Source organism: Clostridium sp. CTA-6 (genome assembly GCF_054768115.1).
On the sequence record NZ_BAAAAU010000011.1, the window covers coordinates 115,343 to 165,195 of the forward strand.

Genomic DNA, 49,853 nt, shown 5'->3' on the forward strand with positions numbered 1-49,853 from the left:
AAATGTTTGAGATTTGTATAAAACCTTCTTTTCTAGCTACACTAGCATAATAAGTATATCTTCCTCTAGCCTGGGATTCCCCTGCAAAAGATTTTAATAAGTTTTCTGCTGTCTTTGTACCTCTTAATGATTTCATAAAAAACCCTCCTATATATTTATATATTTATATATTATGTTATATTATCAACAGTTCATATAATTTAATAAACAATTTAATAGCTTAAAATTAATTTTTAATTACAATTATATTCTAACTTATAAAGAAAATTTTGTCAATATTTATTATTAAATAATAATTATTATTCGTTATTTTTAGTACATATTTTATTTAAGATCATATATATCCATATAAATTTGTTATATGTTTATATTTAACAAAGTATTATAATGATTACTTTCTATATTTATATCTAATTCCCTCTAATAATTTAAAAATTATGAAAATTATTATTGAAATAAATACTATGTTTAATTTATTTTTGTATTTATTAGTATATTCTCCTATTCTTTAATTTCTTAGTTATTCTTTCCTTTTGATCTGAGTTTATGTAACATTTTAAATCTATAATATTATTTCTAGGTTTTATGTTTAAATTTAAAACGTTATCTTCCCATTTATAATTATTTATATGTGTTTTAAACAATTAATTTTTTCCATATAAATTATAAATATTTTTATTAAAGCTTTAAATTTTAACATTAATATGATTTTATGGCTAAATCTTAAAAAATATGTGGTTTATAATTGTATATAACCCCATATATTCCTCCTATTCCACATTTTTGGCATAGACAAGCTTTTAAAAATTTTGTTAAAATGTCACTAAATATTAATAAACAAATCATGCCGAATCTTCTTTATGAAGTACCGGGGATATCTTTGGGGTGAATCTCTTAGGAATAGGGTACCTCTAACCCGAACCCGTCAACTAACCTGGGAGGCAATATGGAGGGATTTAACTAATGACAAAACACAAATCATTAAAAACACTTTTAGCTACACTAACTTTTTGTGTAGGTTTATCTAGTCCAGTCTTTGCTGCAGATTACAAGGTAAGTTCTGGTGATTCTCTTTACAAGATAGGTCAATTATTCAATGTATCTTCAGACTCTATTATAAAGAATAATAATCTTAAGGGAAACACAATTCATTCTGGACAAGTTCTAAACATTCCTTGCAATACTTATACTGTAAAAAGTAGAGATAGTCTATTTTTAATTTCTAAAGCGCGGGGCATAAGTTTATACAATTTAAGAAAAGCAAATAATAAATGGGACGACACAATTTATCCTGGACAAGTTTTGAATTTACCTGGAAAAACTTCTAGTAATACTAGTCCAGCACCAGCTCCAACTACACCAAAGCCTATAGCGAATTATACAGAATCAGATTTAGACCTTTTAGCTAGACTTATAACAGCTGAAGCTCAAAGTGAACCCTATAGTGCTCAAGTAGCTGTGGCATCTGTAGTTATAAACAGAATAAAAAGTTCTCAATTTCCAGACAGTATTTCATCTGTAATTTATCAGAAAAGTGATGGATACTATCAATTTACACCTGTATTAAATGGTTGGATAAATAAACCTGCTACAGAAACATCAAAAAAAGCTGCTAAAGAAGCTTTATATGGATCTGACCCAAGCAAAGGTGCACTATATTATTTTGATGATACTGCCACTAATAAATGGTTATGGTCCAAGCCTATAACAGCTAGAATTGGCAACATGGTTTATGTTAAATAATACCATTAAAAAGCCACTATCAAGATTTAAAATATTGTTATAAATAATACCCCCATAAAGCCAATAATAAATAATTAAAAATTTTAATAAACAACATACTTAAAATTATATCAAATGAATAAACACAAAAAAGTTTCTCTTATAAATGTACATTGTTTCCTATTTAAAGTTCACATTATGTACTATTTATATAAGAGAAACTTTTTTTTATTCACATTATATTATTGTAAACTTTTAAAAATATAATTAATAATATTGTATTCTATATACATAATTGAGTTAAAAAAGTATATGTTTAGAAATATAAATATGGATAAAGATAAAAATATTTATATTTATTAGTATACCTAATCTGTATTAAAGAAATATTGAAATTTAGTATTTTTTAACCTATTATTCGTATTTTTAATATTTTACTTTTAGAATGCATGTAATATAATATATATAACAGATATAACTTATATAATAGGTGGTGATTATTATTGATTTTACAAATAGATTTTGAATCTCAAATACCTATCTATGAGCAACTTAAAAGACAAATAATAGAAGGTATAGCTAAAGGTTATTTAAACCCCGGTTCTCCACTACCTTCAGTTCGCCAACTAGCTGAAGATATAGGTATAAATCTTCATACTGTAAACAAAGCTTATAATATCTTAAAATCAGAAGGTTATGTAACCATAGACAGACGAGTTGGAGCAGTTATAAGTAGTAACTTACCAACAAAAACTGCTGAATATAAAAATAGTCTTAAAGAGGAGCTTAAATATATAACTGCAGATGCTCATTGTAGAGGTTTTTCTAAAGAAGAATTTGTGAAATTTTGCGAAGACATATTAAAAGAGTATGAGTAAGGATGTGAATATCTATGAGTGAAAATTTATTTTTATCTATATTATTAGGTTCTTGTAATTTATTATTACTAATTATTCAAATTGTAACCCCTAAAACTACAAGAAAAGATATTTTTTTAGGAGTTAGAATTCCTGAAGAGGAATCAGAAAAAATTGAAATTAAAAATATTTATAAAAGCTTTGTTCTATGGAATATAATAATAAGTTTACCTGTAATTTTTCTTTTATCCTTTACAGTATATAAATTTAACAATATAGGTTTATTTGTGTTATTTACATTTATATATATATTTATTAGCTTTTTGATATATCTTAAATTCAATAAGGATGTAAAACAATTAAAATCTAATAAGCATTGGTTCAAAAATAAAAAACAAGTAATTGCTGTAGATACTGAATTTTCTTCTGAAAATCCTAATAAAAGTTTAATTAGCCCCTGGTGGTTTTTAATTCCTATTGTAATAATTTTAATTACTATATTTATAAATATAAAGATATACCCAAGTTTACCTAATAAAGTAGCTACTCATTGGGACTTTAAAGGTAATATAAATGGATATCAAAATAAGTCTACTTTTTTAATATATCAAATGCCATTAATGGAGATCCTTATGACTAGTATATTCTTTTTATGTTATAAAATTATAGGATGGTCTAAAAAACAAATAAGTGCTGTTAATCCTAAGGAATCAAAAATAAGAAATAAATTATTCAGACGTATTCTATCTATTTATATAACTTTTAGTACTATAGCAATGATTACATTCTTATCTATAATAAATTTTCAAATTATGAAAGTTATAGACATAAGCAATAAATCTATGACTTATTTCAGTTTAATATTTACTTTATCTATGATAATAGTACCTATAATATTAGGAGTAAAAATAGGTCAAGGTGGAAGCAAATTAAAATTAAAATATAAGGATGATAATATAAATAATTTTATAAATAAAGATGATGATAATCATTGGATATTTGGTAATACAATCTACTATAACAAAGAAGATCCTTCCTTATTTATAGAAAAAAGATTTGGCATAGGTTGGACTATAAATGCAGGTAGACCTTTAGGATTAATTATATATATATCTTTAATATTAATAATAATTGTATCCATAATATCATCTTTTCTCGCTAAATAAGGAAATTGTACCGTAAAGGAAGTTATACCACAGCCTATTAAAAAGGGATATGTGTCTAGAAAGACAACTCAATTCTCTAAGAGATTCTAATTTATTTTTTCTTAAAATATATTGAAAAAAATGAAACTCGCTGACCGTTCAAACAATCATTTTTTTCTTAATATATTTTCAAAAAACAAATAAGAATCTCTAAGCTTTTTCGAATGTCTTTTACACCACATATCTCTCTTTTTAATAGGCTAAAGTTAGCATAACTCTTTAAAGATATTTGTATCATTATAAGAATATAAATAAATTTAAGATATTTATATTGTTTTCAATAAGGGCTTCAAAAAAATTTCGTTAAAAAATTGATGAGAAACATGTCAAAAGACTATATTTCCCATGGATTTTATAGAAATTTAAATTATATTTAAATCATTTGCGGTAGCAAACAAATTTAATAAAATAAAAATAATGACTTCAGCAAGTTTTATTTTGTATAAACTTACTGAAGTCATTACTATTCCTACTTAGTTTGCAACTTCTATTTATAACAACTTATTTCTAGTTTAATATTTCTAATAAAAAATACTTTTATAGCTATCTATTGACTAAAAGTATTTCTTGTTTTAATTTTCAACCTTTAAAGGCTATTAAGTCGCAATTTCCTTAAATTATTTATTTTCTTTACCATTTTAAATAACAACATTTTATAAATAAGTATTGTTATTCATAAAATGTTGTGTTATAATAAATTATTGCATGATTTCACATGTGATACCCTTTCACCAAAAGTACAATATATTTTATAGATTATATATTTATGCGCTTTTGTATTTATATATAATTTTTTTTATTGTAAAAATTTATTCGATTGCTACCATTGCTAATACTCCCATCTTCTATCAAAGTGAGAGATAAGCACTGCTACGCACCTGGATAAGTTCTTCTAAGGTTCAAATGGAGAAAAAGTAATTCTTTTAAGCAAACTCCACTTGAATCCAATAATCACTTAATAAGGAGGTGAATTTAATGCTTAAAGAAACTTTAATAATTTTAACACAAGATATTATAGAAGAATGCTTAAGTGAATGTTTATCTGAATAGTTTTAAGCAACTATTATATATTCTTTTAGAAAGGTAATTTTATAAACTATTATGCAAAAATCTAGTTAGTTTTTATGAAAAATAAAAATTATGGAGGTCTTTCATGAATAAAAATAACCCCATAGAGGAATATAATGTCTATAGGCATTATTCTATAAAAAAGCCACATTAAGTAGAAATATTTTGATTATATTTTTCTTAATGTGGCTTTAAACTATAAATTATTCTCAATATTATCTTTAATTTTTATACTTTCTATGAAATTCTTATCATAAATATCTCAGTAATATTTATTAAATATACTTCAAATAATCTTTAGGTATATAATCTATAAGCATACTTTTAGCTTTTCTTCTATTATGTTCGTATTCTGAGAAGCTTAGGTATAAAGATTTCTTTGCCCTAGTCATAGCTACATAAAATAGTCTTTTCTCTTCTATTTCATTTCCTTCTTTTACCGCCATATAATTTGGAAATATATTATTTTGAAGTCCAGCCAAAAATACATAATCAAATTCTGACCCTTTTGCTTGGTGTACTGTTATTATTGGTACCCTTGGATACTTTATAAGCATTCTATCTAATTCGCTATTGGACAAAGAAGTTATTTTTAAAAACTCTATTAAATTATCTCTTGGGCATGTTTCTTTATTTTCTATTTCTTTAGCTATAACAAAAAATTCCCTCAAATTGTTTATCTTAGTATATTGGTCTTTGTATATTTCTTTTATCTTTGTTTTATTAACTATTTCTCCTATTATATCCTTTGGATTTTTTATATAACTTAATTCTTTTAAATTAGTTATCTCTTCATATATAGGTTGAAATTTTTTAATATATTTTCCGTACACTGCCATCCTATTTATTATGGTAGGTTCAACTTTTTCCTTTAACATAACCATAAGAACATCCTTTGTAGCTAATATATCATCCATGGCATCATGACTAGATTTTGTTTCTGTATTAAATAACTTACTTAGAGTTTCTAATTTATGATTAGTTAGGCTTGGATAAAACCGTCTTGCTATATCTAAAGTATCATAATAGGTTTTAAAATTTGCTTTTTCCAAACCTAATCTTTGAAGTTCACTATTTAATATAGTTATATCAAAGGTTATATTATGCCCAATTACCACTGTGTCTTTTACGAATTCTAAAAAATCCTTTAAAACTCTCTCTTTATCCTCTCCCTTTTCTTTTAAAAATTGATCACTAAAACCATGTACTAAATAAGAATCTCCTACATATTTCTTAGGCGTCAAAAACCTTTCAAATTTTTCTATAACTTCCCCTTTATTGTTTATTTTTATACCTGCAATTTGCACTATTTCATCCTCTGTAGTGTTAATTCCTGTGCTTTCCACATCAAAAACTGCTACATTTTCATTATCTAATTCTCTAGTTAAAAGCTCATAATAATCTCCATATTCTTGAGTATTTTTATGAATTAAATCTGTAAGTCTTACACCTATTTTTATATTTTCTTCTTTTTCTATCTCTTCTATAGTCTTTTCTCCTATACCTTTTCCAAATTTTTTTAATATTCTTTTCAAACTATTATTGTCAAAATCATTTACTATAAGTTTTAAATAAGCTAATACATCCTTTATTTCCCCTCTTCTAAAAAACTTAAATTCATCCACCAAAAGAAATCCTATTCTCTCTTCTTTTGGAAGCTTTGAATTTAATATTTTAAATTTTTCACTTAAAGCTATATTTATTCTATTATTCCTAGTTAATATAGCAACTCTTGAAAGATTCTCTAGGTTTAAAGATTTTATTCTATTAAATATGAAAGCTGCCTCTTCCATAAAATCATAAGCTTTCTTAAATTCTATTAAATCCCCTTTTATGTTAGCTTTAGGTTCTATACCTTCTTTATATATTTCATTTACACCTTGTCCAAAAGCATTTATTAAAAATTCATAAGATGCTTTTAATAATATTTCTGAAGATCTATAGTTCTTATCAAAAACTATAAATTCTGGATTATATTCTTTTCTATACTTATCAAATATTATTGATGGATTAGATCCTCTCCATTCATATATAGTCTGATAATAATCACCACTAATCATTATATTATTGTTTTTAAATAGTTTTGAAACTATATTATATTCTACTTCACTAGTATCCTGTACTTCATCTATATGAATAAATTTATATTTTTGTTTCCAATATGTAGCTATTCTATCATTTTGAAATAAATCATAAACCTTTATTATTAAATCATTAAAATCCAATCCATGCCTTTCATATAGCTTTTTATCATAACTTGTTACCATTAAGTATCCATATATTTTTAAATAATCTACCAAGGTTTTATCTATCATATATTTTTCATTTTTACATATATCATTAAATATATTTGTATTATATTTTATCATAGTGTCTATAACATCTTTATAATCTCTCTCTTTATAATTTATACTTTTTTCTTTTACCATATTTATAAATCTTTGGAGACAAAAAACATTAAATTTATATGGATTTAATTCACTTATTATTTCCTTTGTATCTTCTTCATCATATATAGTAAAATCAAAGGAAATATCCGTATTCTTTTTTGCTTCCTTTTTTATTACATCAAAACAAAAACTATGAAAAGTCTTTACAGTAACTTTTAATCCTTCTTTTCCTACTGTTTCTATTATTTTTTCTTTCATTTCCTTGCATGCTCTGTTAGTAAAAGTTAAACAAAGTATTTCATCCCCTGAAGCTAAACTTTTATCTATTATATTTCCTATTCTACTACTTAATGTTTTTGTTTTTCCTGTACCTGCTGAAGACAAAAGAAGTATATTTTTATCTAATGTATCTATTACCTTTTGCTGTTTATCATTAAAATATATATCTAACATAAGTTTCACCTCCAATTATACCTTGCTTTCTATTATTAAATATATTTATGTTATTTTTTATAAAATTATAGAATTCATACTATATAGCCTATTAGTAGTACTCCTTATATAAGCCTTCATTAATACGAGCATAAATAAATTCTTATACGCTTCATATAATAACATATATTATTTTTAATAAAACTCCACCTATAATTAAGACACATTATATACATCTTCTTATATTCTATCATAGGTAATCTATTATTATAAAAACACTATATAAATATATATTTAATTTATTTTCAAGTGATCCTTTGCTTTTTTGTAAAGTTAACTTAAAAAAATTAGGTCCCATATTTATAATACTGTAAAAATACGTATTTATCATTAAACATTAGCTGTCATTATACTAGATACTAGGATTATTTTATAGTGGAATAGGCTAAAAATATTTCAGAATTATAAATATGAATTAAGTTGCCATATTAGTAAAATAAATTAATAGTTATCTATTAAATATTACAACTGAATTATAAAAAGAGGATATCTCAAAATAAAAAATATTTAATTTTAATATAAAAAACACTTTGTAACTATATAAATAAAATTTACAAAGTGTTTTTTATAATTGCTCTTTTAAAATTAAATGTGTCTTAATATCCCATCTGTTATTTTTATATTACTATGGATTAAACTGTATTATATTTTTCTCATTCTTGAAGGTCTTAGCATTACTAGCATTGGATATATTTCTAATCTTCCTGCCAACATACAAAATGAAAATACTATTTTACTAAAAGGTGAATAGCTGCTAAAATTGCCTATAGGTCCTACCACCTTGAAGCCAGGCCCTATATTACCTATAGTTGCAAGAACTGAAGAAAGTGTAGTCTCTATATCCATACCATCTACTGATACTAAAAGCACTGCTATTACAATTATACTAACATAAGCAAATACAAATAATCCTACCTGTGATATAGTTTCATCCTCTACAACCTTACCATCTAATTTTACTGAATTAACCATTCTTGGATGAATAATTTTATTTATTTCTCTTTTCATAGCTTTAAACAAAAGTACTATACGAACAGTTTTAATTCCCCCACCGGTAGAACCTGCACAACATCCTGTAAGCATTAATAGAGCTAATATTGACTTACTAAGGGTTGGCCACAAATCAAAATTAGTAGTAGCATAACCTGTAGTTGTTACAATAGAGGCTACCTGGAAAGATGATTGCCTAAAACCTTCCTTTAAAGATCCTCCATACATTCCTTTAATATTAAAGGCTATTACTATCATAGCAAGCAATACCATACCTATGTAATATTTTACTTCTTCATTTTTAAAAGCTTGTTTGATATTTCCTGCTATTAGTTGAAAATATACATTAAAATTAACACCGAACAATATCATAAATACTGTTATTATAACTTCTATATACACATTATTATATGCTCCTACACTACTATTCATACTAGAAAATCCACCAGTGCCAGCTGTACCAAAGGCATGTATCAATGTATCATAGAATGGCATACCTGCAATTAAAAGTAAACTTATTTGTATTATAGTCATAGCAAAATATATTAAATACATTATTTTGGCTGTTTCTTTTATCCTTGGAACAATTTTTCCTGGAGTAGGCCCTGGGCTTTCTGCCTTTAAAAGATGTATTGTAGTACCACCTATAGAAGGCATTAATGCTAATGTAAATATTAATATTCCCATACCACCTATCCAATGTGTAAAACTTCTCCAAAACAATATTCCTCTAGGTAAAGATTCTACTTCTGTTAAAATAGTAGCTCCTGTAGTTGTAAATCCTGACACTGTTTCAAATATACAATCTACAAAAGAAGGTATCGCTCCACTTATATAAAATGGTAAAGCTCCAAATAAAGATATAACTATCCAACAAATGGAAACAGATAAAAAACCTTCTTTAGCATAAAAAGTTCTATTTTTAGACTTAATATTTGACATTATAACTGCAGTACACAGCATTATGCCAATAGTTATTATAAAACTATTGGCATCTTTGCCACCATAATAGAAGGATACTATAAGGGGAAACATCATAACTAAAGCTTCATATTTTATTACATTTCCTAATACTTTAAATACTATTGGGTAGTTCATATCAAGTTTCCTCCCTCTAGTATATTATTAATATCCATTATATTATTTTCTTCTGTTACTATAATAACATTATCTCCATCTCTTATAGAGTCCTCCCCATTAGGAATTATTATATGTTTATTTCTAACTATAGCAGCAATCAATACTCCTTTTTTTATCTTTATATCTTTTAAAGCTATATTTAGACATTTAGTAGTACCATTAGCTGCAAATTCCACTGCCTCAGCTTGCTCTCCTACTATTTTATATAAATTTTCAATAAAACTTCCTTTTTTATTCTTCAATCCTCTTACATATGTAATTATTTTATTAGCCGTTAAAGTTTTAGGACTTATAACACTTTCAACTCCAATATTTTTAACTATATGATTATAATTTACCTTTGTTATCTTCGTTATAACATTATGTATATTAGCATTTAATGCAAATAAAGATGCTATAATATTTTCTTCATCTCTATCTGTTAGAGCTATAAAAGCATCTACATCTTTTAAACTTTCTGATTCTAAAAGTTCTTGTTCTGTACCATCTCCATTTATAATAATGGCTTCTGGTAATGTTTCATTCAAATCTTTACATTTAGAATAATTTTTCTCAACTATTTTTATATTAGCACCAACTTTGTTAATTAATTTAGTAAGATAATAAGTTATCCTTCCTCCTCCTATTACCATTACACTTTTAATTTTATTCTGGTGTTTACCTAAATATTTGAAAAACAATATTATATTCTCGTGATCTCCTATAACATATACCTTGTCATTACTTTTAAGTATAAAATCACCTGTAGGCATAAATACTCTGCCATCCCTTTCAACAGCACAAAATAACACAGAGCATTTTTTTAAATCAATATCAGAAATAGATTTTCCTGCTATAAAGTCTTCTTTTCCTAATCTAAAACTAACTAAATCTACTTTGCCCTGAGCAAAATTTTCTACACTAGATACCGTTGGAAATTTTATAAGTTGTGCAATTTCAAGGGCTGCTTCTTTTTCTGGATTAATAATCATATCAATTTCTAGCTCTCTTTTTAGCATTGTAAGCTCCTCTGCATATTCTGGGTCTCTAATTCTTGCTATGGTATGTTTTGCTCCAAATCTCTTAGCTGCTAAACAACAAAGCATATTTCTCTCATCACTATTAGTAACTGCAATTACTACATCTGCTCTACTAACTTCAGCCTCCTTAAGCACATTTACTCTTGTACCATTGCCTTTAATACACATTACATCAAGATTATCCATAGCCTTTTGAAGTGCTTCAACATTTTTATCAATAACAATTACATCATTATTTTCTTGAGATAAGTGCTTTGCTAAAGTGTAACCTACCTTTCCATTTCCTACAATTATAATATGCATTTTTCTTTTACCTGTCCTTTCACTAACTAGATATATATTACATATAAAAATATATAAAAAAATAAAAAATAAGGTTATAAAAATACGCTAATTCATAGACCTAATTTTTTTATTTTAATACTATATTTATTGCTCTAATAAATAATTAAAATAACACTATATTATATAAGTCGTCATGTCCCCAATAATTATAATACAAATTTTTCTAAAATGTATTTTTCTAAAGCCCATAAGCTTCAAATATTTTTATTTATTTTAATTTTTCTCTTGTTATCTTCTATTTTAAACATAAAACTACTTTATCTAATGTATTTCTACTATAACCTTTACTTTTCCTCAAAACTCTAATATTATGGCAGTTCTTCTAAATTTCTTTATTTATGTCTCAGTTCCAATTTTTTATTAATTTCTATAGTTTTTCTCTTCCAGTAAGCTTTGAAAACAAACCATGCTATTATATATATCATTACATATAAAACAATATACTTTATTCTTGCTATATTTCCCTTTGGTATCTATCTTCCACAAATAGCTATAGAAAAATATATAAAACTAAAAATTATAAAATGAGCTATTGTTTGCTTTAATAAACTCCAAGGTTCCATATCAAATACAATAGATGAAGCCGCAAGTTTAAAACCTAGTATAGCTGATATTATAAATTGATTAAACATCATACTAACACATATCCTTGTACCCCTTCCTTTAATGCTATAATTGCAAAAATAACTTGATTTATAAATACACCTACAGCTATACCGTATAATCCTTTTTTATATTATAACTGTTTTCTATCTCCTATAAAATAGCAATAAGCGGTCTTATGTTTTATATAAGCGGTAATAATTTAGGGATAGTTCTTTAATATAAAAAAACTATCCCCTTAAAATTAATTTTGATATGCTATTTTAAATAAATTTAATTAAATATCACTATTAATTATTTTAAATTATAACTAAATTTCATGAACCATCCCTTTTAAATACTTTAATTTATAACTAAAATTTATGAACTATACCCTTAATTATTTGCATGATAATTAAAATTCATGAATCCTCAATCCTCCTAAATTATTCTTTATCTATACCTATTAAACTTACAGCTAATGTAGTTATAGGTATTGTAAATATTAATCCTATACTACCACATAGAGCTTGTATTATTTCTGCTGCCATTACATCTTGATTTAGCATTCTTTCAAATGGTAATTTATAGGAAGATATAAGTAACAAAGTATACATAGCTCCTCCTGCATAGGCTAAAATAAGAGTATTAGCCATAGTTCCCATTATATCTCTCCCTACATTAAATCCTGCTTTTACAAGTTGTTTTTTACTTATTTCTGGATTATTTATTTTTACTTCTTTCATAGATGATGCTATAGACATACTTATATCCATTACTGCACCTAATGCTCCCATAAGTATTCCTGAAAACAATAATCCTCTAAAATTAAATTTTGGATTTCCAGTTATATATATAAGCATTTGGGCTTCTTCATCTGTAAGGCCTATTACTTGAAGTATATTGCTGCTTATAAGAGCTATAATTCCTGCCACCATGACTCCGCCTAAGGTTCCTATAATAGCTGCTAAACTTTTTTTATTTTTGCCGCTTATTATGAGTAAATTTAAGATACTAACTCCTATACATATAATTATAGAAACTAATATTGGATTAAATCCTGACATTATTAATGGTATAAGTATTTTAAGAACTGAATATGTAGTTATAAGTAACGCTAAAACTGAACGTATCCCCTGCATTCCTCCTAAAAGACTTAGTAAAACTAAAAATAATATAATTATTCCTTTCAAATATTTGTACCTTACAACTTCATATATATATGCTTTTTTTATGTTATCTTTATTATCCTCTTCTATATTTATTAGTACCTCATTTCCCTTTTTTGCATAGGTTTCATGATAAGTCTTATCACTAACTAAATTGTCCATATCTATTACTTTATCTTTATATTTGCCATTTAAAATTTTCACCTTTACTTTACTTCTCGAAAGTTGCCTTTTTTCTCCTTCATTATTTTCTACTTCTATAATCTTTCCATGTATAGCTTCTTTTCTTATATAGGAACTAGGCATTAACATACCAACTATAACTATGATAGTTAAGACTATTACTTTAATATCAGACTTGGTTAATTTTTTTATGTTCCTTTTTAACATGTCTGTAAAATTCATTTCCTCATCTCCTACAATGGTCCTTTAATAAAATAATTTCCTTAATTCTACTTATATATTTAGTATTAAAATATATCATTTATTCTTAACATATAGATTTAATTATAACATAGCTTAACTTTTCTTTTATTTAAAATACTATGAATTAAATAAATTTAATATAAATTATATGAAATTTATTTAATTACTAATAGGGTATTAATATTTATTATTTAAAACAAAAATACCTCATAGAGCAGACTTTTTATTGGCTACTCTATAAGGCATTCTCTAAATTTAATATCAATTTTTTACTAAAATAAATTATTCAGCTTCTACTGTTTCGCAGCATCCTTCACTAGAACAAGTTGTTATTTCTTTTTCAGCTATTAAATCTTCTAATAATTCCTTGGTCTCCATTAGTTCTTCTAAAGACATTTGTGAGTAATCTTTATTGCTTTTAGAAGCTACATTTATTCCTTGTTTTTTTAAGAAATCATCTATTTGAGTTTGTCTTTTTTTATAAACATAATATCCTGCAGCACAAACTCCTACTCCTACTAAAGCTCCCTTAATATGATCATTATTAATGTTTGAAAACATATGAATCCTCTCCTTTGTTGTTTAATTTTATATATTATTTTAATAGCTAGCTTAATAAAAATCTGTTTATAGCTTGTCCTCTGTTACAGCTTATATCCTTACTAAAATTTTTCATAATAGTTTTATTTACCATCACATTATTTTTGCAAAGATTATTGTTTTCACATTGTATGCATTCAGATGCAAATTCTTTTACTAAATCTATTTTATTTTCTATGTTCCTATATTCTTCAAACTCTACATTATAATATTTTTCTTTAGTTCTAGATTCTTCAAATTCTTTTATATTTAAAACTATTCCTCCATAGGATCTATTTACTAGATGCCTACCAAATGTAGTTATCCAAGTTATAAAAGCAGCTCCTAAATAATTTCCTTTTCTTACAGAATCAAATAAATACATTACAGATACTACTTCTGGATCAAAACTTCCTTTATTTTTTATTTCCATTAAAGCATGCTCTACTATTGCACTAGCTGTGCTTCCTACAGATAACCAATTTAAAATTGTATGCACGCCTTTTCTAGGAGATACACTTTTCAATATATAGGATGCTAAAATTACCCCTACTGAATAATAAGCTCCTTTAGGCATACTATTGCAATTATTTTTATTTAAAACTTTTATAGGGGATAAATTATATTCTTTTGAGTATTCTATAGATACTCTTACTATAACTTCTACCATATCAATCTTTAAGGACTCAAAATGTATAAGTATAGAACGAGTAATCTCTGAATATTCGAAGGATACTATCCCCTGCTTATTTTCTATATCTTTTTTTACTCTATCTACATTTCTTATAGGATGAGATAGCTTTAGTCTTATTCTATTATGCATTCTATGAGCTATATATATAGAAGGATTATCCATAAGCTAAATGCTCCTTTCAAAATTATAAAAGAATAATCTTAATGAATTAGCTACTACAAAAATTGTACTAGAATTATGAAGTACTGCTCCCCAAAATACTGGTAACACTCCAGCAGCTCCAAGAATAAGCCCCAAAGAGTTTATACTTAAAACTATTCCAAAGTTTTCGCTTATTATATCCATAGTCTTTTTAGACATTACTGTTATTTCTGGTATTACCATAGGATTGTCTAATTGCACTGTTATATCAGAAGTCTCCATAGCCACATCTGTGGTTCCTTTTCCTAATGAAATTCCTACATCTGCATAAGATAAAGCTGGTGCATCATTTACTCCATCACCTATCATAATTACTCCTGAACCTTTAGATTGAAGTTTTAAAATAGCCTTCGCCTTATCTTCTGGTAAAAGTTCTGCTTCAAAACTATCGACTCCCATTTTTGTAGCTACAGTTTCCGCCTGTTCCTTAGTATCCCCAGTTAAAAGTATCATTTCATTTATACCTTGATATCTTAAATTATTTAAGGATTTTTTCATATTCTCTCTCATTTTATCCTCTATAATTATAGATCCTAGAAGTTTTTTATTTTTAGATACATATATTATATTTTGTCCAGTAGTAAAGTTTTTCTCTAATTTTTCTTCCATAAATGAAACATCTATTTTATTTTCTATCATAAAGTTTTTACTTCCAACTCTAATTAAATCTTCCCCTACTATAGTTTCTATACCTCTTGAAATATGGTTTTTAGTATCTTTATGTTTAGGTATTTCTAAAGCTAAAGCTCTAGCCTTATTAAGCACCGCTACGGCCATAGGATGTTTAGAAACCTCTTCCGCCGCTGCTGCTAAAGCTAATATTTCTTTTTCATCCATATAATCTTTAGCTTTAATTATAGTTTTAACCTCTGGACGGCCTTCTGTAAGTGTACCTGTTTTATCTAATATTAAAGTATCTGCCTTAGACAGAGCTTCTATATAATTTCCACCCTTTATAAGTACGCCATTTCTAACAGCTGTATTTATAGCTGCTGAGAATGCTGCTGCTGTAGAAAGCCTTATCCCGCAAGAAAAGTCAATTACTAACATATTTAAAGCTCTTGAAGAACTCTTTGTAGCTAAATAGGTTATACCTGCAAATAAAAAGTTAAAGGGTATTAAATAACTTGAAAATTGATCTGCGTAGTTTTGTATAGGTGCCCTTTGATATACAGCATCCTCCACAAGATGAACTATTCTTGAAACTACTGTTTTATCTCCTGCTTTTTCAGTTTTTATAGTTATATCTCCATTTTTAACTAGAGTTCCTGCAAAAACTGAATCCTTTTCTTTTTTTATAACAGGAATAAATTCTCCTGTTACAGAAGATTGGTCTACCACCGCTTCTCCACACACTACTTGTCCATCTACTGTTATCTTTTCTCCAGCATGAACTATAACTAAATCCTCTGGCTTTAAAGATTCTATTTTCACCTTAGAAACTGATCCATCTTCTATCTGTTTCCAAGCATATTCTTCTTTTAAAGAAAGCATATCTTCTATAGACTTTCTTGTTTGAACCATAGTATATGATGTTAATAACTCTGCAATGTCTGATAACAAAATTATCATTAAAGAAGATACCCCATTACCTGCCAGTAAACTAGCTATTATAGATGACACCGTTAAAGCATCTGCATTAGGCCTTAAATCTTCTTTTAAAGAAGAAATTCCACTTTTAAAGAAAGGATAAGATAAATATAAGCTAGTTAAAGCTGGTACTGTAGTAAACTTTTTATATAGGGGTAACCCTATATTTTCATCTTTTTTTATTACAGAATAGGCTAAAGCTCCTGTGGCAATTCCTATTCTTTTTATCATATGTGGCAAAGATTCTTGTTGAATTTCTCTTTCTTTTACTGTTTTTTTAGCAAAAGCTTCTCTTTCCTTTTTATGAGCTTCCACTGTATAGTAAGATAGTACTTCTTCTATAAAAGCTAGTACATTCTCTTGATCTACAATATCATTTTTATAATTTATTAATACATTTTCAGTTAAAATGTTAACTTTAACAGATTTTATAACATTAATTTTTGCTATTCTTTTTTCTATATTTTTTTCATAATCCTTTAAATATTTCAATGCTCTGCAACCTATTCTTACTCTACCTGGTAAGCTATGAATAACATTACATTTAAATAAGGGTACTTTTTTATTTTTCTTCATAAATACCATTCCTTTATATTTTGCATTGTTCTTATATATTTTTTATTTCTAATCTAAGTTGTTCTTCTACAATATTTATAACTTGTTTTGGATTTTCCTCTCCATACTGTTCATATAATTTAATATTATCTATGTTAACTTTTATTATTTTTTTTATCCATCTTAATATTTTATCTGCTGTTATTAAATTAGAATCATAATTTATAATACATGTACCTATAACATAATTTATAGAAACATCCTTTATTCCATTTAACATTTTTACAGCTTTTATAACATCTTCTTCGTGAATTTTATATTTTTCTGGTATCTTATCTAAATCTGGAAGCTTTATTCTTACTCTTCCCTCTATGCTATGTAAAACTTTTATTCTTTTTGTATATACTAACCCATATATTTTTACATCTATCATATTATTCACCCTATTATCCTATTTTATTTAAATAACCTAATGCCCAATACATTAAAGTAACTCCACCAGGCATTAAATCCGGTCTTTGTCTATATCTTCTTATTCCGTAGGAAAGTAATATAAAAAACATTATAGTTTTCATACTTAAAATTCCTTGTGTTTTTTCATATACAGCTCTATTTAAACTATTTTTAACCTCTACTAATTCCGTTCCTATTCTATCTTTAGGTTCCTTAGAAATTTCCTTTTCTAAATTTAAAAGCTTAATAAATATAGATATTATAACCATAGGCTCTATTTCATTGGTATTATATTTAATAAGAACAGTTCCTGTAATTATATTTATATCCATTAAATCTATTACAGGAATTTTATTTAATTGTTCTCCTAAAAAAATCACTGTATCCTTATTATTTTTAATCCTAGTAGAATAAAATCTAATTCTCCCTGGTATATAGTGCTTTATCTCTAATAAGCCTTTAAAACTTGGTAAATTATTTTCTTTTTTCTTTTTTACCTCTTTATCTAAAGCTATCAGCCCTGCTGACATGATTAAAGTTTTCAAAAGATTATTATACAAAAATTCCACCCCTTAATAAAAAATCACTTTTATAGCATAATTAAACTATATTTACATAGATTAATTATACATTATTGATATTGATTTTCAATATTTATTTCAATTATTTTTAATTTTTTGTTTTTTTATGAGATAATTTGTAAAATATATTCAGTTATCGTAATTTTTATACAAAAGTTAAATATTTTTTTGTATCAATTAATCTTTTAGCAATTTTCTTTTTTTCATATTTCTAAATCAAAACATAAAAGTTCATATACAAAATAAATCTACAAACTATTTATTATAGCTTGTAGACTTTCAAAATCTAATGTTAACATTGTTTTTAATTGTAATTTATATATTGTAATACATTACAATTTTTATTTTCATAATAATATATCTCAATACTTATGAATATGGGAAAAATCAATATATTTTATTAAATATTATATTATTTTCATAATATATAATATTATCTATTTTAGAAATAGGTTGTTATAAAAGATACATAAAATAAAAATACTTTATCTCCAAATAGTATGGAAAATATAGAAGCTATAGCTATAAAAGGCCCAAAGGGTATATACTCTTTTCTACTCTTTCTCTTTGAAACTATAAGTAAAATTCCTATTAAAGCCCCAAAAACAAAAGAAAAAAATATAGTCATAGCAGTAATTTTAAATCCTAAAAATAAAGAAACTACTATATAAACATCTAAATCTCCACTTCCCATTCCTTTAGTTGTGAAAATTATAGTTCCTATAACCATAGTACACAATAATACTGCATATATATATGTTTTTATACCATATCCAAAATAAAATTTTTCTATTAATATGTAAATTACTCCAATTATCATAGCACTAATAGTAGTTTTACTATATACATCTGTAGTATCTAAGTCAATAAATCCAATAACAATTATAAAAGAAACAAATATAATATATTTTATAAAGTTAAAATTCAAACCACATAAATGATATATGCTTAAAAATAGTATCCCTGTTAATAGCTCTACTAGAGGACATCTTAAAGATATTTTATTTTTACAACATTTACATCTTCCCTTTAAAAATATATAACTTACTACTGGAATTAAATCATATAGCTTTATATTTACACCACATTTTTCACAATAAGAAGGTGGATAAATTATAGATTCTCCTTTAGGTATCCTATAGATACATACATTTAAAAAACTTCCTATAATTATGCCTAAAATTAAAACTATTATATTCATATCATACCTTTCAATAAGATTTTAAAAAAATTCTATATTTTATATCATACTTATATAATTACCATTTATTAGAATTTAATAACTCTATTATAATACTTTTTTATTTTTCACTATAAAATTCATTAAATATAGCTTGATTTAAATAATAAATAATTACAATCATTTATTAAATCTTAGAATGTTAATTAATTAATAAAAAAACTTGTACTATATTGTTACACAAATTTTAAATATTTTATTTTAAAAAATATTAGATAATTTATAATATTTTTTAAAATAATGTACAAAATATATATAGTAATAGTTTTAAATTGGAGGTATAAAAAATGGATGAAAGAAAAAGAGAAAATGATTCAAATAACATGTCAAGTGGAATAATGGGATACATTATAAGATTAATAGTATCTATGGTTGTTTTAAGTGTAACTGCGTTTTTTACTCCTGGGTTTACTATACATGGATTTTGGGCAGTTCTATTGGCTGCTGTAATCATAAGCGCTATAGATTATTTAGTAGAAAAACTTATGGGAGTAGATGCCTCTCCTTTTGGTAGAGGACTAAAAGGATTTGTTATATCAGCCATAATAATATATTTAACTCAATTTTTAGTACCAACCATGAGAGTTTCTATAATAGGTGCTATAATTGCAGCTTTAGTCATTGGTGTTATAGATGCTATACTGCCAGGAAGAGTTATGTAAAAACATAAACTCTAAAGACCTATTTAGTTAAATAACTAAATAGGTCTTTTTAATATTTAGAATATACTACTGTAATTAAATAAAATTTTTTTATAATTAATTATTCAGTAATCTAATTAGAAAACATATTAAAATAACTTTGCTTTAAGGATAAATTATTTTATTACATAATCTTTTAATTGTTGTTGTATTTTTTTACTTACAACTTCAAGGGTGCTACTATCCTCTTCTCCATAGCTCCAACTAAAACTGTCTCCTTTATATCTTGGAAACAAATGCATATGATAATGACCAACATTATTAAAGCTTCCACCATTTTGCATTATACTATATCCATCTGATTTATATGTATCTTTCAGTACCTTTACCATAATTTTAGATACTCTCATTATTTCTATAGCTGTTTCATCATCCAGCTGATCTAAATCTAAATAGTGTTTTTTAGGTGCTATTAGCATATGTCCTTCATTAATAGGTTCCTCTGCTAAAAAACAGCAAACCAAATCATTTTCATATACTATATTACCTTTTTTCTCCTTGTTTATTATCTTGCAAAAATTACAATTTTCCATAGTGTTTTTCATACGTATCTCCTTTTTTATAAAAATTTAAAATAAAATTCTATTTATCTTTTTTTATTATAATTAACTTTGTAGAAATAAAGTATACTATTAAATATACTATAAGCCAACATCCTAAATCTATAAATAACTTAACTATATTAAACTTATCACTAAATAAATTATAATTAAAGCTAAAAAAATTCATTACTAACTTATATACTATAAAAGAAAGTGCAAATTGTAAAAAAGTAAGGCCACTTTTACTTATATTCAATTATATTCCCCCAATCATTAACAAATATAAAGTTATATATTTATAATAAACCATAAATCAATCTATGTCCAAAATAAAGTGGAAAAATTTTATAATAACATTGATAATAGTATGCTTTTATTTTAATTTTTTATAATCATAGATTATTTATTTATTATAACTAAATAAAATATTAATATAATTTTTGTGTATTTCTTCTAAATATATCATTGAAAGAATTTTTAAAACTATAATATAATGCTTAAGTATACTTTAATATATAAAAATTAAATGTTAAAATATTAGATAATACAATAATATTAGAAATAGGGGGCTTTACATGTTTAAAGAAATGAGAAGAAAAGAAAAAAAACTAAATAAGGAAGAAAGTATTTCCTTATTAAAAAAGGCTAATTATGGAACTCTTTCGGTATGTCTTAATGATGGATATGCTTATGGTGTACCACTAAATTTTGCTTACAATAATGGAGCTATTTACTTTCATTGTGCAAAAGAAGGCCAAAAACTTGAAGCAATAAATGGGAACAATAAAGTTTCATTTTCTATTGTAGATAATGTAGAATTACTTCCTTCAAAATTTGATACAAATTATGAAAGTGTAATGATATTCGGTAAAGCTTATGAAGTATTTGAAGATGAAAAGAAAAAAGCTTTACTAGCTCTTATAACTAAATATTCAAAGGATTATTTAAAAGAAGGTACAGATTACATAGAAAGAGCTCAAGATAAAATTAAAATTATAAAGATTGAAATAGAACATATGGAAGGTAAAGGCCAAAGATAAAAAATAAGGAAGTTGCGACACAACTTCCTTATTTTATTAATTTATATCTATTATATGATTTTGTCTATGATCACTTATAAAAAATACATTAAGAGATCCTGGCCCACCATAGGTTCCTACTACTGGACCTACATAGTTTATTATTACATCTTTAACTTTTATCTCTTTTAATATACGTTCTTTCAACTTCTCTGCATCCAAATCTGAATCTCCATGAGAAATAGCTACTATTTCTTCTTCTGGATTTTTTATTCTTTCTATAACTATTTCTGTCAATTTTCTTATAGCCACCTTCCTACCTTTAGCTTTACGCACAGTTATAACTCTGCCCTCGTCATTTAAAGTTAGTATAGGTTTTATATTAAGAACTGTCCCTATAAGAGCTGCAGCTGTTGAAATTCTTCCTCCTCTTTTCAGATGAATAAGATCGTTTACAACCATATAACTATTTAAATTTAATTTATTTTCTTCTAAATAATTAGTAACTTCATCAATAGTTAATCCATTTTTTTTCATATCCATAGCCTTCATTACCATAATTCCTTGTCCTAATGATGCAGTTAATACATCTACTATTTCTATTCTGGCATTCTCAAATTCATCTAAAATCATATTTTTAGCTATATTAGCACTATTGTACGTTCCACTCAACCCTGAAGAAACACATACATATAATATATCCTTATCTTTATATATTAACTCTTTAAATACTTTGTAATAAGCTTCTGGACTTGGCTGTGACGTTTTTGGTATCTCTCCCTTTATCATAGCTTCATAAAACTCTTTGTAAGGAAGACTTTGTCCAAAATTATCTATATATTCTTTTCCTTCAACACTACAAGTTAATGGGACATAAGGAATATGATTATTTTCTATATACTCACTAGATAAATCACAGCAAGAATCTGTCATTATAATATATTCTTTCATTTACAATCTCCTCTTTAAAATGAATTTTCATAATTTAAAATAAAAAATACATTTTCAATAAATTTTTATTACTATAAAACAAATTATATAAAATTAAACCTATGTACATTTAATATATGTAACTATATTAGATATTATTTTATTATAAATTATATTATAAAATTATTTCTAATATAATTAATATATCAGATATTATTTAAAAATATAATATATTTCTACAAAAATTTATTATATTTTTAAAATTAATAAGAAAATAAAAAGTACTTTTAAAAAATAAATATTTATATCCTTTAAAAATACTTTTTATCTTTTTTATTTCAGTAAGTTTTTCAGATCTCTACTTGTAAAAATCATTTAATATTATTTATATTAATCACATCTTATTTCATCTACAATAGACTTTTTTGTTATAGAATTTATAGATATGTTAACCACTATATATTCTATAATAAATACTATGAATACCATACTTATAGTTTGAATTATTGGAAAATGATATATTGCATAGCTAGCCACTTTTTTAAATAAAGTAAATAAAAAATATCCTAGTAAATTTCCTAAAATGCCTGCTAAAATACAAGCTATACCTAAATAATAGAATCCTTCTTTTAACAATAATGACTTTAACTAGTTATCCGTAGTTCCTATAGCTTTTAACATTCCAAATTCCTTTTTTCTGCTTATAATTCCTGTAATTATAGTATTTATAAAATTTAATATACCTATAGTAGCGATAGTTATAACTATAGAATAACCAATAAGCTCTATATTCTGCTTTTCCTTCTTGGTTTTATTATATACTTCCTTAAAAGATTTTAATTCTACTTTAGTGTCTTTAGATATAATATTTTTTATATCTTTATTAAGCTCTTCTTCTTTTCCATATTTAGAATTTATAGCTACTGCTGACACATTTACATCTTTAAAAATTCCTGTTAAATTATCTTTATGAATTATAAATTGCGGGCCCATTACCCACCCCATATCCAAATCTCTAGATGAAACTATAGCTGCTATTTTAAATTTATAAATAGTTTTTTTACCCTCATAAATTTTTTTACCTTCTTTATCAGTACTTACTGATTCATAAACTATTAATTCTACTATATCCCCTAACTTTAGTCCTCTATTATAATCATATCTATCTGACTTTTGCAAAATCAATAAATTTTCATTTTTAAGCTTATTGGCATCTATTTTCCCTTGTAGTAAGTTTTTTTTGATTTTACTTATATAAGCTTCATCATATCCATAAACATCAAATTGACAATTTTTTTCTTTTATCTCTCCTGTAATATATTTAATATTGGAAATAAAGGAAGCATCTTTCAAAAAATTAAGTTTTTTTATGCTATCTTTACTCAAATTTTCTTTTTCACAATATAAATCACTACTTAATTTAGGTGTTATCTCAAAATCATTTTTAATTTGTTGCTCCGTGGCACTCTTAACACTCATACTAGAAAATATTGTTGATATAATTATAAATAGCATTCCACTTAAAGTTACAGATATTATGGTAAGCAAGGTTCTCTTTTTGTTTCTCCATAAATTTGCAAAAGCTAAATCTGATAGTACATTTTTATTACTTTCTCTTTTTTTTACTTTAAAGACTTTGCTATTTCCTTCACTGTATCTAACTAATTCTATAGGTGATATCTTAGATGCATATCTTGCTGGCTTTAACGTAGAAATATAAACTGTAATAAAAATTATAATTGAAACCACTGGAACAGTATATATAGATGATTTAATATTAATCGGATTATTTAATTGAATCATTGGGATAACTAAATAAGATAATGCATACCCTAAAACTGTTCCCAAAGGTATACCAATCATAGCAAAAATTGAACCTTCTTTCATGATCATTTTCTTAGTCTGTTTTCTTGTAAATCCTATACAAGAAAGCAACCCCATAGTTTGAATTCTTTCTATTATTGATATATAAAATATATTATATATAACCACAATAGATGAAATAACAATTATTATTGTTAATATTATATAAGGAATATTTTCACTTAAACTACCTTCCTTTAAATTTACAAGGCTATTATTAATTTTTATATTTTTATCCTTTATATTTAAATTTTTAGATATACTTGTTATAGTCTCATTTATTTTATAATCCTTTTCTGTAGTAAATATTACCAATCTATTTCTATAATATTTATCCTCTGCGTAAACTTTGGATATTAAAGCTTCTACTGATTTATTAGCCTTATTATGCTTATTTCCTAATATAATCCCAGATATTTTAAATTCTTCTTTACCTGAAAGTTTAAATTTATCTCCTATATTAAGCTTCTGTGAATCCATAAACCACTTGTCTAAAGCTATCTCATTATATTTAAAGGGCGTTTTTCCCTTAATAAGTTTTATATTATTAAGTTCCAAGGCTTCTTTATCTTGGTAGGAAATATTAATATAATTATTATCTTTTTTAACATCACCTGCATTTATAATTTCTCCTACATTTTTTAATTTAGAATGATTTTTTAATATTCCTACTTGATCCTTTGAAACCGAAGTAAATGACCCATAAGCCAAATTCGTAAATTCTACTGCTTCATCTATAAACATACAATGCATACTATAGGCAAAAATACCTATACTTGTTAAAAGGCAAGTAGCTAGGGCTATGGTTAAAACAGTAATTCTCCTTTTAAGCTTTGATTTTTTAGCATACTCTTTTGATAACTCATTTATAACTTTCATTTTTATCCCTCCTTATTTTACAATCCTTCCATCTTCTATACGGATTACTCTATCTGCTGCTAAAGCAATGTTTTCATCATGGGTTATCATAAGGAGGGTTTGATTATATTTTTTTATAGATTTTTTTAGTAAACCTAATACCTCTTCTCCTGTTTTAGAATCTAAATTTCCAGTAGGTTCATCTGCAAAAATAATTGATGGTTTAGTAGCAAGGGCTCTAGCTATAGCTACCCTCTGTTGCTGACCTCCTGATAGAGCATTAGGTGAATGATATCTTCTTTTTTCTAAGTTAAGTAATGATATTATTTCATCTACATATTCTTTATCTACATTATCATTGTCCAATCTTACAGGTAATACTATATTCTCATAAGCATTTAAAACCGGCACTAAATTAAACTGTTGAAAAATAAATCCTATTTTTCTCCTTCTAAATATAGCTAAACTGTCCTTATCCATTTTATAAATACTTTTTTTATCTATAATAACTTCTCCCTCTGTAGGACTATCAAGACCACCTAACAGATGTAAAAGGGTGCTTTTTCCAGAACCTGAAGTTCCTACTATGGCTACAAATTCTCCTTCTTCTACAGAAAAATTAATATTATTTACTGCTTTTACTACATTTTCACCACTACCATAATATTTTTTTAATCCCATAGTTTTTAATATTTCCATATTGACTCCTCCTAATTTTGTGCTTAATTACATATAACTATAATTACTTAGCACAATTCACTTCATAACTAGAGGATAACAAATTAACATTACAATACCTTTTCATCTTTCCTTACAGAATTGTAATGTTTAAATAATATTTTCAATAATATTCGCATGTGTAAAAGTAATTATTCTATGCAAACTCCATCTTAACCTAAGAATCACTCAATCAGGTAAAAATTATAATTGAAAAAGTAGTACCAATGCCTAGGGTTGATTTTGTTCTTATAGTACCGCCTTCTTGTTCAATAATCCATTTAGCTAAGTAAAGTCCTATACCAGATCCTTCTGTACTTTGAACTATTTCATTTTTTCCTCTATAGAATCTATTAAAAATTTTATTAAGCTCTTGTTTATCTATACCAATACCACTATCTTTAATATTTATCTTTATATACATTTCACTTTTTTCCATGCTTATATTAATATATCCTGTTTCTTTTGTATACTTTAAGGCATTTTCTAAAATATTTACTAAAGCTTCCTTTGTCCATCTTTTATCATGATTAATTTTATAGGAAAATAAATTATCTGCTTTAATATTTAAATTTTTCTCTAAAGCTTTACCATAAATGCTATTAATAGCCTCCAAAAGAGTATTTTTTATATCATTATAATCTGGTTTTATATCAATCATACCCGTTTCTAATCTAGATACTTTTATAAGTGCCTTAACTAACCATTGAAGATTATTTATTTCATATTTGCTTTTCTCCAAAAATTCCATTCTCTCATTTTCCTCTAAATTTTCTTCCATAAGCAAAGTATTAAACAATTCTAAAGAACTTAAAGGAGTTTTTAATTGATGTGATATATCATTTACTAAAGCTTTTGTCTTTTCTTTTTCCTTATCCAAATTTTCCAATGTACTTTTTGTTCTTGTCACCATAATATTAAATTCATGAGCTATTTTACACATTATACCTTCCTTATTATCTTTTAGACTTATAGAACAATCCCCTTCTACTACCTTTTTTAAACTATAACTGATTTCCTCTAATTTTTTAAAAATAGATTTATAACTAAATATTGCTAATGCTATAAATAAAATCATAGTTACTACACTTACTATAATAATTTTATGTAAAAAATTTATATATATATTTCCTGAAATTTTATTATTTAATAGATACATATCTTCCATATATCCATATTGTTCTAATAAACTTTTTCCTAAATTTAAAGTATCCTTTTGTTTATTTTCAAAAAGTGCTTGTCCTATTTCATATTGCTTCTCTGGTGCAATTTTAACTAAGGTTCCTATAATACTCTCATAATTTTTAATCTCTTGATTTTGAATTTTATTTATCATATTGTAAAAATAAAAACTTTGAAAACATAACATAACAGTCATTAACCCTAGGAATAAAAATATTGTTTTTCTAGTAATAGGTTCCTTAAATATATTTTCATTCATTTTCTAACACATCCTTCTTTCCAAACATAACCTATTCCCCTAATGGTTTGTATATATTCTGGTTTTGATGGAATTTCTTCTATTTTTTCTCTTATCCTTCTTATATTTACTGCTACAGTATTTTCATTAATAAACTCTCCATCTATATCCCATAAATTTTCCAGTATTTGCTCTTTTGATAATATCTTTTGATAATTTTTCATAAAATATTGGAGCAACTTTAATTCTGTCTTACTTAAAAAAATTTCTTTTTCATACTTTTCAACCTTCATTTCATTAATATAAAAAACTATATCCTTTGACTGAATTATATTAAAATCACTATCCTTTGATGTTCTTCTTATTATGGCATTAACTCTTGAAATAAGCTCTCTTAATCTAAAAGGTTTAGTTATATAATCATCTGCTCCCATATCCAACCCATTTACCACATCAATTTCAGAATCAAGAGCTGTTAAGAATATTATAGGAATATTACTAGTTTTTCTAATATGTAAACAATAATCAAAGCCATTTCCATCTGGTAAATTAACATCTAATATTATTAAGTCTATTTTTTCTTTGCTAAGCTTTTGTTGCGCTTCTTTTATACTATCTATAGCTATAACATTATAGCCTTCCTTCATAAGAGAAAATTGTATTCCCCTATTTAATGATATATTATCCTCTACAAGCAATATACTTTTCATTATTTCACCTCTTAAATTAATTTTTATAAATAAGATTTCTATTAATATTTTAAATACAATCTACATAAATAATATATCAAATATAGTTATAAATGTAATATATATTTATATTAATAAAATTTTAATCCTATACCAGGTCAGTTCATAATTAATATATATTTTTTATATAAAAACAATTGTATCCATAATAATTTAGAATTTAACCTTTAAGTAATAAGAAAAATAATTAAAAGTATGAAATATAAACTAATTAAAAAAATAAAAGGAAAGTATCAAGTACTTTCCTTTTATTTTTAATGATGGTGATGTTCCCCATGATGATTACACATTACTTTTCTATCTTGAAGTTCTCCTTTTAAATATTGCTGTAATATATCTTCAATTTTCCCTTTAGCTCCTCGTATAACTTTTAGTCCTTCCTTAATTAAAGCATCATAGGCTCCTTGACCAATGCCTCCTGTTATAACTAATTCTACTTTTTCTTCTACTAATAAACTGGATAGACCACCATGATTATGTTGTAAGCTTTCTGTTGATATATCTTTAATATCTACAATTTTATTATCTTCTACTGTTGCTATGGCGAAAGCCTTACTTTTTCCAAAATGTTGATTAATTATTTCCTCATTTTTAGGTATTGCTATTTTCATTTATATCACACTCCAATTATATATTCTTCTATATTGGTATATTAACATATATTTCTGTATACTTCTAATTTATAATTAACAACATATGTTTTTGATTTTGAAGAAACAAATTAATTAACTCTAAAATTATAACTATGAGCTAGACATTGTTTGCTATAAAATAATCTTTTCACCATTTTTTCCTAAAATATATGCTAATGTTGCCAAAATCGCTATTCCAATACCTAGTCTTATACTATTAAATTTAGTTTTATATATGCTAGGATAGAATTTAACTATGTTGCAAAATAAGTTATTTAAAAAATGAATCATAATACAAGGCATTAAAGATTTAGTTTTACAATAAACAGTCCCAAGTATTATGCCTGCAATAAAAGCATCTGTTAATTGGACAAAATTGAGATGAATTACTGCAAATATTAATGCAGAAATAATTACAGCTTTTTTACAATTATATTTAAGCAATAGCTCATCTAACATTATTCCTCTATAAACTATCTCCTCAAAAATAGGTGCCATAACCACTGTTCCTATAAATCCTACTATTGGATTTTTCATTTCTTTAGCCATAACATCATAAAACAAACTATTCTTTATAACCTTTGATAAAATTATTTCAATTGTATTATCATAAACCAAAATATATCCTATAATTAGCATTGCTATAAAAACATAACCTTTAAAATGCAATGTGTTTTGAAGTTTTAATTTATATCTATTATCTTTAGTATAATTTTTAATAAAAAATATATATGATAAAATTTCTCCTGTTAGTTTACTATATGGTTCTATAATATCTTTGTTTAACCCCATATACCCCAAAATATCTGCTACAATGATAAATATTATAGTAAATACTACTTGATAAAAAATTAAATTCATAATAATATCTGCAATTTTCCCTATATCTCCCCTATCTTTATTTTTAAATTTTATATTATCTGCCATTTTAACCCCCTATTTGGTAAATATAAAGTATTACATCATTAATACTTTTAATATATATTTTTTCATTTATGTATATATTTTTTCATTTATATATATTTTACCATTTAAGTTGTTAATTGTATATATATTGTTTGTAATTATGTACCATAATTTGTATGATACTTTGATAAATTTAATTAAATGGATAAGTCTAAAAGTAAAACCCCAATTCTATTGCTTAAAATAAATTACAAACAATATAATTGGAGTTTTATTTTTATACAGATATTTTTTTACAACACAAAATTTTTTTAATGTTTTTTATAATAAAAAAACATTATATTTAACTTTCTGTTTTTTCAATATTTTTATTAAGTTCACTGTAAATTCCATCTAGTGCTAACAACTCCTCATGAGTCCCTCTCTCTTCAATTCCTTTATCTGTTAAAACCATTATTTCATCCGCATTTTTTATAGTAGATAATCTGTGGGCTACTACTATAGTTGTTCTTCCATTAGATAATTTTTCTAAAGATTTTTGTATTAAATATTCTGTGGCATTATCTAAAGCAGATGTAGCTTCATCTAGTATAAGTATAGGTGGATTTTTTAAAAACACCCTTGCAATAGATAATCTTTGTTTTTGTCCTCCAGATAACTTTATTCCTCTCTCTCCTATATAGGTATTATATCCCTCCGGTAAACTTTCTATAAATTCATGTATATTAGCAAGCTTTGCTGCTTTTACTACCTCTTCATAATTAGCCTCTGGATTACCATATAATATATTTTCCTTTATAGTTCCTGTAAATAAAAATACATCTTGCTGAACAATACCTATATTTTTTCTTAAAGAGCTTATGTTTATATCATATATACTATTATCATCAATTAATATATCTCCCTTATCTATATTATAAAATCTAGGTATTAAATTACAGAGGGTTGTCTTACCTCCACCAGAGGGACCAACTAGTGCTAAAGTCTTTCCTTCTTTAACTTTAAAACTTAAATCATTTAATATATGAGTATCTTCATCATATTTAAAACTTACATTTTTAAATTCTATTGCACCCTTAATATTTTCTAAAGCTTTAGCTTCCTCTTTATCTTTTTCGGGTTTAACACTTAAAAGTTGTCTATATCTTTCAAAACCTGTTACCCCTGATTGGTATTGCTCTACAAAAGAAATAAGCTTTCTAATAGGTGTCATAAACATCTTTATAAATAAAAGATAAGCAACCAAATCACCAAAGTTGATTAAATTTTTATATACAAAATATCCACCAGCTATAAGTACTATTAGATCCAGTATATCTATGAAAAAATACATTCCTGAAAAATAATCTGCCATAGACTTATAAGCCATTTGTCTGGCTCCTACAAATCTCTTGTTGCCTACTTCAAATTTTTCATTTTCATACTCTCTATTAGTAAAAGCCTTAGAAACTCTTATACCTGCAATACTATTTTCTAAATCCGCATTAAGATCTCCAATTTTTACTCTACTATCCATAAAAGCTTTTTCCATTTTAAGTCTATTCTTCATAGAAAACCATACTAGAATTGGTATGAATATAAAACTTATTATTGTTAGCGGTACATTTATAGTACATAATATTATGAAAGATCCTATTAGCATAATAATGGAAATAAAAAGATCCTCTGGACCATGATGTGCGAGTTCTGATATTTCCATAAGATCATTTATGATTCTGGACATTATAACCCCTGTTTTATTTTCATCAAAATATGTAAAAGGTAAAGTTTGAAGATGGTTAAAAACCCTTTTTCTCATATCTGCTTGTATTCTAACCCCTACCATATGTCCCCAATACTGAATAAAATGATTTAAAAAATATTTCATTATATATATAATTAATAAAGATATTGCCCAAAAGAAAAGTAATCTAATCTTTCCATTTGGAATAATATCATTTATGATTTGTCTTGTTATCATAGGATAAAACAAATCACATAAAGCCACAATAAAAGCTGCTATCATATCTAAAACAAACAACTTTTTATGCGGTTTATAATAGGATATAAATTCTTTAAGCATAAATATTTCCTCTCCTTCTTAAATAAGACATATTATCATTTTATCATATTAAATATAAAAATAAATACATTGTTTTATTTTTATTATTAAATAATAGCTATATGCTACAAATAACAAAACCCTATAAATATTTTAAACTATTTTTATACAAACCTTTAAACTTAAAAATAATCCTTATTTTTAACATCCTTACTATTAGTTTTTTATCCTAAAACATAAAAAACTACCTGTACCTTAGAATACAAGTAGCTTTAATACATATTATTAATCTATAAAATGAATACTTTAAAAATTACTTTATCTATTATAATCTATCCATGTTTTTCTTTAAAATAACTCTTTTAAATATTACTTTATTTATTTTAGGTATGATTAACATTAAAGCCATAGCTATAGAATATATAAAAATTATAGGTATTAGATACTCGACTCCAAAATACTCTATAGCAAAAATTCTTCTTGTAGAGGGTATTAAAAAAGCTAACACAAATAATATTGTCATAGAAATAACTATAGAAACTCTATAAAAATTTAGTGGTGTAGATACTTTAAGTAAAATAAATAAACTTAAACTACCAAAAGTTACTAGAGCTAATGTTCTACATTGTTCTAGTGATAAACCTGTATGATATCCTAATAAAAACATTAGAGCTGTGCTTATTCCTATTAAAATACCATTAGGTATAGATACTTCCAGTACTCTTTTCAAAAAATCTTTCTTTATTACATCCTCATTAGGTGATATAGCTAGAAAAAAAGATGGTATTCCTATACTTAATGATCCTATTAAGGTAAGTTGTATTGGTATTATAGGAAATGGTTTCACTAATAAGGCAAATATTATTGATAAAATTATAAAATAAGCTGTCTTTGATAAAAATAATTCTGATACCTTTTCCAGATTGTTTATAAGTCTTCTTCCCTCTAAAACTACTTGGGGAATAGCTGCAAAATCTGAATTTAAAAGTACTAACTGAGCTACCGCCTTTGTTGCCTCAGACCCACTAGCCATAGCAATACCACAATCAGATTCCTTTAATGCTAGCACATCATTTACACCATCTCCAGTCATAGCTACAGTATGACCATTACTTTTAAGTGCTTTCACTATACTTTTCTTTTGGTGAGGAGAAACTCTTCCAAAAACAGAAACCTTATCCACAATTTTTTTCAACTCTTCTTCATCTTCTGGTAATTCTCTAGCATCTATATAGTTTTCTGCACTTTTTATTCCTACCTTCTTAGCTATAGAAGATACAGTTATAGGATTATCTCCAGATATTATTTTAAGATTCACCTGTTCTTTATTAAAATAATTAATAATTTCTTCAGCATTTTCTCTTATTATGTCCTCAATTAATATTAAAGCTACCTCTTTAACATTTCCATTTAACTCTTCATTAAAATTTTCTCCTTCATATTTGGCCAAAAGTAATACTCTTTTTCCCTCTTTGGCTACCTTTTCTATTTTACTTTCTATGTTTTTATATGCATCTTTTAATATCATTTCTGGAGCTCCTAATATAAAAGCTCCTTCCTTTTCAAATTCTACTGCGGACCACTTTCGCTTTGATGAAAATGGTATCTTATTTTTAATTTTTAAATTAGGATTACTTTCATATCTTTCTAACAGTGCTTTTTCTGTAGCATTTCCATTTTTAAAACTATGAACTATAGCCGCAATTATTTTATCTGTGTCCTTTATATTTTCATTATTTAAACACTGCACCTCTGTTACTTTTAAATCACCTTTAGTTATAGTTCCTGTTTTATCTAAACACAAAACATCTACTCTTGCTAAAACTTCTGTAGCAGGTAATTCTTGAATAAGTGTATCCCATTTGGAAAGTCTTATAACTGCTACTACAAAAGTTGCACTAGTCAAGAGTACTAGACCCTCTGGAACCATACCCACTATACCAGAAACGGAGCCTAAAACTGCATCTTGCCAGCTTTTCTTAACATAAAATAATTGTGTAAAGATAAGTAATGAGCCTATCGGAATGGCAAGCCACATTATTATTTTAAATATCTTATTTATAGATATTTGTAACTCTGAATTTATAAGTTTAAATTTTTTAGCCTCTTCTGCTAATTTTGCTGCATAGGTATTTTCCCCCACATTGATTACCTTTGCGTAAGCATTACCCGCAGATACAAAACTTCCAGATAAAAGCTTATCACTTTCTATTTTTAGAATAGAGTCTGGCTCTCCTGTAATTAAAGATTCGTCTACTTCTATTTCATTATGAGAAAGAAGCTCACAATCCACTAATATTTGATCTCCTGCTTTTAAAACTATAATATCATCTAACACAATTTCTTCTACATTTATATTATTAATTTCTCCTTCTCTTATAACATCTACAGTTTTCTCGTTTAGAACAGATAACCTTTCTAATATACCCTTAGCACGAATTTCTTGGAACATCCCTATTATAGTATTAGTAATTATAACTCCTGCAAAAACAGCATTCTTAGGAGAACCAGCCATAAATACAATTATTGCTAAAATAGCATTTAAAGCATTATAACTAGTAAATAAATTTGCTCTAACTATTTGTCCTATTGTTCGTGATGGAGCTTTAGGTAATATATTTACTTTTCCATCTTTTATTCTATGTAATACCTCAGCTTTACTAAGTCCTTTTATTACATTCTCATTTATTTTATCCATTTTTGTCATACTTTCACCACCTAATAATAAGTATAAGCTATATTTATTAAATTAAACTTAAAAACATAATAAATTAAACTTAATATATCATAAATTGTATATAACAAATTAGAACGTATTGATGAACCTTATAAATTTTATTATTTCTTATACAAATTAGTATATTATAATTTTAAATTTAAAACCAATATATTATATTTATTTTTCAATTGTTAGCTCTGAACCATTTAACATAAAGTGTAAAAAGAATGTCTCAAAATTAAAAACCACACTTCAGTTAAATACCGAAGCGTGGTAAAAAAATAAACAACTCGTTTTAAAATATCTGATTATTTAGGTATATACCAAAATTAAATGTATTTGGAGACATCTTTTTTACATTCATAAATAATCTATTTTTATTAAATTATTGTTATTCCTTTAAATTCATATCCGAAATCTTCTATAGCAGATTTTATATCATCTTCACTAACTTCACCAGTACTATCAAACTCTGCAAATTTTCCTTCTAAGGAAACAGTTATGTTTGAAATTCCTTTTAGTTCTGAAAGGGCCTCCTTAACGTGATTAACACAATGCATACAACTCATTCCTTCTATTGATGCTTTCATTTTCATAATAAAATTCCTCCATTTTTAATAAAATTATTTTATATAATTTTGTTTACTTAAACCTATTTGAATTTTAAATTTTCTCAAATAAATTTAAAGTAATCACTATTATATTTCACTTAATTTAAGCCTTAAAACCTCTTAATCTTAAAGCATTTAAGAGTACTGAAACTGAACTAAAGCTCATAGCTGCTGCTGCAATCATAGGATTTAAGAGTGGTCCTCCAAAAATGTGTAAAATACCCATAGCCACTGGAATCCCCAAAGTATTGTACCCAAAAGCCCAAAATAAATTTTCTTTAATATTTTTTATTGTAGCTCTACTTAACTTAAGGGCTGTTGGTACATCCATTAAATCGCTTTTTATAAGTACAATATCTGCAGATTCTATAGCTACATCTGTTCCAGATCCTATGGCTATACCAATATCTGCTTGAGCTAAAGCTGGTGCATCATTAATTCCATCTCCTACCATTGCTACAATTTTTTCTTCTTGTTGAAGTTTTTTTACCCAGTTAGCCTTATCACTAGGAAGAACTTCTGCAAAAATCTTATCTATACCCACTTGTTTTCCTATAGCTTCTGCGGTATTCTTATTATCTCCAGTTATCATAACTACTTCTACACCCATATTATGAAGCTTTTCTATGGCTTTTTTACTATTTTCCTTAAGAGTATCTGCTACAGCTATTATTCCTTTAATTTTATTTTCTATAGCTATAAACATTGGAGTCTTTCCTTCCTTTGAAAGCTTATGAGATTTATCCATAAAGTCCTTTATTTCCACCTCATATTCTTCCATAAGTCTTAAATTTCCAAGAAGCACTTTTTTATCCTCTATGATAACCTCTATGCCTTTTCCAGGTATTGCTCTAAAATCTTTACCTTGAAATAATTCTAAATTTTCCTCTTCTGCTTTTTTTACTATAGCCTCACCTAAAGGATGTTCTGAACCCTTTTCCGCAGTAGCTGCTACTTGAAGTAAATATTTTTCATCTACTCCTTCAGAAACCAAAATATCTGTTACTTTTGGTTTTCCTTCTGTAATAGTTCCTGTTTTATCGAATATAATACTTTGAACTTTATGAGCAGTTTCTAAAGCTCCTCCACTTTTTATAAGAACCCCATTTTCTGCCCCTTTTCCTGTACCTACCATAATAGCCGTTGGTGTAGCTAATCCTAAGGCGCAAGGACAAGCTATTACCAATACAGAAATAAATATAGTTAATGAAAATATTAAAGATTCTCCGCTAATATACCAAGCTAAAGAAGAAATTATAGCTAAAGTTATTACTGTTGGTACAAAATAAGCAGAAATTTTATCTGCTAACCTTGCAATAGGCGCTTTACTGCCCTGAGCTTCTTCTACAAGTCTTATAATTTGTGCTAGAGTAGTATCTTTTCCAACTTTAGTAGCCTTATATTTTATCATTCCATGCTTATTTATACTTCCTGCCACTGCTGTATCTCCTATATGTTTTTCTACAGGTAAACTTTCTCCTGTAAGCATAGATTCATCTACTGTTGTAGAACCTTCAATAATTTCTCCATCTACGGGAAGTTTTTCTCCTGGTTTAACCAAAACTATATCATCTATTTTAACTTCTTCTATAGGGATTATTATCTCCTTATTATCTCTTATTATAGTTGCATTTTTAGGAGCTAAGGCCATTAATTTTTTTATAGCTTCAGAGGTTTTCCCCTTAGATACAGCTTCTAAATATTTTCCTAAAGTTATTAATGTCAAAATAGTAGCTCCAGATTCAAAATATAAGTCATGAGCATAATGCATATTTCCTTTAGATATTTGGAATATAGCGAAGATACCATATATTACAGCTGCTGATGTACCTATAGAAATTAAGGAATCCATATTAGGACTTCCTTTAATTAAGGATTTAAAACCTACCCTAAAAAACTTATTTCCTACTAATATAATTGGAATTACTAAAATAAGTTGTATTAATCCAAAATTTAAAGGGTTATGCATTGGATCAATAATTTTAGGTAACTTTAATCCCATCATACTTCCCATAGATATAGTAAGCAAAGGTACTGCAAATATTAAAGAAGTTATAAATCTTCTCCACAAAGACTTAATTGCATCTTCTTTTCCCTTTTTCTCTTCTTCTATATTTTTTTCTTCTAAAGCTTTATATCCTGCCTTTTTTATAGCAATTTTTATATCATTCAAACTTACTTTTGATTTATCAAAAGTTATATCAAGCTTTTCTGTTGCTATATTAACGTTAGCTTCTAAGACACCATCTAACTTTCTTGAAACTCTTTCTACAGCTTTAGCACAAGCTGCGCAAGTCATTCCTTCTATCTTTAAATTTCTATGTTCACCATCTAAAAAGGCTTTATATCCTGCTTTTTCTATGGCTTTTTCTATATCTGAAGTATTGCATTTTTTTTCATCAAAAATTATACTTAACTTTTCTGTAGCTATGTTCACATTAGCCTCTTGAACACCTTCTAATTTTTTAGAAACCCTCTCCACAGCTTTAGCACAAGCTGCACAGGTCATTCCTTCTATATTAAATGATAATTTCTTCATTTTTTACACCACCTTTGAATTGATATTTAAAATTTATTATTTACCAAGCAACTTAGTTAATGTATCTATAATTTCATCTACCTTTTCTTCTCCATTATCATGAAGAAAAGCTTGTTTTACACAATGATTAAGATGCTGCTTTAAAATAAGCATGTTAGCTTTTTTTAATAAAGATTGAGCAGCTGTCATTTGATTAGATATATCTATACAATATCGTCCCTCTTCTATCATCTTTATTATTCCTTCTATCTGTCCTTTTGAAGTTTTTAAAGCTTGGAGAGCTGCTTTTTTTTCTTCATTCATTATTCTTCCTCCTTATATAATTTAGTTTCTATATTTAATAAAAACTATATTTATTTTTAAAATTTTGTACTTAAATAAGTTCGCCTCGTTCAGCCACCCCCACCCTGGGGGTGTATCTTAATTAAAGCACAACTAATATTATTTTTCAATAGTTTTTTCAAAATTTTTAAAAAAAATGTGTATCAAAATAAATTTAAATCTATCTTGATACACTATCTTGAAATTATATTTCTAATGAGTTACCCTATTACCAATTTTACTACAAATATTTAAATTAATCTTGCAATAGTACTAATAATTTGTGCTGCAGGCTTTAACAAAATTTGTGCTAAGAGTGTGCCTACTATTAATCCGCCAACTATAAAAGTTATACATCTATTAAAATTAACCTCACTGCAACTTCCTGCAATAACATCATCTGTAAGCATTGAAATAAAAGGATCTATAAATATAAACATGAGAATTGTTGCTATGCTATTTATAACGGATGACAATGTACTACAGGTTGTTCTTAATTCTGGGTTTAGACATCCTGCGTATAAAGATGCTAATATTCCAACAGTAGATATAGAAAATGCTATTGTATTCAATAACACTAGTTTTTTAGGTATTTTTTTATATTCTTTTATATATTTAAAATTTTCTTTTTTAGGCCTAGTTACACTTTCTTTAAACTGTCTTATTCCAGATTTCGAAAATCCATGAAATAACAATTTAGGTATAGAACGATAAATACTAAAAGATTCTACTGCTCTTCCAAAAAACTTTATAAATGTTGGCATTAGCAATGCTCCAACTACTGTTGCCAAGGTTGTTGACAAAAGTATCCACCTAAAAACATATAATAATCCTTCTGAATTGCCTAAATTTATACTATTTTCAATGGTTTTAGCTAAAAGTGGTGCCTGTATAGTGTTGGCAGTTCTAGATAACAATGCAAACACATTAAATACTGCAAAAGATATTGCTATTCTACCAGTTCTTACCCCTACAATCCTTACAGAATATGCCAAAGTTGATATGACATAAATAACAAATGTAAGTATAAGAACAATTATAATCTGTGTAGACATTTTTTACCTCCATAAATATGTAAACTATATTACTATTGATTAATTATAGCTTTTTATTTATCATATTATTAAAAAATAAAGTGATTAGTCTCATCTAATTTTTTAATATATTATTTAGTAAATTCAATCTTAATTCTTAAAGATCTATGCATTACTAAATATAGTAATATATTTAACTTAAAATTTCAACTTAAGCACCATTTAAAATTATATGAAATCTTATTTATAAATATTTTATCTACCTTAAATAGAAAAATAATACTGCTCTAAAAACTATACTAATATACAAAAAACCTGTAAGAGTAATCTCTTACAGGTATAATTACGAATTCAATTATCTTCTGAATCCTCTGTTGTTTTGTTGTTTTCTTGCTTTTCTGCATTCTGGGCATCTTTGTGGTTCATTTTCGAATCCTTTTTCTTTGTAGAATTCTTGTTCTCCTTCAGTGAAAACGAATTCCTTTCCACAATCTTTGCATGTTATGTTCTTATCTGCCATTTTAACATTCCTCCTTCTAATTATTAAGATTTAAAACTGATTCACATAACTTCTTAAAAAGAGGAGATGTTATTATCATATTAAATCCTTAATTGTTGCAGTTATTAAACTTACAACATAATTAATAATACCACATATAGAAATAATAAGCAATAGTTTTATTACTTTATTTAGCAAATTAAATATTTAAAATTTTCACAATGTATTTTAATCTTTATAAAATATATACTATTTACTATACCATTTTTTAATTACCTTTGTAGTTTCTTCTGAAGGATAAAAGTTTTTACCCTCACTATTCTCTCCTATAGCGAAAATAGAAAACCCTAAAAGCCAAGGTTCTTTTTCAAAAACCCTTCTATAAGCTTCAAAGCATCTAGCCTGTTCTTCATTGTTAGAAAGCTTTGAAGGCATAGGATTCCAAGGTTCAGAGGCTGCCTTATTCTTTCTAGGAAAACCTAGCTCTCCAAAGAAAATAGGTTTATGCCATTTTTCATTTAAATGATATAATTCTTTTTTTATATTTTGTCTTCTATCATTTTTCTTTACGTTATCTATAGCATCTACGAGCTCTTCCACTGTATTAGTATCTTTATCTGTAAGTTCAAAATAAGCTGCAACAGATATAAAATCCACCTTAGAAAATAATTTATTATTTAATTTTTTTTGGTACTTCTCTTTAGTTTCAGGTTCCCAATGAGCTGTATACCACCAACAAGTTCTATAAGTTATAAGCCCTTTATAATATTTTCTTGCAAAATCTATGGTATTACACCACTGCTCTTGTTCATCTTCAATATATACAAAATTAGAAGCTACATTTAAAGCATCCACATGATAGGGAACTGCTATATTATCTATTAATACTTTAAGCACATTATTTTGCCAATTTTTAAAGAATTGTTTTTTATTATTAGGATTCCATTCCGTTTCATAAAGATTACCATTATCTATCCAAGGATATGGTTCTAATATTATATTTATCTTTTTCCATCTTAATTTTTTTATTAATTCTATAGCTTTTTTTTCACTTTCTTTATCTACACTCATGTTACTAGAGGATAGATTTTTTATATTTATGACTACAGGTATATTTATTGTATTTATCCCTAATTTATTTATATCTTCCAACGTTTGATTTATATCATAATCTGTAGATAAATTGCCTGATTTTATTTTAACTTCAAATTTATCATTTAAAGTTTTTCCATAAAAATTATTTTTTATTTTATTTATTTCTCCATGAACAATAGGATTTAAATTTAATACATAAATAAAAATCAATATTATACTTATCCATATTATATATTTATTCTTTTTCATAAAATAACTCCCTTTGTATTAAAGTATTCTCAACCTTAATAAACCATAGACTATACCTTATAAAATCTACCCTTGATTTTCCTAATATTAACCAAATCCCAAACTACTCAATACTAATTATAACTTATTTAATCATTTTTATCCGATGACTACCCGCCCTAATACACCTATCTTATTCAACGTAGGAGTAAAGAGCGGTTACGTCCCTGGATAACGATTTCTCCTAAAGGATAACGACTTCTAAGGAGTAAAACTCCTAAGAATTCTGTTAATAAGCTTTAGTGGGAGTAAAAACTCCATCTAAAGCCAAGAACTCTGTTTATTAAGTTATCCTAATTATTGTACTAGTAATAATATATCCTAACTATTTTTTTTATATTTTTTTATAAATAATAAAGAACCTCCCACTAAAATAAGCATTATAAATATAAAAAATATTAATAAATTTTTTATATTAGAGTTTAAAGTTATATTTTTAAATTTACTAATATTACCGTTTTCTTCTTTTTCTTTATCATATTTATCTCCAAAATATGAATAATTCATTATACCATCTCTATCTATAGTTACAGCATTCCCTTTAAGATTTTTTACTAAAGATATATCACTTAAATATTTTTGTGCTAAAGCTAAATCTCTAGTATAAGTTGATGTTACTATCATTGCTTTGTTCTCTTTATTATAAGGAGAGTCTATAAGTTGAATAGAGGCTAATTTGCTGCTATAATCCTGAAAAAATTTCATTTTCTCATTGGATAGAAATCCATTAAAATTCTTGTTAAATTTAATATATAAATTTTTATTTAAATTTTTTATAATAGAATTGCTCTCTGGTGTTCCTATGATTATTAAATTACCCTTCTTAAGTTTAGATGATAAATCCTTTGCTGCTACTGCATTAAATTTACCCCTATTGATATCTACATCATGCCCTATGGTAGCCATTATATTTCCTGCAAAATTAAGTTCTTCAGAAGTAGTATTATCTGAAAGTACTAATGTCAAATCATTCATACCTCCATTAGATACAAATGGATTAGGATAATTTTCAAATACATTATCCCTACCCTCTTTATAAGGGGTATAAATGTAAGAATTATTTAATATATAAGCCCAAGGATTTTCGCCCTCTCTAAAAGTACAAAATAAATCTTTAATTTCTAAATTAAACACTACCTTTATTTCATAATTGCTACTATTTCTAATATCTTTTGGAATACTTATTTCAAAGCTATCATTATCCGCTGTTTTGCTGTCTAATTTTTTACTACCTATTGGAGTATCATTTATATAAACCGTTATAAGAGATCTATCAAAATCTATATTTTTAGAATATCTATTATTTATAACTACCTTTGATGCCTCTTTTATAAATCTATCTTTGGGAATATTCAAATTAAAGGTTGCCTCCTGTTTAAAAGGTCCTTTTAAACTTACATTGCCATATCCTAAATCTGACAATGATACTCTATTCCCTTTTTCTTCTTTTATATCTTCTACATCCATACTATTATTAACTATTATAGTGTCTTTATCTATTTGCTTCATATAGTCTTTACTACATAATAATTTTGAAGCCTTTATCATATTCTTTTCATTATTAGATATTAAAAGCAATAGCTTTTTACTAGGATTATAGGGTGAAATAACCTCTTTAACAATAGCATCTTTATCTAGCCTATTTATCTCTTCTTTGGACAGTAAAGTTAACAAATCTAGGGGAGTATTATTTTTACTTCCTATAAAAATTATATCTAATTTATTTTTAAAATTAGCCTCTGAAGTTTTATAAACTTTCACATTTACATTATCAAACTTTCTTTTTGATCCAAAATTAGAACAAAGCAACATAGCAGATGTTATTTCCCCCTGAGAAAAATTATCTGATATCATAATCATACTGTTAGCTGGATTTTCATCACTGGCTTTTAAATAAGGGTAAGGAAATTCTTTAAGAGTTTTTGTATCTTCTCTATCTTTAAAATCCATATGAACATAAGAACCTTTGTGAATTATAAACCAATTCCCACTATTTACATCATCTACACAGGGTTTTTCTGATATTCTACTATAAACTTTAATTTTAACTTCATTATATCCGGATATCAATTTATCCTTTGGTATATTAATTTTTATAGATTCTTTATATTTCTTCTTGTCTCCAACTTTCATAGAATATACGGGGAAATCATTTATATAAACTGTTAATGTAGATTGGGTTTTATCTAAAAGCTCACTCTCTGTAAAAATTAGATTTAAATAAGTATTATCTACCTTCCAACTTCCATCTATATTAAAGAAAAATACATTGCTCCCAAATACCCCTTCCATCTTCATATCTTTTTCTACTCTAAAATTTTTAGATTTATTTGGGGCCGCCATTACATTTTGTACACTTATAATATTTCCTAGGAAAACTATTATAATAATTATTATTATTCTCAAATTTTTCTTCATATTTACTCCTGATTTCTAAAGTCATAATAAATAGTAACATTAACTAAGTATTTTTTTCCTGTTAATCAACAACTAATCAGGTTTTCACCTGCCTTTCTTTTTATATTATTATTTATTTCATTTAATATTTTCATATCCTTTAAGTGATAATTCTTTTATTGATTTTTCTATGTGTTTTTTATATTTATTCTTAGAATCTTTCCGTTTTATACCATTTAACCTCTTTTTTAAACAATTTATCCTGCATATATTGAATTATTCCTTTAAGTGCAACTATCATCCACATTTGACAATATGTAAAATACATAATAGGCACAAGTATTAAATTTTTCCTATTACTTTCCCCTTTTTCTAAGGTTAGGGTTAAACTTACTTCTAAAACAAAAAGCACATATGCTAATATCCAAAGAACATTAAAATTTCCTGTAACATGTAAATTTATATTTGAAAAAATACCAACAATAAATAAAATATCAGATATTATTACAGAGGATAAAAATAAAAAGTACACTGAAAAAAAATAAAAAATATCAAATATTATATTTTTACTAGTTCCTTTAAATATATTTTTAAAATATTTTAGAAGCACATAAATATTACCTTTGGCCCATCTAGTTCTTTGTTTAAACCAAACCTTTAAATTTTCTGGCTCCTGTTCCCAGGTTACGGAGTATGGTACAAATTTTATTTTATATCCTAATTCATATATTCTAAAACTTATTTCTGTATCTTCTGCTATAGCCCTTGGATCCCAACCATTCAACTTTTGTATTATATCCCTTTTTACTATAAAATTAGTGCCAGGTATAGTACATAAATTTAATAAATTCCATCTTCCAGCTTGACACATCCATTGAAAACTTAAGGTTTCTATATTTATAAATCTTGTTAACATATTTCTGTCTTTATTTCTAGTTCTAAATTTTCCTATAACTGCTCCTAAACTTTCGTCCTCAATTATAGTTTCAATAAGATATTTTAATGCATTTTTGTCTGGAGTATTATCCGCATCATATACGGCTATAAAATCACCACTTGAATGTTTATACCCTATATTTAAGGCATTGGACTTACCTTTTCCTCCTGTTATACTATCTGTATTTATTATTTTAAAATTATAAAATCTGTATTCTTTTTCAATCTGTTCTAATATTTTTTTAGTATTATCTGAGGAATCATCATTTATAACAATAAGTTCCATTTTATCTTTAGGATAATCTAAAAGCAAAATAGATTTTACCGTTCTTCCTATTACCTTTTCCTCATTATGGGCAGGTACTAATATGGATACCATAGGATATTCTTCATCCTTTAATCCTTTAAGTTCACTGTTTAAAGTTTTTAAATAATATCTATACCCAGACAAAGATAAAATTATATTTACAAGCAGTAGCATCCATATTGAAACTAAAGAATAAATAAAGAAATAATCTAACCAATTTAAACTTTTCACATTTATCACCTTAAAAATTTATTTTTATCCTTTTTCTTGGATACAAAAAATATAATAAGAAATATAATCACAAATACAGCCACTATTATTATAATTATAAAATTAGCTCTTTCTATAAACTGTTTATCTTTAAAACTTTTTTTATTATTAATTTTATTATCCTCTTCACTTTTTTTATACTGTATATTTACCTTCCCATCCTTTGATAAAATTTTTATGTCATTCCATTTAACCCAATTTTCTTCTTTTTTCAAATCTAAAAAATCAACATTTTCACTTTTAAAATAATCAACTAGTTCTTTTAAATAATTTATATCTATATAAGAATGAAAAAATACTCCAGCAGTATATCCCTTTACCATAGAAATCTGACGAAAATTCTCCTGTATTTCCTTAAGCCATAGTGGATTCTCCTTTTCTACATATCCCAGATTTTCAGGGATAAATATATTAAAAATTTCTGTGTCCTTTAGTATGTAAGGATATGCTGTACTTGTAAATCTTTTATCGCTACTTTGATATTGCCCTACATAAGTGGAAAAATACTTTTTAATTTGTTTATATGCTCTCATGTCCATAGCATAATGAGGTGCTTCAAAGCCTAATGGATATATATTATTTTTTACACATTCTTTAATACCTCTTCCTACTTTGTCATACACATACTTTTCCATATCCACTTTCAAAGGAGCATTTTCTTTTCCATTCCAAAACTCATACCCCTCTCCTGAAGCTTCTTCTTTACTATTTTGGTGAGTGTATCCATGTAGTATTACTGTGCCACCTTTTTTCTGCATATATTTTATAGTATCAATAAATTCTTTTTGATCTGACATACTATTCATATAACCTGTTTTAGTATCTACAAAAGTAGGAATAAGAGCTATCATAAAGGGTACGTCTTCACTGTATAAATAGTCTGCTATAGCTTTAAGCTCATTTATATCTCTTAAAGGATGAACATCCTCTATTCTTATAAAAACTTTCCCCTCTTTAAATTTATCTACTTTAAATATATAATTTAGAATATCTGAAAAAATATAAAAAATCACTGAGTTGTCATCTATTCTGCTTATATGCCATAAATTTTTTTCATTTACTATATAAGGGAAATAGTCTTTCCCATTACTTAAATAAGCATATATTTTTGCTTCTTTAGAATAGGGTTTTAAAACTGTAAAGCTTTCTTTTGAATCTAAATAAAATTTTTCCATTTTAGAAATATTTATATTTTCTTTATTAGAATAATAGACTTCTGTAATATCTGATCTAGAATCTAAAAACCCCATATTATATTTAGGGTCGTTTTGCAATAAAATATCTATACCTTCTCCTATCCAACATATTTTTTTATTATAATCTTTTAAGTCCTTTATAAGCTCTTTTTTATTTAATTTTCCTTCTATACCCATTACAAACACATAATCATAATTATCTATTTCCCTTTCCCTATAATCGGCCACATTTACTACTTTTACCTCTGTATTAAAGGCTCCTAAAAGTTCTCTAACAGAATATACTATATTGTTGTTATAGGGAAAAAATTTAAAACTATCATATATTATTAAGACTTTTTCTTTTTTAACATTATCCACTGCTCTAATTTTACAATTTACATTCGTAAATAGTAGAAAGAATACCATAAAATAAATAATTATTTTCTTATACATCGTACTCTAATTCCTTTTCTGCTAATTCTTTAAATTCAAAGGCTTCTTTTATAGTATTTTCATATTCTACTATTCCTATTTTTATATCAAGATTAACATTCTTATCCTCTTGTTTTATTTTTAAGTTTTCTTCACTGATACTTTCCTTTATTCTACCTTTTACTACCTCAGCCCCTTGAATATTTGTACTAGGCATAAGCACCGCAAGAATATCTTTATCTAATTTATAACTAATATCCTCTCCCCTAATTGCTAAGGTTATAACATTACTTATAACCTTTAAAATTTCCTCCATTCTTTTCTCTCCTAAAATAACTTTAAGTTCATCATAATACTGTATTTTTACGATCATAAGAGAGAGGCTTAATTTATGCCTTTTAGCCTTACTCATTTCTCTATCTAAATCCATATAAAATCCTTTTAAATTACTAAGGCCAGTAGTCCTATCAATGGTTATTAAATCTCTATATTCCTTTTGCAGTTTTGCATTTATATTCTGAATTAAGTTTATGTTTTCTGATAACCTTCCAGATATAAAAGCACTTAAGGGTATATCAACCATCCAAATATAAGTAATAAGTTCTATAGGATTTCTATAAATTATATTATTATAAATTATATAAGTAACATAAAAGAATATAATCATAGCACTAAATAAAAAGCCTTCAACTATTCCTCTAAAATAAGCTACTATTGTCACCGTAAATAGTAAACCTAACATTATAAAATTTAACATAATATTTTTACCTAGATTAAAATATATAAAACTACATATACAAAAAAAGTTTAATAACAAAATAATTATGTATATATCTATATTCTTAGAAAATCTATTCATATTTTTATTTCCCTCCAGGAAAAAATTTATTATTAATTCATACTTTTAAGCAACGTTCTTTTACTATATTTTCCATATATTATAACATAATATTTCTTTAATACTATAGTTATTTTATTGATGTTAATATTATTTCCTTATAAACAAATATAATTTATATTTAACAATATTATTTATAAAAATTCACATAAAGGTTTTCATTAAAATATCGTAAATTAATATTGTAAATAATATCCCTATTTATTCATGTAAAGGAGTTAAAAAATATGTACACTGATACTAGCTTTAAAACAAAATATATGATTACAACTATGTGCTTAATTTTACCCTCAACCTTTATATTAGGAATTATTACATCCTATATTTTAAATCTTAACGGTAAAAATTTTTTATTGAATATTCTATTTTATGTTTTATCAGGAATAATAATAGGAATTTCCTCTATATTTAAAAATATAAAAAAATTTATAAATCCCTCCATTTTAGTTAATGAGGCTGCCCTTAGCATACAAAATAATGATTTTACATATAAACTTTCAAAGGAAAATTTAACAAATGGTAATGAAATGCTTCAAAATCTAAACAATGTAATAGATAATTTGAAATCTATGATAATTACTGTAAAAGATTTAAGTTTAAACGTAACCTCTAGCTCCTATGAAAACAATTCATACTTAGACAATGCAATATTAAAGCTAGAAGAAGCTATGTTATCTATAAATAATGTAGTTACCCTTTCTTCCAAACAAGCAGATAGTCTTAATGAATGTGAAAATTTAATATCCCATTTATCTAAAGATATTAATGATATACTAAAAGACATGAATAACTCAAAATCTTTTATTACTAAAGCATTAAATACCATAGATGTTATTGAAGATACGGTTAAAAATCAAGAAATAAAAATGAAAGATACTAAATCCGCTTCACTAATGGCAGTAAATTCTGTAAAAGAATTCGAAATAAAATCTAGGGAAATTAGTGATATAGTTAATGTTATAGGACAAATTTCTCAGCAAACTAATCTTCTTGCTTTAAATGCATCTATAGAGGCTGCAAGAGCTGGAGAATATGGAAAAGGATTTGCGGTTGTAGCTGAAGAAATTAGAAAACTTGCTGAACAATCTGCTAACTCTGTTGAAAGCATAGAAAAAATTGTAAAATATATTGAAAATGCTGTTTCTAGTACTGTTAATCAAATAACTACAGTAAATTCAGTTGTAGATGAGCAAAATATTTCACTTTTAGAGGCTATAAAAGCATTTAATGAAGTATCTAATCTTGTAGTTAATGTATCTACGGATATAACTAAAGTTTTAAATTCTGCAAATACATTGACTAATAATTGCGAAAAAACTAAAAATGAAATTTTTTCAGTTACACATTTTGCTGAGGAAAACGCTAATAATACTAAAGAAGTTTCAAGTTCCATTAGTAACCAATTAAATATTTTAAACAAAGTTAAGACTTCTTCTAATAGACTTAGTAATCTTTCTAATTCTTTAGAAAATAAAATAAATATATACAAAGTAGAGTAATAAAAATCTTAATAGTAATTAATTTATATTAATTACTATTATTAGTTATATCAAAAATAAAGGATGTATTACTAACATAACCTCATGTTAGTAATACATCCTTCTATGCTTATTATATACCCTTCTTTAAAATTTTATATTCTTTAAATATATTCTTATATTACTACTTTAAGCTATTAATATACTTAAAGTCTTTCTTATATTTATTTATCTGTAACTTTAAAATTTTCATTATAATCCTTTAATGACTCTTTTACTATTTTAACTAAAGCTATCAATGCTATTACATTAGGAATTACCATAAGTCCATTAAAAGTATCTGCAAGTTCCCAAACTAAATCTACTTTTAAAGTTGTTCCTACCACTATAAAAATTGCCACTAATAATCTATATATATTTAAGCCCTTACCTTTAAAAAGATATTTTACATTAGCTTCTCCAAAGAAATACCATCCAATTATTGTTGAAAAAGCAAAGAAAAATAATGCAATGGCTATAAAGTATGCACCAAAATTACCTAATCCTTGAGTAAATGCATTTTGTGTTAATTCTATGCCTGTTGTCTTTCCATCTAGTACCCCTGTTGTAAGTATTACGAATGCTGTAAATGTAAGAACTATAAAAGTATCTATAAATACTCCAACTATAGCTACTAATCCTTGTTCTACTGGATGTTTTACCTTAGCTACCGCATGGGCATGTGGTGTTGATCCCATTCCAGCTTCATTTGAAAATAATCCTCTTGCCACTCCATATCGTATAGCTTGTTTCACAGTAACACCTGCAACTCCACCTACAGCAGCTTTAGGATTAAAAGCAGAAACAAATATTAATTTAAAAGCAGGTAATATATTTGTATAATTCTTAGCTAATATTATAATACTTCCTATTATATAAAATAAAGCCATTATAGGAACCATTTTTTCTGTTACAGAAGCTATTCTTCCTATTCCTCCTATAAAAACAACCAATCCAAGTATTGCAACTATTATTCCTATTATCCAAGATGGTATATTAGAAATATTTGAAAAAGCTGCCCCTATAGAATTTGCCTGAACCATATTACCTATAAATCCTAAGGCTAATATTATAGTTATAGAGAAAAAACTAGCTAAAAATTTACTTTTAAGTCCTTTGCTTATATAATAGGCTGG

40 protein-coding genes, 1 pseudogene and 1 riboswitch (1 of these 42 cut by a window edge) are annotated in these 49,853 nt (G+C 25.7%); of the genes and pseudogenes, 6 read left to right on the forward strand and 35 right to left on the reverse strand.

Annotated features, from left to right (window positions below; genetic code table 11):
• Nucleotides 1-136 carry the 5' end (the start) of a rubrerythrin gene (gene rbr, locus ACYUDJ_RS17100; RefSeq protein ID WP_003486830.1) on the reverse strand. It extends 452 nt beyond the left edge of the window, so only the first 136 of its 588 coding nucleotides appear in the window; its start codon is at nucleotides 134-136; its stop codon lies beyond the left edge, outside the window.
• A 699-nt stretch (nucleotides 137-835) separates the two neighbouring features.
• Nucleotides 836-959: riboswitch (cyclic di-AMP (ydaO/yuaA leader) on the forward strand.
• A 4-nt stretch (nucleotides 960-963) separates the two neighbouring features.
• Between rbr and ACYUDJ_RS17105 the strand changes: the two genes are divergently transcribed.
• From ACYUDJ_RS17105 to ACYUDJ_RS17115, 3 genes are all read left to right on the forward strand, one after another.
• Nucleotides 964-1,743: a cell wall hydrolase gene (locus ACYUDJ_RS17105; RefSeq protein ID WP_003486836.1), complete on the forward strand. Its 780-nt coding sequence runs from the start codon at nucleotides 964-966 to the stop codon at nucleotides 1,741-1,743.
• A gap of 482 nt (nucleotides 1,744-2,225) precedes the next feature.
• Entirely contained in the window at nucleotides 2,226-2,600 is a 375-nt protein-coding gene (locus tag ACYUDJ_RS17110; protein WP_003486838.1) for a GntR family transcriptional regulator, read from the forward strand.
• A 14-nt stretch (nucleotides 2,601-2,614) separates the two neighbouring features.
• On the forward strand, nucleotides 2,615-3,745 hold the full coding sequence (locus ACYUDJ_RS17115; protein ID WP_003486840.1) for a DUF1648 domain-containing protein: 1,131 nt from the start codon (nucleotides 2,615-2,617) through the stop codon (nucleotides 3,743-3,745).
• A 1,382-nt stretch (nucleotides 3,746-5,127) separates the two neighbouring features.
• Here the strand turns inward: ACYUDJ_RS17115 and ACYUDJ_RS17120 are convergent.
• The 11 genes and pseudogenes from ACYUDJ_RS17120 to ACYUDJ_RS17170 form a co-directional block, all read right to left on the reverse strand.
• The gene (locus tag ACYUDJ_RS17120) at nucleotides 5,128-7,695 is read right to left on the reverse strand and encodes a 3'-5' exonuclease (protein WP_043031784.1); all 2,568 of its coding nucleotides are present in this window, start codon (nucleotides 7,693-7,695) and stop codon (nucleotides 5,128-5,130) included.
• Nucleotides 7,696-8,376: 681 nt separating this feature from the next.
• On the reverse strand, nucleotides 8,377-9,822 hold the full coding sequence (locus ACYUDJ_RS17125) for a TrkH family potassium uptake protein (RefSeq protein WP_003486844.1): 1,446 nt from the start codon (nucleotides 9,820-9,822) through the stop codon (nucleotides 8,377-8,379).
• On the reverse strand, nucleotides 9,819-11,186 hold the full coding sequence (gene trkA / locus ACYUDJ_RS17130) for a Trk system potassium transporter TrkA (protein ID WP_003486846.1): 1,368 nt from the start codon (nucleotides 11,184-11,186) through the stop codon (nucleotides 9,819-9,821). The genes ACYUDJ_RS17125 and trkA overlap by 4 nt, the downstream gene beginning before the upstream one ends.
• A gap of 374 nt (nucleotides 11,187-11,560) precedes the next feature.
• Nucleotides 11,561-11,863, reverse strand: a pseudogene (locus ACYUDJ_RS17135) (DUF3021 domain-containing protein).
• 393 nt (nucleotides 11,864-12,256) lie between these two features.
• Entirely contained in the window at nucleotides 12,257-13,384 is a 1,128-nt protein-coding gene (locus ACYUDJ_RS17140; RefSeq protein ID WP_003486849.1) for a YibE/F family protein, read from the reverse strand.
• 303 nt (nucleotides 13,385-13,687) lie between these two features.
• Entirely contained in the window at nucleotides 13,688-13,966 is a 279-nt protein-coding gene (locus ACYUDJ_RS17145) for a hypothetical protein (protein ID WP_003486851.1), read from the reverse strand.
• Nucleotides 13,967-14,012: 46 nt separating this feature from the next.
• The gene (locus tag ACYUDJ_RS17150; RefSeq protein WP_003486853.1) at nucleotides 14,013-14,840 is read right to left on the reverse strand and encodes a hypothetical protein; all 828 of its coding nucleotides are present in this window, start codon (nucleotides 14,838-14,840) and stop codon (nucleotides 14,013-14,015) included.
• Between the two features lie 3 nt (nucleotides 14,841-14,843).
• On the reverse strand, nucleotides 14,844-17,045 hold the full coding sequence (locus tag ACYUDJ_RS17155) for a heavy metal translocating P-type ATPase (RefSeq protein ID WP_042385257.1): 2,202 nt from the start codon (nucleotides 17,043-17,045) through the stop codon (nucleotides 14,844-14,846).
• A gap of 31 nt (nucleotides 17,046-17,076) precedes the next feature.
• Nucleotides 17,077-17,457 carry an HMA2 domain-containing protein gene (locus tag ACYUDJ_RS17160; RefSeq protein WP_003486857.1) on the reverse strand — a complete coding sequence of 127 codons (381 nt, stop codon included), beginning with the start codon at nucleotides 17,455-17,457 and terminating at the stop codon, nucleotides 17,077-17,079.
• A 13-nt stretch (nucleotides 17,458-17,470) separates the two neighbouring features.
• Complete coding sequence (locus tag ACYUDJ_RS17165) at nucleotides 17,471-18,037, reverse strand: HMA2 domain-containing protein (RefSeq protein ID WP_052303004.1); 567 nt, start codon at nucleotides 18,035-18,037, stop codon at nucleotides 17,471-17,473.
• A gap of 463 nt (nucleotides 18,038-18,500) precedes the next feature.
• Nucleotides 18,501-19,259: a prepilin peptidase gene (locus tag ACYUDJ_RS17170; protein ID WP_043031783.1), complete on the reverse strand. Its 759-nt coding sequence runs from the start codon at nucleotides 19,257-19,259 to the stop codon at nucleotides 18,501-18,503.
• Between the two features lie 326 nt (nucleotides 19,260-19,585).
• On the opposite strand from ACYUDJ_RS17170, the gene ACYUDJ_RS17175 reads away from it, so the two are divergent.
• Nucleotides 19,586-19,960 (forward strand): phage holin family protein, encoded by a 375-nt coding sequence (locus tag ACYUDJ_RS17175; protein WP_003486863.1) that lies wholly within the window; start codon nucleotides 19,586-19,588, stop codon nucleotides 19,958-19,960.
• Between the two features lie 155 nt (nucleotides 19,961-20,115).
• Here ACYUDJ_RS17175 and ACYUDJ_RS17180 read toward each other — a convergent pair whose 3' ends face one another.
• Complete coding sequence (locus tag ACYUDJ_RS17180) at nucleotides 20,116-20,544, reverse strand: HIT family protein (RefSeq protein ID WP_003486866.1); 429 nt, start codon at nucleotides 20,542-20,544, stop codon at nucleotides 20,116-20,118.
• A gap of 37 nt (nucleotides 20,545-20,581) precedes the next feature.
• On the reverse strand, nucleotides 20,582-20,797 hold the full coding sequence (locus tag ACYUDJ_RS17185) for a hypothetical protein (RefSeq protein WP_003486868.1): 216 nt from the start codon (nucleotides 20,795-20,797) through the stop codon (nucleotides 20,582-20,584).
• A 319-nt stretch (nucleotides 20,798-21,116) separates the two neighbouring features.
• On the opposite strand from ACYUDJ_RS17185, the gene ACYUDJ_RS17190 reads away from it, so the two are divergent.
• Nucleotides 21,117-21,581, forward strand: a complete 465-nt coding sequence (locus ACYUDJ_RS17190) for a pyridoxamine 5'-phosphate oxidase family protein (protein ID WP_003486871.1) — start codon at nucleotides 21,117-21,119, stop codon at nucleotides 21,579-21,581.
• A 36-nt stretch (nucleotides 21,582-21,617) separates the two neighbouring features.
• Here the strand turns inward: ACYUDJ_RS17190 and ACYUDJ_RS17195 are convergent, their stop codons facing one another.
• The 20 genes from ACYUDJ_RS17195 to ACYUDJ_RS17290 form a co-directional block, all read right to left on the reverse strand.
• Nucleotides 21,618-22,511, reverse strand: a complete 894-nt coding sequence (locus ACYUDJ_RS17195) for a DegV family protein (protein ID WP_003486873.1) — start codon at nucleotides 22,509-22,511, stop codon at nucleotides 21,618-21,620.
• Nucleotides 22,512-22,880: 369 nt separating this feature from the next.
• Nucleotides 22,881-23,126 carry a hypothetical protein gene (locus ACYUDJ_RS17200; RefSeq protein ID WP_242867349.1) on the reverse strand — a complete coding sequence of 82 codons (246 nt, stop codon included), beginning with the start codon at nucleotides 23,124-23,126 and terminating at the stop codon, nucleotides 22,881-22,883.
• A 12-nt stretch (nucleotides 23,127-23,138) separates the two neighbouring features.
• Nucleotides 23,139-25,232 (reverse strand): ABC transporter permease, encoded by a 2,094-nt coding sequence (locus ACYUDJ_RS17205; protein WP_242867348.1) that lies wholly within the window; start codon nucleotides 25,230-25,232, stop codon nucleotides 23,139-23,141.
• 12 nt (nucleotides 25,233-25,244) lie between these two features.
• Nucleotides 25,245-25,910, reverse strand: coding sequence for an ABC transporter ATP-binding protein (locus ACYUDJ_RS17210; RefSeq protein WP_003486877.1), 666 nt, complete (start codon nucleotides 25,908-25,910; stop codon nucleotides 25,245-25,247).
• A 211-nt stretch (nucleotides 25,911-26,121) separates the two neighbouring features.
• Nucleotides 26,122-27,369: a HAMP domain-containing sensor histidine kinase gene (locus ACYUDJ_RS17215; RefSeq protein ID WP_003486880.1), complete on the reverse strand. Its 1,248-nt coding sequence runs from the start codon at nucleotides 27,367-27,369 to the stop codon at nucleotides 26,122-26,124.
• Nucleotides 27,366-28,058 carry a response regulator transcription factor gene (locus ACYUDJ_RS17220; protein WP_003486882.1) on the reverse strand — a complete coding sequence of 231 codons (693 nt, stop codon included), beginning with the start codon at nucleotides 28,056-28,058 and terminating at the stop codon, nucleotides 27,366-27,368. Before ACYUDJ_RS17220 ends, ACYUDJ_RS17215 begins: the two co-directional genes overlap by 4 nt.
• A gap of 293 nt (nucleotides 28,059-28,351) precedes the next feature.
• The gene (locus ACYUDJ_RS17225; protein WP_003486884.1) at nucleotides 28,352-28,708 is read right to left on the reverse strand and encodes a NifB/NifX family molybdenum-iron cluster-binding protein; all 357 of its coding nucleotides are present in this window, start codon (nucleotides 28,706-28,708) and stop codon (nucleotides 28,352-28,354) included.
• 153 nt (nucleotides 28,709-28,861) lie between these two features.
• The gene (locus tag ACYUDJ_RS17230; protein WP_003486887.1) at nucleotides 28,862-29,656 is read right to left on the reverse strand and encodes a CPBP family intramembrane glutamic endopeptidase; all 795 of its coding nucleotides are present in this window, start codon (nucleotides 29,654-29,656) and stop codon (nucleotides 28,862-28,864) included.
• 322 nt (nucleotides 29,657-29,978) lie between these two features.
• Entirely contained in the window at nucleotides 29,979-31,697 is a 1,719-nt protein-coding gene (locus ACYUDJ_RS17235; protein ID WP_043031782.1) for an ABC transporter ATP-binding protein, read from the reverse strand.
• A 304-nt stretch (nucleotides 31,698-32,001) separates the two neighbouring features.
• Entirely contained in the window at nucleotides 32,002-34,374 is a 2,373-nt protein-coding gene (locus ACYUDJ_RS17240; RefSeq protein ID WP_042385571.1) for a cation-translocating P-type ATPase, read from the reverse strand.
• Nucleotides 34,375-34,775: 401 nt separating this feature from the next.
• Complete coding sequence (locus ACYUDJ_RS17245) at nucleotides 34,776-34,991, reverse strand: heavy-metal-associated domain-containing protein (RefSeq protein ID WP_003486894.1); 216 nt, start codon at nucleotides 34,989-34,991, stop codon at nucleotides 34,776-34,778.
• Between the two features lie 118 nt (nucleotides 34,992-35,109).
• A complete protein-coding gene (locus ACYUDJ_RS17250) occupies nucleotides 35,110-37,545 on the reverse strand; it encodes a heavy metal translocating P-type ATPase (RefSeq protein WP_003486897.1) in 2,436 nt (811 codons plus the stop codon).
• Between the two features lie 36 nt (nucleotides 37,546-37,581).
• A complete protein-coding gene (locus tag ACYUDJ_RS17255; RefSeq protein ID WP_003358680.1) occupies nucleotides 37,582-37,848 on the reverse strand; it encodes a metal-sensing transcriptional repressor in 267 nt (88 codons plus the stop codon).
• A gap of 269 nt (nucleotides 37,849-38,117) precedes the next feature.
• Nucleotides 38,118-38,921: a lipid II flippase Amj family protein gene (locus ACYUDJ_RS17260; RefSeq protein ID WP_003486899.1), complete on the reverse strand. Its 804-nt coding sequence runs from the start codon at nucleotides 38,919-38,921 to the stop codon at nucleotides 38,118-38,120.
• Between the two features lie 334 nt (nucleotides 38,922-39,255).
• Nucleotides 39,256-39,420 carry a zinc-ribbon domain-containing protein gene (locus ACYUDJ_RS17265; protein WP_003393739.1) on the reverse strand — a complete coding sequence of 55 codons (165 nt, stop codon included), beginning with the start codon at nucleotides 39,418-39,420 and terminating at the stop codon, nucleotides 39,256-39,258.
• A 228-nt stretch (nucleotides 39,421-39,648) separates the two neighbouring features.
• Nucleotides 39,649-40,743 carry a glycoside hydrolase family 113 gene (locus tag ACYUDJ_RS17270; RefSeq protein WP_003486901.1) on the reverse strand — a complete coding sequence of 365 codons (1,095 nt, stop codon included), beginning with the start codon at nucleotides 40,741-40,743 and terminating at the stop codon, nucleotides 39,649-39,651.
• Between the two features lie 360 nt (nucleotides 40,744-41,103).
• Entirely contained in the window at nucleotides 41,104-43,200 is a 2,097-nt protein-coding gene (locus tag ACYUDJ_RS17275) for a cellulose biosynthesis cyclic di-GMP-binding regulatory protein BcsB (RefSeq protein WP_003486905.1), read from the reverse strand.
• 190 nt (nucleotides 43,201-43,390) lie between these two features.
• Complete coding sequence (locus ACYUDJ_RS17280) at nucleotides 43,391-44,653, reverse strand: glycosyltransferase family 2 protein (protein WP_042385262.1); 1,263 nt, start codon at nucleotides 44,651-44,653, stop codon at nucleotides 43,391-43,393.
• Nucleotides 44,654-44,658: 5 nt separating this feature from the next.
• On the reverse strand, nucleotides 44,659-46,323 hold the full coding sequence (locus ACYUDJ_RS17285; protein WP_003486907.1) for a DUF2334 domain-containing protein: 1,665 nt from the start codon (nucleotides 46,321-46,323) through the stop codon (nucleotides 44,659-44,661).
• Nucleotides 46,316-47,161 carry a GGDEF domain-containing protein gene (locus ACYUDJ_RS17290; protein WP_042385265.1) on the reverse strand — a complete coding sequence of 282 codons (846 nt, stop codon included), beginning with the start codon at nucleotides 47,159-47,161 and terminating at the stop codon, nucleotides 46,316-46,318. Before ACYUDJ_RS17290 ends, ACYUDJ_RS17285 begins: the two co-directional genes overlap by 8 nt.
• Nucleotides 47,162-47,427: 266 nt before the next feature.
• On the opposite strand from ACYUDJ_RS17290, the gene ACYUDJ_RS17295 reads away from it, so the two are divergent.
• Nucleotides 47,428-48,699, forward strand: coding sequence for a methyl-accepting chemotaxis protein (locus ACYUDJ_RS17295; protein WP_003486910.1), 1,272 nt, complete (start codon nucleotides 47,428-47,430; stop codon nucleotides 48,697-48,699).
• Between the two features lie 203 nt (nucleotides 48,700-48,902).
• Here ACYUDJ_RS17295 and ACYUDJ_RS17300 read toward each other — a convergent pair.
• Nucleotides 48,903-49,853, reverse strand: a 951-nt coding sequence (locus ACYUDJ_RS17300; RefSeq protein WP_460277473.1) for an alanine/glycine:cation symporter family protein, incomplete at its 5' end; no start/stop codon positions are given.

What these genes read in the sequence shown, in the direction of transcription:
- ACYUDJ_RS17105 (WP_003486836.1), top strand. Translation starts at nt 964, where the DNA reads ATGACAAAACACAAATCATTAAAAACACTTTTAGCTACACTAACTTTT.
- ACYUDJ_RS17115 (WP_003486840.1), top strand. Translation starts at nt 2,615, where the DNA reads ATGAGTGAAAATTTATTTTTATCTATATTATTAGGTTCTTGTAATTTA.
- ACYUDJ_RS17120 (WP_043031784.1), bottom strand. Translation starts at nt 7,695, where the DNA reads ATGTTAGATATATATTTTAATGATAAACAGCAAAAGGTAATAGATACA.
- ACYUDJ_RS17125 (WP_003486844.1), bottom strand. Translation starts at nt 9,822, where the DNA reads ATGAACTACCCAATAGTATTTAAAGTATTAGGAAATGTAATAAAATAT.
- trkA (WP_003486846.1), bottom strand. Translation starts at nt 11,186, where the DNA reads ATGCATATTATAATTGTAGGAAATGGAAAGGTAGGTTACACTTTAGCA.
- ACYUDJ_RS17140 (WP_003486849.1), bottom strand. Translation starts at nt 13,384, where the DNA reads ATGAATTTTACAGACATGTTAAAAAGGAACATAAAAAAATTAACCAAG.
- ACYUDJ_RS17145 (WP_003486851.1), bottom strand. Translation starts at nt 13,966, where the DNA reads ATGTTTTCAAACATTAATAATGATCATATTAAGGGAGCTTTAGTAGGA.
- ACYUDJ_RS17150 (WP_003486853.1), bottom strand. Translation starts at nt 14,840, where the DNA reads ATGGATAATCCTTCTATATATATAGCTCATAGAATGCATAATAGAATA.
- ACYUDJ_RS17155 (WP_042385257.1), bottom strand. Translation starts at nt 17,045, where the DNA reads ATGAAGAAAAATAAAAAAGTACCCTTATTTAAATGTAATGTTATTCAT.
- ACYUDJ_RS17160 (WP_003486857.1), bottom strand. Translation starts at nt 17,457, where the DNA reads ATGATAGATGTAAAAATATATGGGTTAGTATATACAAAAAGAATAAAA.
- ACYUDJ_RS17170 (WP_043031783.1), bottom strand. Translation starts at nt 19,259, where the DNA reads ATGAATATAATAGTTTTAATTTTAGGCATAATTATAGGAAGTTTTTTA.
- ACYUDJ_RS17175 (WP_003486863.1), top strand. Translation starts at nt 19,586, where the DNA reads ATGGATGAAAGAAAAAGAGAAAATGATTCAAATAACATGTCAAGTGGA.
- ACYUDJ_RS17180 (WP_003486866.1), bottom strand. Translation starts at nt 20,544, where the DNA reads ATGAAAAACACTATGGAAAATTGTAATTTTTGCAAGATAATAAACAAG.
- ACYUDJ_RS17190 (WP_003486871.1), top strand. Translation starts at nt 21,117, where the DNA reads ATGTTTAAAGAAATGAGAAGAAAAGAAAAAAAACTAAATAAGGAAGAA.
- ACYUDJ_RS17195 (WP_003486873.1), bottom strand. Translation starts at nt 22,511, where the DNA reads ATGAAAGAATATATTATAATGACAGATTCTTGCTGTGATTTATCTAGT.
- ACYUDJ_RS17205 (WP_242867348.1), bottom strand. Translation starts at nt 25,232, where the DNA reads ATGAAAGTTATAAATGAGTTATCAAAAGAGTATGCTAAAAAATCAAAG.
- ACYUDJ_RS17210 (WP_003486877.1), bottom strand. Translation starts at nt 25,910, where the DNA reads ATGGAAATATTAAAAACTATGGGATTAAAAAAATATTATGGTAGTGGT.
- ACYUDJ_RS17215 (WP_003486880.1), bottom strand. Translation starts at nt 27,369, where the DNA reads ATGAATGAAAATATATTTAAGGAACCTATTACTAGAAAAACAATATTT.
- ACYUDJ_RS17220 (WP_003486882.1), bottom strand. Translation starts at nt 28,058, where the DNA reads ATGAAAAGTATATTGCTTGTAGAGGATAATATATCATTAAATAGGGGA.
- ACYUDJ_RS17225 (WP_003486884.1), bottom strand. Translation starts at nt 28,708, where the DNA reads ATGAAAATAGCAATACCTAAAAATGAGGAAATAATTAATCAACATTTT.
- ACYUDJ_RS17230 (WP_003486887.1), bottom strand. Translation starts at nt 29,656, where the DNA reads ATGGCAGATAATATAAAATTTAAAAATAAAGATAGGGGAGATATAGGG.
- ACYUDJ_RS17235 (WP_043031782.1), bottom strand. Translation starts at nt 31,697, where the DNA reads ATGCTTAAAGAATTTATATCCTATTATAAACCGCATAAAAAGTTGTTT.
- ACYUDJ_RS17240 (WP_042385571.1), bottom strand. Translation starts at nt 34,374, where the DNA reads ATGGATAAAATAAATGAGAATGTAATAAAAGGACTTAGTAAAGCTGAG.
- ACYUDJ_RS17245 (WP_003486894.1), bottom strand. Translation starts at nt 34,991, where the DNA reads ATGAAAATGAAAGCATCAATAGAAGGAATGAGTTGTATGCATTGTGTT.
- ACYUDJ_RS17250 (WP_003486897.1), bottom strand. Translation starts at nt 37,545, where the DNA reads ATGAAGAAATTATCATTTAATATAGAAGGAATGACCTGTGCAGCTTGT.
- ACYUDJ_RS17255 (WP_003358680.1), bottom strand. Translation starts at nt 37,848, where the DNA reads ATGAATGAAGAAAAAAAAGCAGCTCTCCAAGCTTTAAAAACTTCAAAA.
- ACYUDJ_RS17260 (WP_003486899.1), bottom strand. Translation starts at nt 38,921, where the DNA reads ATGTCTACACAGATTATAATTGTTCTTATACTTACATTTGTTATTTAT.
- ACYUDJ_RS17265 (WP_003393739.1), bottom strand. Translation starts at nt 39,420, where the DNA reads ATGGCAGATAAGAACATAACATGCAAAGATTGTGGAAAGGAATTCGTT.
- ACYUDJ_RS17270 (WP_003486901.1), bottom strand. Translation starts at nt 40,743, where the DNA reads ATGAAAAAGAATAAATATATAATATGGATAAGTATAATATTGATTTTT.
- ACYUDJ_RS17275 (WP_003486905.1), bottom strand. Translation starts at nt 43,200, where the DNA reads ATGAAGAAAAATTTGAGAATAATAATAATTATTATAATAGTTTTCCTA.
- ACYUDJ_RS17285 (WP_003486907.1), bottom strand. Translation starts at nt 46,323, where the DNA reads ATGTATAAGAAAATAATTATTTATTTTATGGTATTCTTTCTACTATTT.
- ACYUDJ_RS17290 (WP_042385265.1), bottom strand. Translation starts at nt 47,161, where the DNA reads ATGAATAGATTTTCTAAGAATATAGATATATACATAATTATTTTGTTA.
- ACYUDJ_RS17295 (WP_003486910.1), top strand. Translation starts at nt 47,428, where the DNA reads ATGTACACTGATACTAGCTTTAAAACAAAATATATGATTACAACTATG.